Genomic DNA, 57,671 nt, shown 5'->3' on the forward strand with positions numbered 1-57,671 from the left:
GTTCATCTGGATAACGTGAGCGTTACACAGGAGACGATCGAGGACTGCATCAGAGAGCGTCGGATCCCCAAGTGCCTCATGCCAGGAGTCAACGGGAAGCTGTGAGGTGACGATGGTCGACTTGCGTTCAGATCGATCCTCCAATACTTCCAATAGGTCCGAGGGTTCGCTCCCTGTGAGTGGTGTGAGTCCGAAATCGTCTATGACTAGTATCTCAGCACGTGAAAGGCTCTGTAGTACCTTCAGATACCTTCCATCACCTCTGGCGATGGCTAGATCCGCAAAGAGAGCTGGTGCCCTCCGGTACAGTGCACTATGGCCAGATCGAATCCCAGCGTAGGCAAGTGCACACCCAAGGTAACTCTTACCTATTCCAGTTGGACCGGTGACCAGAATGTTCTGGTGTGCATCTACCCAGTGAGATGAGCTAAAGCCCATGATCATCGAACGCTCCAGTCCCCTCGGGGTGTGAAAGTCGAGGTCCTCAATGCTGGCTTGATGTCTGAGCTTGGCAGCTCTAAGCCGGGTAGCGAGCCTTCTGGCCTCTCGATCCATTGCCTCCCGGTCTACTAACATTGCGAAGCGTTCCTCAAAGCTGAGCTCGAGGTATTGGACACTCTCTAGCTGCTCACGAAACGCGTCTGCCATCCCCTTCAAACCAAGGTCTGTCAGGGTCCCAATCGTCTGGTTGTTCAACATGTCACGTTCTCCTGACCCCCGGCAAGCAGTTCCTTGTAGTACTCGGTTCCCCTGATGTTTTGATGCTCAATAGGTGGCGGGCCAGGCGGTGGGGCGAGTGCGACGGCATCGAGTCCGTTTTTCAAGATAGAGACCACGCTCTTGTACAGGGGGCTATGGATCGCTATTGCTCTCTCACATGCCGCCTCGACACGCTCTGGGGTATAGACCTTCGATGCCAAGTTGAAGATGCCTCTGCACTGGTTAAAGCCTTGTTCTGGGTAGTGCCTCCCAGACATGATCGTCTCACAGACCACCTGGGTACTTGGTCCTATCGTCCGAGCCCACTTGAGTATCCTTGCCGGGGTCCATGATGCCTGGGCCTGGTGACTCGAGGGCATGTGCGCAAAAGAAGTCTGGTACTGACCCTTCCTCTCGCATCGTTTGTGACTCGCTATGCGCACTCCAGCCGAGAAGATCTCCACTGTGGTTCTGGTAACCCGTACATCAAGAGTTTGGCCGACCAGATCGTAGGGGACCGAGTAATAGCCGTCTAGGACCCGTACGTGGTAGTTCATCTGGACTTTGAACCGCTTCCACTCCGCATATTCATACGCCGTAGTAGGCAGAGGACGCATCACTGGTTTGTCCACAGCCTCAAACACGCTCCTTCTGGTTCCCTCTCGTCTTTGGAACCCTTGAGCGTTTAGCTCCTCTAAGAGCTCGTAGATTGCCTGGTTGAGCTCGTACAGGGAGAAGAACTTGACGTGACGGAGCCTGGCGAGGATCTGGCGTTCGACGATCAGGACTCCTCCTTCAACGGCGGCCTTATCTCGAGGTTTTCGGGGTCTAGCTGGTAGAATCGTGACCTCATAGTGCCTGGCCCACTCCAGGTAGCTCTCGTTGAATACCGGGTCGTACTTGGATGGCTTGGGTGACCACCGCTTTGGGGTTGTCTGGAACGACACACATGGGCACTGCTCCCATGTACTCGAATGCCGCTGTTCCCCCTGCGGTCCATGACTCAGCCTTCTGGTTGGCAAACGCCTTGGCAAAGATATAGGAGCTTGCCCCCATCACCGTGACAAAGAGCTGAGCTGCGAAGTTTACCTCACCAGTGTGGTCGTCCCAGATCGGGACCGTATCACCGGCAAAGTCACAGAAGAGCTTCTCTCCGCCGCGATGCTCAAAGTGCATGACCACTTCATTGATCTTCTTCCATTCTCGGTAGCGAGCACAGAACCGTGAATAGCTGAGCCCATTTGGATTGCGCTCCTTGTACTTAGAACCAGAGCAGTTGTAGGGTCAGGTGATTATGAGCCTGTATCTCGGTGGCCACCTCCTGCCAGTTGGGAATCACGGGCGTACTCTTTGGTGTCTCAACCGCGGCGAACAACAACTGCTCCAAGCTCTTCGCATCCATGCCCGCTGGAAGTGGCCAGCCGATCTCGTGCTCTGCTGCCTTCTCTAGATACGTAGCCACGCTTGGCCGAGATACTCCCGTCTCCCGGCTGATTACCCTGACACTCTTGCCCTGCGCACTGAGGCGCAGTACCTCTTCGATCTTTCTCATTGGTATCCTCCTATTGGGCATGTGGCACCTTTGGGTGGTTGGTTTTGAGTCACCACATAAGGATGCCACAGCCTCTTTGCATCCATTGTTCCTGAGTCCGTCTCGCGCCCTCTAGGGGGTGGCACATTTCAGCGAGAATACACAACCCGATACCGCAAGACCCAAGTTGACGCTAGGGCAAGAGAGATCCAACGCCTCGAGAAGGTTCTACAGGACGCTGGCATCAAGCTCACCTCGGTCGCCTCTGCGGTCCGAAAGAGCAAAGGTCAGTCTCCCTTCGCTTCTTCTAGGGCTAGGAAAAGAACTTTCGCAAAACCTAGATGATGCCGTGTAATCGTCACCACAATATGTTAGGATAATGTTTACACCAGACGACAACTCTGGTAGTGATGATTACCATAAGGGGGTAATGATGGAGCTAAGGAACATGGTTCGAGGTGGGGCGATTGTAGTCGTCAGTCTTGGACTCGCTAGTGTCGAAACTGGCCTGCAATTGAGTGCTCATGACACTCCAGCCCCTCAGGCCTCTAATGCCGACCAAGGCATTGACCTGGGGCAGGTGTCCGGGGTTTTGACTCCGACGCTGATGACACCCACGGTTGCTCAGGACGCAGGAACATTGGCAAATATGTTGCCGACAGCCAACAAGAGCATGGCTCCTCCTAGCGTGGTCGTCCCGCCGCAAACGACCTGTTCCTTGTTTCCAAACTACTTCCACAATAGTGTCCACAATCCTGGCGATATAGGAATACGGTGCACGGTTAGTTGCGGCGCAGCCCAGAGTTCCATCACCCTCGATGAGAGACTTTATCTGCACTACTGTAACTATCTTTTCTGCTACAATGAACTATTGGGTTCTGGCACGTATCAATCGAAGCCAGGTTGGTCGCAGTTGAAGCGTGGTGTCTATGGGCCCTGCGTCTCCGGCCAAACCGATTCCTACTACAGTACGACCGTTGCAACGGTTGTTGGTGATGGGATAACGACGACCCTCACTGGCACTTCGGGCCCAACAAGCTTGAAGTGTGTTCCGAGGTGACAGTGACCTACGTTCGAGGCATGTCCGATCGCCAACGGCTGTTCTCCAGCCGTGCGTGGGATCTACATCTTGAACGCCCATCTGATGCAATGCCATTAGAGGAACAAGGGGCGACTGCACAAGATCTCTTGCATCCCCTGGATTTGGCAGGCACCTTAGCCCATCGGGATGGATTCGTGGTCATGTATGGATCTGAGGTTTGGGGGAGGGTCTCAGAGTGTTGTGAGGAGCCTTGGCTGAGTGACCTGACGGGAGGCGCCGTATTCCCTCTCGCATTGCGAGTCGATAACACCGGCGAACGACGTGCAGTCATCCATGCACCCAGGCTCTGGCCCATTGAGCACTACTTCAGCAAACCTCAGGTCAGTGTGTCGAAGGAAGCTGACCTTGACATGTTCGCACATGCGCTACTCGACCTGCTCCCGCCTGGCCTCAACAATGCGACACCAGGTACACCTGCGAATTTCATACAGATTTTCCTTAGCTCGTATGAACAGTGGGAATGGGAACACGTCACCGCCAACAAAGATTTTCCGCTCTGGGAAGATAAGCCCATTGATGGCATTAACTTTACTACCGTTCCGGGCTGGAGGGAGGTGGCCAAGGAGTTGCTGTTTACGCCACTGCTCGTTCTCGGCCCCATCCTACTCGACGCCTTCTACAAGGCAGTGTTTCATGAGCAGGAGGACCAGTCCCCGTCCCTGGAACCAACCTATAGAGATCTTCTCGATCGACCTGGGGGATACTCTTTGACCCGCGCTACCAGGTACAACACCGATGCTCCGGACTCCGTTCTCCTGTACGAAGTACTCGGCACCCTGGAGGACGTGCTGCATCTGAGTCGTGGACCACATAGCAGGTATGCGATCGCAGACTTCCTTGAGACGCTGGAGGAGAATGTCGATGGCCTCTTGTTAAAATATGTCCATTAGGTCGTTGCAACCTTCCTACAGAAGCTGCCTACGACAGATTGGCCGGACGGTTGCCAGCTGACGGCTTCCGCTAGCCAGACGAACCGGGGCTCATCTGTTCATCTCTGTCCTTTCTTGGCCGCGATTGAATTCACCTTGCGATCCCAAGACGATGCCAGAAGCTGGTCGACGGCGAAAGAACAGGTTGTGGCACAAGTAGTTTCATCCGTACTCTCGTAGCGTTCCTTTTTCATGCGCGGTCCTCCTTGTTAACCAAACGGGTTACCGATGTAGCTGATCGTTGACAAACCGACATGGGCTCCGACCTTAATCGGGGTGTTCATGGTGACAATGGTGACGTTGTTGGCGCCAACAACCTCGATTCTGGATGGACCCAGCGTCCTCGATCCCACAAGGGCTACTACGCCATAGCTTTGCGTGTTGCCCTTGAAAAGCACAATATCACCCTGCTGGGGTGTGGGTGCGCTCGCCAGCTCCTGCTTCATCACTGACGGTTGAGTTGACAGCGTGATGCCGTCATGCGAGAGTATTGTTGGCACCACATTAGCCCAACTTTCGGAGAATCTTCCCGAATTAGCGTCTAGCTAGATCTTTTTGCCCGATTTCGATGGGTTATCCACAGGTGGGATTTGTATTATGGCAGGTTATATACCAGGTGGGGTATGTTTGGAGTTGAATGTAGTGTCCTAATTATTAGAATACTTGTGATTAATGACAGCATTCCCTCCTACTCGCTGGTAGCATCGACTCTATGTACATCCGCTCAGTTGATACCAAGGCCAAGACCGGTGCAACATATACCAAGTATCAACTCGTCGAGTCATATAGAACTGAGAATGGTCCAAGACAGAAGATCATCTTGACCCTCACTGATCTAGATCTCGAGAAGCCTCTCTGGCCAGCTCTAGCTCGGGTGATTAGTGACCGCCTATCTGGGGTGGAGTCGATCTTTGACGAGGATCCAAAGATCGCTCACTATGCCGACATGGTGATGACCAAGCTCAGTGTGAAGAGCGAGATCACTACAAGTGATAGCAGACGAGACAGTGAGGCGGACTTTGAACGTGTTGATCTAAATACCGCCGCAACCACAAAGGTACGGAGCCTTGGTCCAGAGCTCATTGGGGAGAGGTTCTATGATCTCCTCGGTTGCGAAGAGATCCTGGCGAATGCAGGGCTACCTGCGAAGGTACTCCCGATCGCCAAGGCTGTCATTCTCGCTCGTCTCATCCATCCAGGCTCTGACCTTGCTACCTACAGGTGGATCCGGGATAACTCCTCATTTGTCGAGCTGGCTGGTATTGAGATCGCAAAGTTTACCAAAGACCAGGTGTATGAGGTCGCTGACGCACTCTATGGGGTAAAGGACGAGATCGAGAGAGCGCTCTTTCGCTCCTCGTCCACTCTGTTTCCAACTGATGAGACCCTCTTCCTCTTTGACCTGACCAATACCTACTTCGAGGGCAATGCCAAGGCCAATACCCTTGCTAAGTATGGCCACTCCAAGGAGAAGCGCTACGACTGTGCGCTTGTCTCACTTGCCCTCGTGGTTGATGCAAGAGGATTGCCCATCTACTCCGAGATCTATGAGGGTAGTGTCTCAGAACCAAGGACTTTAGCTGATGTTTTGGCCCACCTCGAGGAGTTGAGAGGAGAGACGCTCTTTGCTGGGGTTACCCCTACCATCATCATGGACCGCGGTATCGCAACTGCTGACAACGTTTCACTCTGTATCGAGAAAGAGCTCAACTACGTCGTTATCGAACGAGCCAACAAGGCGAGTCTCTACAAAGAACACTTCCGCTCTCTAGAGGGATTCGTAGAGGTCACCGATGCCAACGGTTCAGCTGTTGGACTAAAGAAGCTCCAAGAGGGCCAAACCAGTGTGGTTCTGTGCTCATCTGTAGGGAGAAAGAATAAAGAAACGGGGATCGCCAGTCAAGCTAGCACCAGGTTTCTAGCTGACATCGAACGATTGAAGCGCTCTATCGCCAGGGGTGCGGTGGTAAAGACCCAACTCGTCTCAGAGAGGATCGGACGCATCAAGGCTAAGTACCCAAGTGTTGCCGGTAACTACGACTTTTCGCTCAGCTACCACGAGGATCATGGCAAGGTCATAAAGCGGAGTCGAGTAGACCGGGTCATAGATCTCACCATTACTGAAAAGCCGACCAAGACGGGTAACGACTACCTACGTGGTGCCTACGTAATAGAGACGAGTCACAACGAACTCACAGAAGCCGAGATCTGGAATCTCTATATGACCTTAACCAGAGTCGAGAATACCTTTCGGTCCCTAAAGAACGATCTTGGCCTTCGTCCCGTCTATCACCAGCTAGCAACGAGAACCGCTGCTCACCTGTTCATCTCGGTACTTGGCTATCATCTCCTCAGCGCTATTGAGCTCACCTTGCGATCTAACGATGACACCAGGAGTTGGTCGACGATTAAAGAACAGGTCTCTACCCACGCTAGGACCACCATGGTGTTGACTAGTGACGAGGGGATCGTCAATCACATACGGGTCTCCTCTGTCCCAGAGCCAACACAGCGCAAGATCTATTCTCTTCTTGGGGTCAGGGACCCCCTGAAGCGCACAAAGACAATTGCCACGCGTTTGTAGTGTCCTACTGCTCTAACCCCAACCCCTCTACCAGGGAGAATGCGGATGAGTTTCGAAAGTTGGCGTATGAGTAACGACACAGACATAATCATCGCTGGTCAACTTGGCACGGACATCACCAACCCGCCCGGCTAACACGCACCCCGCCAACGCTACGAGGCAGCACATGAGATAAGCAGAGCCTCGGTCGGCTCTCAGCTCTCAGCCGAACGCAGGGCACCTTCAGAGACGGCGGCGATCCCAGCCAGACAGAGCAAGGTGAGCGCTCCAGCAGCAAGGAAGCTCCCTCGCAAACCAAGGAGCTTGGCGCTTACTCCACCAAGCACTGCGCCAAGCGGCACCGCTCCCAACGCAACCAGCCTATACGCGGCGGTAGCTCGACCGAGGATCGCAGCGGGTACCACCCGCTGGCGGAAGCTGACGGTGGTCACGTTGTAGCACCCAACGCCGAACCCAGCGATCGCCAAGGCTAACCCTGCGCTGTAGGGGTCGACGAGCATCCCCGGGCCGGCGAGGCCGACGGCGATGGCGAGTACTGACCCGGCGAGCAGCTTGCCTCGTCCGACCCTCCGGAGGCGCTTGGTGGCGGCGGCGCCCGTAATCCCTCCCACGGCGAAGCACGACAGCAGCAGGCCGTAGCCGACTCCGGATAGTTCTAGCGGTCCCGGTGCCACCGCGTAGAGCACCAGCACCACCAAGACACCCTCGGAGGCTACGTTCGCAATTGCGGTCGTCGCCATAAACGCACGTAGCTGGCGATGACCAACCACGAGCTTCAATCCCTCGACCACATCTGCGCGAAGGCTCGAGGCTCGCTTGGCGTCGCTCCCGTGGAAGGCGGTGCCAGAACTGGCGAGCACCACCGCAGCGAGCGCGTAGCAGCCCGCAGCAGTCCACATCGGCGCGACGAGCCCGACCGCCACCAGGACCCCGGCTAGCGGCGGGCCACCGAGACTTCCCACCGCGTGCTGCATGGAGAACAGCCAGGCGTTCGCACGCTCCAGGCCGTCCGAGCCCACCACCTGGGGAAGCAGTGCGGAGCCGGTCGCGGCGATGAGCACTTGAGCACTGCCGACCACGAACGTCACCAAGTCGAGCACGGCAAGGCCGACCGGAACCGAGTCGAGCAACACGGCCAGAGTCGCTAAGGCGACTGCAGCTAGCATCGCAGCACGAGCCATCGTCGTCCGGCGCTCGGCCCGATCGGTGGCCAGCCCTGCGGGCAGAGCGACAAGGAGCTGCGGCAGCGTCGCCGCTAGTCCGACTCCAGCTACCGCAGCTGGCGTGCGAGACACGTGCACAGCGATCAGCGGGAACGCCGCCAGCACCAGACCGTCACCCAGAAACGACCCGCCCTGAGCTAACAGGAGACGGTGAAGACCGAAGTTCGAGGAGCGTAGCCTCAGCCAGGGGCGACGGTCCCGCCGCCCCGGACCGAGCGCCTCCGTCACTTATCCGACCTCAAAACCTCGGCTGTTGCAGCCGCCGGTTGCACTCGCCAAGTCTCGACCGTTAATGCTTGCCCCTCCATAGCGCCCCCGCTTTAGCATGAGCGCGCTCAGCGTATAGCGCCCAGTGACTACCCGGGACCTCCTCGGAGGCGATACCGATCCGATCCAAGAGCCACAGCGCGATCCCCGGGTTACGAGCAAGTATCGGCCCATGTAGGTAGCTAGCGACAATAGGACCATAGACGATACCGTCATATCCGTCCTGGCCGTTGCCATTGCCCTCGTGCACCTTCGCCAATGGCTGGCATCCTTCATCTAGAATCGTCATCGCTCCGTGATTCTCAAAACCGGTAATCAACGACTGCCCCACCCCGATCAACGGTGTTCCAAGAACCTCGCCAACCATACGCCCGGGTGCTCTTAGGCTATCGACCGGCAACAGACCGAGGCCCGGCAAAGTTGACTCCCCGACGGCAAAGCTGCGCCCCAACACTTGATAACCGGCGCAGACGGCCAGTATCGGACGCTCCTGCTCAACCACACGATGCAGAGGGGAGCCCTCGGCCAGACGTCTGGCAGCCAGAGCCTGCGGGCCATCTTCCCCACCACCGAGTAGGTAGATATCACCATCAGTAGGGACCTCATCGTTGATGCCCACCGAGACTAATTCGGGCACACGACCGGCAAGCTCGACCAAGTGGGCAAGGATTCGCGCATTCCCTTGGTCGCCATAGGTTCCGAGCACATCCGGAAAAAGAGAGATAATCCTTACCGTCATGGGGCCGACTCCGCCGTCAAGGCGACAATTGCTCCTACCTCGGCGCGTATGGCCACCAACGATCGAAAAGCCGTGTAGTTACCGAGGTAGACGATACGACTCCTGCCGCTGGACACGAGTCGATTAGCCGCCAACCGAAGCGCTGCAAGCTGTGAATGCTCTACAATCACCTCAAATCCTGCCACCTCGAGGCGCAGTGCTAGATCCGTCGCACGCTCCCCAGTCACGATAACCGGGTTACGCGCAAGCCTCTCAAACTCGACGTCCCAAATCCATGAGGTATCCAGGCCGTCAGCTACACGAGCATTTAGACCGAGAACCAGTTCGCAGTCACTGTTATCGACAATGGACAGATTCGCATGCCATCCTGCTGGGTTCTTGGCAAGATAGGTGACCAGAGACGGCATCGCTGGCAAGCTCGTCAGCCACCAAGTTGCAAAGCGCCCCTCCACTCCCGACGAGAGACTCAAGCGAGCGGCAACCCCCTCGACCGCACCTTCGGTTACCACCGCTACAGCCACCGCAGCCAAGAGCGCGTTCAAAAGGTTGAAGCCCCCAGGTAAGCCAGGATGCATGGATCCAAGCTGAGTACCATTCTTCGAAAGTCGACCATCCTCATCGACCTCATAGTCAGCAGAGGGCTCGCAAAGCCCGCACGAGGCACAACTCCAGGTGCGTGCATGCGTCAACTCGCCAGTACAGCGAGGACACGACTGCGCATCGCCTTGCCACTCGGCTGGTCCCTTAACCCACAAACATCGCTTAAAGCCAGCGGCATTAGCCACGATCAACGGATCAGATGCGTTAGCGACCAGAGTATCGATCGTGGAAGCAGACTCACCGATACGAGCAGCCAGCCGTCGCACCTCTAGGTTGCGGTCGAGCTGATCTCTGGACATATTCAACCACACCAGGACCGACGGCTCCAGACTCTTGGCAACCGAAGGAACATATGCCTCATCGACCTCAAAAACCGCATATCGAGAGCTTATTTTGCTCGCCGCCAGCACGCTCGCTATCCCCCAAGGAAGGTTGGATCCACGGTTTGAAAGCGTATCAGCACCAAGCAGCGAACGCACGAAGGCGGTGGTCGTCGTCTTGCCGTTGGTGCCAGTCACGAGCACACTTTTAGTTTGACGCATAGAGTCATCGTGACTATGGCTGAGAAATTTGGGGTCAATCGTGAGCGCAATCCGTCCCGGAAGTGTCTGTCCTTGAAAGCGTGGAACGGCTTTCACACCGAAAGCCACGAGTTGGGCGGTACGCCTTGCGGCGCTGGCGCGTAAAGGGAGATCCATCAGCGAGTATCCTAACTGCCAGCGGCAGCTCAACGGACGTGAACCTCTAGACCGAATCCTACCGAGTGCAAAAAGTGAAAGGAGCCGACAGGGGGGCGCCGGCTCCTTTATAGGGAGCAACGGTTCTGGGGGGGGAACCATTTCCGTTGCTGTATTACATACTACTTACTTGCCCCCCTGGATCCAAAGCTTTTTTATGATAGCTTGTATCACTTTTTCCGATAGGCTGCACCCATGGAGCTCCGCCAACTACGTTCGCTCCTCGCGGTCGAAGAGGCAGGGAGCTTCTCAGCAGCTGCCGAGGCACTTGATACCGTTCAATCGAATATCTCCAGTCACATCTCTCGGCTCGAACGAGAGCTGAATACGCTGCTCATCGACCGTCGTACAGGGACTCTCACCGAGGAAGGAGAGATTGTAGCCCGCCGGTCACGCCGGCTTCTCGAGGAGCTAGAGGAGATCTACTCTGACTTGGATGGTCTTAAGGCCGATATCACCGGCCGCGTTCGACTAGGAGTCATTGCAACCACTGCAAGCTGGCTGCTGCCGCTGCTACTCGACCGACTAAACACCACCCACCCACGTCTCGAGATCGAGATTGCCGAAGGCACCGCCGCATCTCTGCAGCGGCGCCTCCACTCAGGCAACATCGACCTTGCACTACTAACCACTCCACTAACTATCGATGGACTGACCTTCGAATCGCTCTTCACCGAGACCTACGTGCTCATCGTAGGACAAGATCACCCACTCGCCCAACAACAATCGATCTCACTCTATGAGGCCGTGCAGTACCCTCTCATTGTTCCTCCGAACCATGTCGCCTTTCGCGAAGAACTCGAGGCGATGGCCGCGACTAGAGGGCTTCAGCTACGTCACACCGCCGAGATCGATGGGCTCCACATCGTCGCTATTCTCGCCCTGGCTGGATTCGGCTCTGCCATCCTACCTTCGAGCGCGATTCTCAGCCTGTCACAGCTCAAACCTCGGGTCTCCATCCCTATTGCGGATCTCAATCCACGCAGGGTTGGGATCGGGCGCTATCGAAATCGCATCCAGTCCGCAGCCTCTAAGGCTGTCGTCGAGACTCTCCTCGCAGTCCTCCGATCCCCGACAACGACACTACCCGAAGGTATCACCGTCGCTATCCGGAACCCAGACCGTACGCGTGTCTGAGATAGTCGATCTCAGCTAGAAATCGTCGATGTTGCCTTTGAATGCCTCAGGGTCGGTCGTAGAATGAGGGTAGTACTACTAGGAGGACAGATGACAAAGTTTTGTGACCAGCGAGTTGTGATCGTCACAGGAGCGGGGCGAGGTATAGGGCGTGCTCACGCGCTATTGTTCGCCGAGCATGGGGCCAAGGTGGTGGTCAATGACCTTGGAGCCGAGGTAGACGGCTCCGGATCTGGATCAGGCCCTGCGGGAGAGGTCGTCGATGCCATACGGGCAGCAGGCGGAGAAGCCGTCGCCAACGGAGATGACGTTTCGTCCTGGGAGGGCGCGCAGAGAATCATCAACACAGCCATCGATACCTACGGTACCCTCGATGTCGTAGTCAACAACGCTGGCATCCTCCGCGACCGGATGATCATCAATATGACCGAGGATGAGTGGGATCTGGTCATCGGTGTGCACCTCAAGGGAACCTTCAATATGATACATTGGGCAGCGAGCTACTGGCGGGAGCTCTCCAAGGCAGGGACCCCTCGCGATGCTCGTATCATCAACACCACCTCGGCCTCGGGCATCTACGGCAATGTTGGCCAATCTAATTATGGGGCTGCAAAGGCAGGAATCGCCTCGCTTACCAATATCGCAGCGATGGAACTCGGTCGCTACGGCGTAACCGTCAACGCAGTTGCCCCTGTGGCCCTTACTCGCATGACAGAAAATCTAGGCATAGTGGCCGATGACGACGCCAAGGCGAAGGAACAACTTGCGCCAGAGAACATCTCACCGCTCGTCGTCTGGCTGGGCTCAGATCGATCGCGTTCAATTACTGGACGAGTGTTCGATGTCGCAGGAAATCACGTCGATGTCGCCGAAGGATGGCACGCGGGCCCTGGAATTGACGCTGCTGGAGTCCGCTTCACCGTCGAGGAGCTAGACCCGCTAGTGGTCGATCTTGTCGGAAAGGCACGCAAGAACGCCGATATGTCAGGTCACGAACCCGCCTAGCCAACACCAACCTCTCTCGAAGGACTAAAGGCGGCCAACGCCAGCCGATCGCCTATGTGAGGAAAGCACATAGGCGATCGGCATTATGAGGGCGACCATCGACAAGTACGGTTGACGCGGCCAATCTTGTAACCGAGCTCAAAGCTTGGAGTTGGGCAAGTACGAACATGGCGTGCACATACCACTGAGCGCTCGAGCCCGAGAGTCAACCAGATCGGGAGTCCACCCAGCTTCGCCTTCTAGACTGATGGCCTAATGAGTATTGTGCATAGCTATCGTTCAGCCTCGATAGATCAGCGCGTCCTCGAGCTCTTTGCCCTCGTGGGGGATAGTTTTGTCGGCGCAAAAGAGGCGTTGCTCCACAGCGACACCTCAATCACTACCCGACTCGTCGATCGCGAACGCCGTATCGATGAACTCTACGGCACACTCCAACACGAGGTGAGCCAAAGACTTATGGAGGATGACCACCAACCTGGAGAGCTGCACTATCTGGTTGGGATAGTTCGCATCATTCCAGAGCTTGAGCGGAGTGGAGATCTCGCTGAGCACATCGCTCGCAAAGCTTCGCTCGACCTCACACGTGATCTCAAGCCGCGCTGTCGTGGCATCATGGAGCAGATGGCCGAACTCGGAGCCTCGATGTGGACACAGGCATCGTTAGCCTTCGACGCCCAGGACCCTAGCGTGGCCAACCATCTCGATCAGCTCGACGAGAGTCTTGACGATCTACATGTGTCGTTCATGACCGAGGTAGCCTCCTCGTCGCCTCCGATCGCGATCGCCATGGAGCTGGCACTCGTAGGCCGCTTTCTCGAACGCTTTGGCGACCATGCAGTCAACCTAGCGCGAACAACTGCGAGCCTAATTACCCAGCTTGATCCGTATCCAAAGGCGAGCTCTGAAGACTAGAAATCTGCGTTAGACAGTAGGCCATCGGCGAGAGCTAGACTTCTGTGCGCGTACTCGGTGATAGCTTGGTCGTGAGCCGCGACCACGACCAGATTACCGGCGTTGGCATGACCCACAAGAAGCTCCATCACTCGCTCTCGATTACCGGCATCGAGTTCAGAGGTGGGCTCGTCGGCTACCAAGACTTTGGGGGCGACCGCCAGGGCTCTAGCCACCGCTACTCGCTGCTGCTGCCCACCCGAAAGCTCTCGAACCAAGCGTTCGGAGAGGCCATCTAAGCCGACCATACCCAAGAGTTCGTCGACCGGACGCAGACTACCAGCGCCTCGCCAGAGCTTGCGTCCAAGTTCAACATTTTCAGACACCGTCAGCGCGGCCACGAGCCCAAAGGCTTGCGGAACTAGAGCGGTGTCCAAAAGATCAGCACTACGACGTCTGCCATCGGCCATCACCAGCTCTACCGAACCGCTATCGGGTCTCACGAGTCCACAGATGGCGTGTAACAGCGTCGTCTTGCCAGACCCAGATGGTCCGATCATGGCGACCATCTCACCCACTTCGTAGCGGAGTTCGGGAATCGAGAGGATCTGGACTGAACCGCGGCGAATCTCGAGATCCTCCACCTCCACCGCGACTACCTCACTCATGGTCGCCCTCCTCCACCAATCGCAGTTCGAGCCCTCGCTCGATCTGGGTTACCTTCACCAGTGAATCCGGGGGCAAAACGTGGCGCAGATGTGGAGGCAGCTGCAAGGTGCCATCCTGGCCAACGACGGCGAACTCCTCACCGAATCGCCCCTCAGCGCCAACCCTACCGTCGCGGATCGTGATAGTCCGAGGCATCGCACTGGCGATGTGCGGATCGTGAGTGACGATCACTACCGTCGTATGATACTCGGCGTTGATCCGCATCAAAAGCTCCACTACCAGGTCGCGGCTGACGTGGTCTAGCTGGCTGGTCGGCTCGTCGACCAACAGCACGCTCGGATCATGCACCATGCCCACCGCCAACGCACACATCTGCTGCTGACCACCGGAGAGGGTGCGCACCACGCGGTGGGCGATCGGTGCCAACCCAAGCGTCTCCAACAACTCCTGTGCTCTTGCTCGCGACGCCTTGGTATCCGCCGCAAAGACGAGGTTTTCTAGCACCGTCCCGTATCCGATCAGGTTATTGGTCGCCCCCTGGAGGACTAGCGAGACCTCACGGCCACGAAGTCGGGCCAGCTCTCGAGACTTATACTGGCTGATATCCTTCTCACCAAGAAATATCCTTCCAGCCGATGGATTGAAGAGGCCAGCTATAAGCCTGAGCAACGTTGACTTGCCCATGCCCGACGGCCCGAGCAGTGCCACCACCTCGCCAGCGGCTATCTCTAGGTCGACCCCACGAAGAGCAACGACGTCACCCTCTGGTATCGGATATAGGTGTACGAGTCCTGACACCCTGATCCCTAGCTGATGGGTAGTGCTGCTCATCGATCACCTGCCCGAAGTTCATCAAAACTCGCTCGCCCTACCACCCGTGCGGCGGCGAATACACCGACGACAACCGCGACTACTACCACCACCGCTACCACCACGATCTCGGAGACTATCGGTAAGGCGTAGCCAAAGTGGAGATGATCGAGGCCAGAGTCGATCTCAGGCAGGACCGGTAGCGCCAATCGTGCACCCACGACTCCCGCCACCACACCGGCGGCAGCGGCGGCGACCACCAAGATCACAGCCTCGAGTATGTAGGCGAGTAGCAAACGGGGTCTACCAAGACCTAGCACCCGCATCGCAGCGAACTCAGGGATCCTCCCCCGACCCTCGACGAGCAGCTCGAAGGCGAGTCCCAGCAACACAACGACAATGCCAGCGGCCGCTGCGATTGGGAACAGACGTTCAGCGAGTCCCAACGGCTGATCGGCGTATGAGCTGGCAAGCGCCTTAGAGGAGTTAATCGAGTCGATCACCACCCCTTCGTGTCGGAGTCGACCGATTACGCTCGCTGGTGCCCCCTTTGCAAGCCAGACCTGGTCGCTGGCTAACGAGGTTGAATTCTGCACCAACTCGGCCTGAGTGAGGTCGACGATGCTGGCGTCGCCTCCGACCGATGGCAACGATGCAAGCGTAAGAAATGGTCGAATGTTGATCTGGTTGCCATCGACTCCATTAACGACACCGGTTCCAACTGCAGAGACCACGTTAGCCGACAGCGTTGATCGCACCGATGAACTGACAATCGCTGGCAGATAGCTTGGGTAACTCTTTGGAACGATGGCGATATTGGAGCCACCGGTGGCTGGATAGGCACTAAAGGAGAGACGACTGGGACTCGTCTCGACGCTGGTCTGCACGCCGGTGGCCGCTCGCCAAGACGTACCAAGCACGCCTGGACTCTCCCCAACGGGCAGCTTGACGCCGCTTAGCTCCGAAAGTTGAATAGCGAAGTGAGCGCCCGGAGAGGTGTATCCACCGTTGGTGATCACCGAGTATCCGATACCGGAGAAGAGGCAACCGTCGCGCACACACCCGACGTGGAACGAGGACGTATGATAGCTCGCAGTCAGAGGAACATAGATGATGTCAGGCGAGTTCTGAGCCTCGTTGAGCAGGGTCAACTCAAGGTCTACCTCCGCACCCGCTGGCACCTTACCGGCCATGCGGGCGCGAACCGTCAACGTATTAGAGGTCACCCTGAAGGCCTTGTTGTTGAACGGAGCGAGTTGGCGAGCGATAGTCGTCACCGGCACGGTGCCTACCGCCTTCGGCCAAGAGGCCACCCGCCCAAACCTACTCGCCTGCACCGCCAGCGTCGTTCCGCTCGCAGCCTTATAGAGTTCGGCAGCCATCACCGCGTTTCCACTCGGATCCGCGTGATCTACCGCAGCGACGAGGCCGAGATGTTTGGGCAATGATACCGTAAGCACCTTCCCCGCCCCGACTTCATAGTCAGCCACATCGGTTCGATGACGGCCGATGACTGACTGTGCTCCAAACCCAAAAACCACAAGAGCGAGAGCGATTCCAAACGGAATGATCTGGCGCAACATACCAGAGCGTGCTCGCAGCTGGCGGACGCTCAAGTACCATGCAATGTGTCGCCCCTTGCGAGTGAAACGACGCGCGAGCCGAAGTAGCAACGAGGTGAGTGCGATCACCACTATCGCTACCCCCGCCCCCAAAAAGGCTGGAGCAGCACCTGCTAGCGGATCAACACCGCTGCCAGTCGTCGGTGCGATCACGAGCTGTGCCGTGAGCACCGCCGCTACCACCACGATAAGCACGTCTACAAGTGCACGGAAACGGCCTCGGTTTCGCAACGCCGAACGGCTAGCCTCTAGCACACCCCGCCTGAGCGCAGTCGCTGCTGCAACAACCGTAACCACGAGTGCCGCAACGACCACCGCCAACCCGGCTAAATACGTCGTCGGCAAGATGTATAGCTGGGTTCCTGGCGCGAAGTAGGCGTGACCCACCTCGGAAACCGTCAGGTAGGCGCCGAGAAACCCGAGCGGACTGGCGACGATCAACACCACCAGTGGCTCACCAATCGCTCGGAGAACGATGCTGCGCGGGCGCACACCCCGTAGCTGGGCGAGTCGAAACTCACTCATTCGGGATTGAACCATTCGCCAAATCAAAGTACCAAAGACGATGAGCCCAAGGAGAACAAGCTCCAAAATAATCACCGTAACCAGAGTCGCCATTGAGTTCTGCGAGCCGATAATCCCTAGGATTACCGAATACAGCCCCGAGCTAGCGGCCGCACTATCATGGGTCGCCACCAGACGGGTGTATCGAGCAATGATGCCGCCTGTAGTGCGGTAGTTGCGGATGTTGACTACAGGTGGCCGTAACGGCATCTGGAGTATGCGGTCCACCCCAAGATAGGTGTTGAAGTTGTTGGAGCTCGTGAGCCCGAATGTAGCCTTGCCTCCAAAGAACCCGGGAGCCACCACCAGAGGGTCGAGCTGGACGGTAGAGCCGGAACCAGAGCCGAACGCGAAGTAGTTGGATCCCCACCAGTAGTTGGTCTGAGTATCAGGGGTAGCGTAGGTGCCAACTACCCTAAAGTCACTGCTGGCCCCGGCTCCAGGCACCCCCGCCGCAATCAGCCCTGGGGTAACTTTGATGGTCGAGCCGACGGCTACATGAAGGTAGTTCGCGGTGCGAGCGCTCAGCAGAAGCTGTCTGTCAGTAGTCGGGCAATGTCCACTAGTGAGTTGAAGATGCGCACATATATCTGTGCGCTCAAAGAAACTTGACTCAAGGACGGCGCCAGCTAGATGAGGGCCAGGAGTGACCACACTCGGCACAAAGGCGGTCAACAGTGGATGAGAAAACAGAGGGCGCCCATTTAGGCGCGGAGCCTGATGCTCAGCGGCGACGAGCTTGGCTCGATCAAGTGCTCCGGTCGACCCCACCTGAAGGCCAGTTCTGCTAACCGGTGCACTTCGCAGCCCTCCGATGAGCACCGAGTTCTGTGCTGAACCTAGATAGATAGGTCCAATCGTCGCACCGAGTATGGCGACCACTGCGGCCACCAATAGAAAGACAAGGGCGCCCAGCCGGAAACGGATCCCACGGATGAATAGTCCAATTCTTGCTCCACCCATCGCTTTAGCTAGTTAACAATCTTCTGGCACACACTGACACTCGGTCGAGCCTAGCTGCTTGCCAAGCAGATGTCAAGAACAGAACGAGCTTTGATACCAACTATCTCTCATGATCGAAACGCTTACGCTCTGCGAGCCGAGCCCCCATCGCCGCTACCTGGCTCCGATGACGGACCCCGAGCTTTGCCAACAGGTTGGAGACGTAGTTCTTCACGGTCTTCTCGGCTAAGTACACCTCAGCCGCGATCTCCCGGTTAGTCCTGCCCTCGACGATCAGATCAAAGATCTTACGTTCCTGTTCGGTGAGGTTCGAGAGCGGATCATCGGCGCCATCGCGCAAGCGCTCAAGAAGCCTCGTGGTAAGGCCAGCATCGATCAGACTCTCGCCAGCAGCGATCCTCTTGATAGAATCAACAAGCTCATCGACCTTTATCTTCTTTAGCAGGTAGCCGGAGGCACCTGCCATAATCGCTGAAAACAGGGCTTCGTCATCCGAGAATGAGGTCAACATGATGCACTTCAGGTCGCGGTCTTGTGAACGCAGATCACGACAGAGACTGACTCCATCTCCATCGCCCAGTCGGACGTCTAGAATGGCGACATCGGCATCGATCAACGGAAAACGCTGTAGAGCCTCCTCGACGCCACCAGCCTCGCCAACCACCTCGAACTCGGGATCTATTGTTAGCAACGCGACGATTCCGCGTCGTACCACTTCATGATCTTCAACGATAAAGAGTCGTATCATGGCACACTCTTACACGCCAGTCTCGGTTGTCAAGCCTCAACTGCGGACGATGACGACAGGAACCGGGCAGTGATGCACCAACTGATCGCTCACGCTCCCTAGCATCAGCGCCTGAAAACCACCGTGCCCTCGCGCCCCTACGATCACCAGATCAGCGTCCTCGGTCTTCTCGATGATCCGGGAGGCCGCATTGCCACTCTCTAGCGCAGTCTTAACCCTCACCCTGGGGTGAGTTCTGGTCGCGACCTCGACCGCCTCAGCCAAGAGCGCGTTACCAGTCGCCTCAAACTCGGCAGTTACAGACTCAGAGAAGCCAAAACCGTAATCTGGCTCTGTCCAGGCATAGACCATGACCAGCTCGGCAGCGCGAAGCTCGGCCTCTGCGAGTGCAAAGTCCAACGCTAGCTTCGCCATTGGCGACCCATCGTATCCCAATACCACCCGATTGTAACGCTGGCTAGCCATTGAACACGCTCCTTTGAATCTGCGCGTACCACTGTCACTCGATGGAGAATCGCACTCTTACGTACTCGCTCCAACCGATTAACACCAGTACCGACTCTCACTCTAGCAACCAGGCACGTACAACCTGAGGGGACAAAGGTCCCGAATATGAGCGACAAAACTCCTCAACTCCCCACCTTTTCGGACCGAAGGTGGAGGAAGGCTCACTGGAGAGTCAGCGTGGACTCTTGGTGAGCCTATCTCCTACTCCACCCCACAGGCCCAGATGGCGTCCACCACACGCCATCTGGGTTCCTCTATTGTCTCTCATTCGTTATCCTCACCGCTTACCTGTCGGTCGTCAGGTCGTCATCATCACCTCGGACGATCCAAGAGCGATTAGAAGCTCAGAGATCGATCTCGTCCTGTGCGTCGACAAGGCCTGAGGAGACCGTCGCTTCAATGCTGGCCAACCCCATACCTGTGCGATATCACCCCGGATAAGCCTCCTGTTTGGCTTCGCATAGCGGTGTGCAACAAGCTGTGGCACCAGCATGAGCGTGGGCGAGTGCAAAAACCAGTCGCCCAGTTAGCAACACGCTCGCCACCACCCCGCCTATCCAAAACCCGACCGCACTCTATCGCCTAGCCTCGTCTCTCGCAAGCATGCAACACGTTGCTCGCCACCCTCGAGTCGATCATGAGCGAACCTCGCTGGCTAGCATGGTGAGGGTGCAGCCACAACCCCACAGACGAGTGACCGAAAGGTCCAAGGCTTGGCTCGCTGCCTACTTCGACGCCAGCTCTCCGCTAGGGGTCTTAAGACGAATACACGCACTGTCGATATCATCCGACACCCTGATGACCGTGGCGTTGGCGGGTTCGCTATTCTTTTCGATCTCGCCTGGGGAGGCGCGCTCAAAGGTAACCCTCTATCTCCTGTTCACGATGGCACCATTCGCCATCCTCGCTCCACTCATCTCTCCGATCATCGATAGAGGTCCCAGAGTACGTCGCATCGTCGTCATTCTCTCAGGTGTTGTCCGCCTCGTCGGCGTCTTTCTCATGATCTTTGAACTGCGTTCATTATTATTGTTTCCTCTGGCACTGATGAATCTGGTGGCCTCCAAGGCCTACCTGGTCTCAAAGTCATCGCTCATCCCTGAACTCCTCGACTCGGACTCACGCTCTGAACTCGGCAGCCTTGTAAAGACCAATGCGAACATCACCCTCCTGGCCGCCATCTCAGGAGCCATCGCCGGCGTTATCGGCGCAGGTATCTTGAAGACACCTTTCCTCGGAGCACATTACGACCTGATCCTAGAGCTCATACCGCTCTGCCTTTTCATCTACGAATCCCGTTCCCTGGTCAAGAACCTTCCACCGCGCACCGTCGACCGATCAAAACCACGCGCTGCCAAAAAACGCCGACCTAGCGGACCTGCGTATGCGCAAACGCTCACGCTCTCACTACTCATGAGTGTCCTCCGGGGACAGGTGGGGTTCTTCGTCTTCCTTGTCGCCTTTGCACTAAAGACCATCCACAGTCCAACCTGGCTATATGGGGCCGCTCTGGTTGCTAGCTCACTCGGGTCCGCCTTGGCAACTCAGTTGACACCACTTGTTCGCCGCAAACTCGGCGAGACTACCATAGTGATCCTCGGAACCATCGCTATCGTCGCCGTCGCCTTTGTCGCAGCCACCCTCAACATCGGCATCTCCGGTGCCATCCTTATCGCCTTTGTACTTGGCGTCGCCGCAGGTGGCGCCAAAATCGCCTTCGATGCCAGCGTCCAAACCTCGATGGCCAAACACGAGTACGGCCGGTTGTTTGCGCGTTATGAATCCTATTTTCAACTCTCTTGGGTCGTTGGTGCCTTCGTAGCCACTCTTGCCGACCTTACCCTTGCCGATGGCGAGGCCTTTCTCGGCGCCACTGCCCTCCTAGCCCTCGCATCCTACGTCATCGCGATCTCCGCGCTACGTCACTCTGGTCAGGAGCCTGATGCAGAGGATCCCGAGTGGATCTAAACAACTGTGGTAACCAGATCGCAACCGCAGTGGATATCACTTTTAATGGACACATGGCCGATATCACAGACCTCTGCGACGCGACCTCAGCGAACGATAGTTCTAGTGACTTAGACGGCGGGAATCGCCTGCATCATGAGGATCTAGAGCCGACGTCGCCCTTGGGTCGGCATCACACCAACAGATCTACACGCTCCAAACACGACAACCGAGAGATCTGCTGGCACCACTGTTGCATAGAGCGTCACAACGAGCAGCTTACGCCCACTCCTCGCCCTAGGTGGGCCAACTGGATGTTGTAAACCGAGGAGATCTGCGATACCCAGCCTCTCAAGTCCTCTGGAGCCAGTATGGGGTGTAGCAACCTGGTTGACAAAGCCGATCTCTCGGATCACTCGGAAAGCAAGGCCTCGATGTTCTTGCTCGCCTCCCACAACAACTCGAATGGAAGGTCTGCCAACGACATCCCATATTTATCCCCCAGAACGCCATCTTCGTCGTCCAAAGGAGCTCGATCCGGTAGTGGCTTCGATTTAGTCGAGCTTGCCGCATCGCGCATCGCCATCGAAAGGACGGCAAGTTCCTGTATCCGGTAAGGACTGACGTTGGCATGCAGCGCAGAGAGCGACTGGAGGGCTAGAAGGGCTAGCGATGAACGATCGAGTTGAATCAGGAGTTGACGCTCACGATTGGTGTCTTGGGGACGCTTCCGGAGTGGTGCCTCATGACCTGCCGCATTGAGGACCTCGATGGCAAGCACACGTTTACGACGTGCCGACTCTAGCAACGCATATCCGTGCTGATCATCCGTGGCCCAACGAGTGCCGAGAAACTCGATAAACAACGCTTGCGCCATCATCGTCGACTGCACCAGTGCTGGGAGCGGCTCGGATATCCACGTTGGAGCTATGAATGAAACTATCATCGCGATCGCTCCACCCAATAACGTATCAACGAGCCGATCAATCGCCACCGCCGTCGCGGTCGCACCGAGAAGGACAAAGAGCAATACAACGACAGCAGTAATGCTGATGCTGTAGAAGAAGTAGTTCGCTCGAAAGGTTGCAAAACCAGCCCAGGTGACTACCGCCACCATCACTACCAAGATCAGGCTTGTCGGAGCGAACAACAGGACTATAGCGGTAGCCATTGCGACTCCTAGGACTGTTCCAAAAATACGGAACAATCCTCGTTCAAACGTGCTTACATTTTGCGGTCGGAGTACCAAGGCAACCGTCATTGGCCCCCAGTAGCCGTGTCCGACACCAAGCAGATACACCAAGACGTCCGCTATTACAAGCGCAGAGGCGAGGCGTATGGCGTGGCGAGTGACGACAGACTGTGATGATGATGAGAATGGTCGCTCGAAGGGGTTGTAAACCGAACGCTTCACCCTGATCCCGGTTAGCTGCCGATGATCTTTGAGCCCGAGCAACACATCGACAATGCCCGCCAGATCCGCTAGTAGCTGAATTCGTATTTCAGCATGTGCGTCATCTACCTTGAAACCAAGGGGGTCCCTAGCCTGCTCCACCTCGAACTTCAAAGCCTGATACCGAGACGGGCGATAATGCCCGCGTGAGAACTCGACCACCTGTTCACATACCGTGGCGGTCAGCTCGATTACGCGATCACCGCTGGAGCTAAATTCGGTTGCGACACCATGGGTCTGCGAAACTCGTAGCATAGCTAGTCGCGACCGCAGATTTGCCGCTGAGACAGTCAAGCTGAGGAGGGCTGCACTTCGACGCCCCCTAAACGGTTGTGGATCGACTAACGAGTCTTGAAGAACTGAGATCAGATGAGGATTTGGCGCTCGATCGATATTGGTCGAACTCGCATACCGAGCCAGAGAGGCATAGACCTGGCCCAAAGCACGGCACTCAATTGGAGATCGACTGCTTAGAATCGCGATAGCAGTCAAAATGACTTGAAGCAGGGCTCCCATCGCGGTTGCGAGTGCAAGAGAGGCCGAGAGTGAAGTTGGAGCCCCTAGTCCACTACCAATAGCGAAGGCTACCAACGCCTGAATACCAATAGTGGAGGCAGCCTCACCAAGAGCCAAAGCTGCGCCGGCCGCCGAGCCAACTACGAGATAGAACACAGCTGAAGCAAAAAGCTGAGAGTGGATGCTGTTCCCCGCTACCAGGCAGACGCTAACTACCACCAATGCTATCGACATCGTCACCAGCCGGCTTCGATAGCCTCGCTGGAAACCCGCAAACCCAACGAGGAGTGCGCCAATGGCACCGACAGCCCCCAGCACGATATCGTGTAAGAGAAGCCCGACTATCAGTGGCACAACTACACCCAAGGTCGCAAAGACGCCACCACGTAGCGATAGACCACTGGCGTCAACCTGAAACGTCGACCGGACCAGACGCCACAACAGGGTTCGCACGGCGGTAGCGTTCGGCCTCACACTCTACATTCTAGAGCGAAACCATCCCGCCGATTCGTCTGGACCGCCCAATGACCACGGCACGCGTCACTGGCGAAAGGAAGACATCGGCTCTGTCTATCCAGCCTCCTCGCTACTTCAGATCGGAGTCGTTCTCACACCGTGTCCCCTCGTTGCTTGGTTAATCGAGTGAGCCGCTTCGTTGGCCTGATAGGTAAATGGTCAGGAACTCAATCAACCAAGCGGGCCATGAGCACAAGTCTGGTACTCGGTTTTGCGAACTAGTGAGCGAAGTCTTAATTGGCAATTAGTGGATACAATATAGAACGGCAATGGACCCGGCCCAGACGAGTGGTTCGCCTGAACGACGATTTACCGTCTTGTCGGCGTTACCAGCTACTTAACCAAGGGAACATAACGCCGTGAATCTTGACTTAAGCCGTTCTTCGACCGCGTACAAAGTGAAGGACTACCACGACAACAGCGATGATCAACAGGATATTGACAAGACCGCCTCCAATGTGGCCAAGAAGACCAAAAAACCATAGAACAATAAGCACAGCAGCAATAATCAATAACATTATCTATTTCTTTTCTGTTTAGACGTCTAACCAGTCTGGTTTATACGCTGGTAGATACGCTCAGCTGGTTGCTGATATCGACGATCCAGGGGGGTGTGCCAACAGTCGTCTCCGGCGGTTCGGTTTTCCACAGAGGATGACACCTCACCGATACGGATAACCACGCCCTTCTTAACACCGACTACTAAATCGTAATCCTTGATGTGTAGATTCTCCTGTGAGTGACCGACAACACTAGAATTGGCCTCGGCGCCTGTTTGCTGAGATTGTTGGTGGCCATAACACTCGTAGTAATACCAATCACCCGGATACTGTCACCGCGATCCGCTCATCATAATCATTTCGGCAGCTCCGGGTGGCAGACTAGCCGCTCACCATCGGTCCAACTTGATATCGGTATACCGGCTCTTGAGATTTGACAGGCAGTCTTGAATGAGAAATGGGTCAGGGCAGAAACCAGCTCTAGAGTTGCCAAGGATATAAGCCAGGACGGGATCAGCAACCACGGGTTTAGGCTTCAGGCCTCGAGTCTCAGACTCTTTAAAGCGAAGACGTATGAAGACCACGTGGCCCCATGCGTTCTAAGCGTTCTTGATTCCATGACAGCTGGTCTCGATGAGACCTGAGCTCCAAGCGATGTCGGCGACAGTTTTGCCATTATTTAACATCTGGTCGCCCTCTGCAGAGCTTTGCGATCACTGGATCTGATGTATGCAACGTGGTCTAACATGAGCTCTTCTCCCGTATCTATTTTGGTCGATTCTCTCGCATCAGAGGTGGATCATATAGGGTTTACCGCTACGCTCTCTGCGCTTAACCTGAACGACTACTAGAGTTCAGATACTGCCGAAACCTAACAGCCTTTTGCTGACGAATGTAATCTAAAGAGGTGCGACCAGAACCTCCGTACTTGTGATCGTGAAATCAAATCGTACTGACAGTCTCATATGATCGAATTCCATGTCATACTCGAGCAACCGCTATCTATCCGGAATTTTCTAGTGGCTACAAAAGATAAGTGGAACGATTACGCATTGCGAGCGCCCAGAGTAAAACTGGTGCCATGGAACCCGATCACCCGAAACCGACTGGACGCCGAGTTGGGAGGCGCGTCTTTCTGTCGGTCCTAGGAGCCGGGGTGGTCACCACCCTCTTTGGTCACGACATTGCCCAAACCCTGAGTGGTCTAGCCAACTCCGGGGGATTCAGCGTTGGCGGATTCGAGATCTATACCGTCACCGGCTCGATCCCTGACATCAAAACGAGTTCGTACCGCTTGCGCATCGACGGCAACGTCGAGCATCCACTGCTGCTCTCCTACGAAGAGTTGCGAGCACTCCCCCAACATGAGGTCAGCTTTACCTTCACGTGCGTAACCGGCTGGACAGTTCCCAACACCCACTGGCGAGGGGTCAGGCTTGCCGATCTCCTTGACCGAGTCAAACCACGCACCGGCGTAAACGCTCTTGAGTTTTCCAGCGCCGACGGTGTTTACACCGACTCCCTCGGCCTCAACGAGGCGCGAAGCTCCGATGTTTTACTCGCCATGGACCTAGACAACAAGCCGATCTCGGCCGATCATGGGGCACCAGTAAGACTGTTGGTTCCAAGTATGTACGGCTACAAATCGGTGAAGTGGTTGAACAGAATCAGCCTTGTTAGCCAACAGACACCGGGTTATTGGGAGCAGCGAGGCTATCCGGTCAATGCCACCATCTCCTAACCACTCCGCCACTGACGACAACACCACTCGCCGCTTTTTCTTCTTCGAGAAGCTGATCCACTGGCTGATAGCGATCGCTATGTTGGTCCTGCTCGCCACCGGAACCATTCTTTTCGTGCCTGCACTCACAGCCCACTTCCCGCGACCCCTCATCAACCGCCTACATATCGATAGTGGCATAACAGCCACCGTCATTATGCTGCTTGCACTCGTTGGTCCATGGGGGCGCGCACTCCGCCGCGATCTACACGAGTTGATGATCGCACCGCTCGATCAGCTCAACTCATGGACCGGGGTGATAGGCGACTGGCTCCATCGAGCGACACCATCGACAGAGGGAGAGGAGCCGGAGAAGTTCAACGTCGGTCAGCGCCTGTTTACAGCGGGAATGGCGGCGCTGGCAGTCCTCGCCGTCCTCACTGGCTTCGCACTTCGAACACCGGGGCGGATTCCAACCTCGATCCAGGGCGGTGCCGAGTTCACCCATGAGATCGTCTTCCTGGCCATCGCTGCCTTGGTAGTCGGGCACGTTATCAAGGCGATCCTCTCCTTCAGAGAGAAGAGAGGTCTCGGCAAGAGGAGCAGCAGCTAGCCCCTTGCCAATGGGGCTAGACCTTCGAGGCCAGCAAACCCCAACCGACAAAGACCGAGTACCCACGAGGACAACAATTACCACAACTGCTCTTCATTCATTCCGGCGTCGGTCGTTTCGCATCGACCCGGAGCAGCATCTGTTCTACATGAGCGCTCAATATCGAACGAGGTCAGTTTAAGGTAAGAGAAGAGCTAGCAGCATACTGCATAGAACCCTGTACATTCTCCGCTCCCCGACCGACCGCCAGCATCAGCCAACCTCGGGCTATCAGGAGACCCACCTCGAGGTGCACGGACTACTGGCTAGTTGAAATCAAACCCGAGTGCGCTAGACAGTGTGGTCCAGAGACAGCACTAAGCGCGACCAAGACCACGGCGCCAGCCGACACCCTATCAATCGACGGCGCGTCAATCGACGGCGCGTATCAGCCAACTGTTATAGGACGGTGACCATAGTCCCTATGTTTACCATGCCGTAGACGACCTTGGCCGTTGATATAGGTAGCTCCACACAACCGGCGCTCTGAGGGTATCCATAAGTTGCGCGCGGGTACCCGTGCACTGCAACCGATCCATGGAAGTAGTTGATCCAGTGGACGAGGACGTGATAGGTAGTGCCATTCAGATTGGTGCCGCTCATGTAGTTTTGAACGTAACGCAAGAAGATTGGCCATGTGCCAGCATGGGTGACATCTGCTCCGACTCCGGTATTGCAGACGCTGGTCAAGACAACCTTCCCGTTCACCCAGACCTTGAGTGTCTCTGGAAGTGGCGACTTGGACACATAGATATACGAGTAAGCGTTCGGGTCAAGCTGGTGTTGAGCAGCAGCAGCCAACAGAGCTGACCAGACGGTCGCAGATGGCTGGCCGTTTACGGGCAGATTGCTAACCTTCTCGAACGACATGATGGCCGCCTGCGTGGCTACTCCCCAGGACCCGGGATAGAAGGTCGCCTGCAGGGAGGAGGGTTCATTAGACCAGCGCACATTGAAGTTACCCTTTTGGACAAGAGCTAGGTCAGCATTGGAGACGAGCCGATGCGTCGGCTTGAAGCTATCGGGCAGGTAATTGAGCTGGGCGAGGAGTTGCTGCATCCTAAGGAGCGATCCTTGCGCTATCGTAAACGAGATCTGTTCGGGATTCTGTAGCCGCTGGCCCGAGGCCGCTAAGATGCCGCTAGGACCTCCGGGGATACTGACGCTCTCCGTGCCTCCCGGGGTGTAGCTTGCATCTGGCGCAAACTCAACAGTCGTCGAGTTCTCAAGGAACCAGGAACCGGCCACCGGCGGGCTCAAGGTAGGCATAGGCGTATGCGAATTGATCGGCGTTGAAAAGTGAATCGTGATCGGCTCGTTTGGTCGCACGTTGGTGGCTCCTGGGTTAGGGGTCACCGACGCCACTACCACATTTGCTCCCGTCGATGCATTCGACGCCGTCGAGTTATTGGAGGCAAGGCTCGCCGATGAGGATCCATTGAGGCTGGGCACTACAACTATACCGACAGCAACTAGTAGAACGACTAGGACGCCTACGCCAAGCAACATTATTTTTCTGGAGAAATCCAACTAAATCACCCTGTGATCATTATAGTCGCGGATATGAAAGCCATCTGAGGCAGGGGCGCCAACATCTGTCCTCGGATGCAAGTACCCGAAATTCGCCTGATCAGACGACTCGATTGCTACGATAGTTGGGTGCACACCGCGACTACTACAAGCTCCGAGAGGGCGCCGCGCATCGCTGCACTCATCGTCTTCGTCGGCTATCTGATCTATCTCGGCGAACGCTCCATCGTCGTCGCGAAGGGTAACATCTCCAGCCTTGCGCTCATTGGAACGACATTCTCCAATCGGAGGCAGTTGCCTTCGTATCTTTACCAGCACCACGGCAACGGCTACGATGGCCAGTTCTTCCTCCGTCTAGCCCTCGACCCCTTCGTTCTCAGGCTCCATGCCTTTGGGATCACACTGAATGGGGCCTTCAGAGACCAACGTATCGTCTACCCTTTCTTGGCCTGGCTGATCTCGCTTGGCCAGCACCATTGGGTGCCGGTGACCCTAGTAATCGTCAACCTGATCGCGGTGACCGTCATCGCCTATATGGGGGCAAAGCTAGCCCATAACACAGCTCATCCTGCGATGGTTGGTGTCCTGCTCGGTGGATACTTCGGTTACACGATGAGCACCGGTCGTGACCTCGCTGAGCCAACCGCCGCCGCATTTTTGCTGGTGGCAATGTACCTTTTTGAACACGATCACTTGGTATTCGCGGGAATTGCTTTTGCGTTCGCTGGACTTGCGCTCGAGACAGAACTGATAGTGCCAATCGCGCTTGGATTGATCTGGCTGTTAGTGCTGGTTCGCAAGCGACGCTCGACCATGAACCCCGCGGTCTTCCTCATCCCAGGACTGGCAGCACTGGGTTTCCAGGGCCTGCTTCACGTCGTCCTCGGAAAGGTCGCCATCAGTGGGGACCTTCGCGGCAACTTGGGTATTCCGGTCTACTCCGTCCTCGTCGGTATCGTTCATCACGCACACGCGCTTAGTGCAACCAACCTTATCTGGTTTGGCCAGCTTGTAATCATCGCGCTATTTGTGGTGTTGGCTGCAATGAATCTAAAGAGTACCGAGGTACCTCTCTATCTCAAGGTCGCATGGGGCCTGATGCTGATCCTCACACTCTCGCTCTCCGGCGAGGTCTGGAATCACTCCTCCTACTTCCGGGCGACCGACATTCTCTGGCTCACCTCGGTCTTGATCTGGAGTCGTTCGCGCCCCACCCATTGGTGGCCGGCCTACCTCGGCTACATCGCCACTATCGTCTCGGTGGTGCCGCTGCTCCTCTTTTTCTAGATCGACTCGCCAGAGCGCAGGCGCGAGCCTCTTCGCTTGAGAGCCAAGGTGATCAATCAAGAGCTAAGACGGGTCGGCGAGCTCTGCGACCACCAAGAAGGGACGATGCTGTTCGCCCCCTGCCTCCAAAATCGAGGCTAGCTCACCAACGGTATTAGCGCGATAGCCAGCAACCCCAAACGCCTGCGCCAGCGCGATGAAATCGACGCGAGGATGCTCGATCTGGGTCAGATCTCTGGAGATAGGCTCAATACCTCGCGCCTTCATCTCCATCCGCAGGATCCGATACCCCTGGTTCGCCACAACCACCACCCCGACGTCGAGTCCGAGATGCGCAATAGTCCATAGCGCCTGAGGGGCATATAGTGACCCTCCATCGGCAATCAAAGCGCGCACTCGCCTTCGGGTCGCAACAGCAGCGCCAAGCGCTAACCCAAGTCCGCCTCCGATCGCTCCACCCGGATGTCCAACGTACCAATGCGGCGGAGCACTCATCCCATGGAGGACCGCAGGACCTGAACTGGTACGTCCTTCGTCAACGACGACATCTCCACTTAGTTGGTAGTGAGCGAATAGTCGACCGACCGACTCGGCGGTTAGCGGATCATCGTTGCTAGTAGTGGTCATCGTCTCTTCGGGGTAAGTCTCTTCGCTGGCTGTATCTTCAGAGTGTGTGCCTCCGACAACTCCGCCGTCGTCTAGATCAGCATCGACCCCGAGACGTTTAGCCCATCGGCGCAGACCAATCTCTGCCGGGCCTCCTGAAGCGACCAATGTAACGATCTTGGTCTCAGCTGGAATGAGTTGAGGTGCCATCTCTTCCTGCGCAAAATAGGCCAACGGCTCGCTAGTGCCTATCAGGATAACCATACTCGGCGTTCCAATCATGGCACGAGCCTGATCTGGGAAGTATGGTATTCGAGAGATCGGCGGAAGGTGGCTCCCACGCTCCATGACGGCCGGAAACACCTCCGCATAGAGGCGTGCCCCGATGTGACTGGCAATTCGCGCAGCGAGGAGTTGGCTGGCTCCACTCAGTGCTGTCGACCCTAAGAGCAAGAGTGGGTCGTGACCGACCTCGTCCTTAGTTGGTCCGCTAGCTTCGGCCGTCGAGGAGGTCTCCAGCCGCACGGCTTGGTCCAGCAGCCTCGATGATTGCGCCACACTAGCCCCAACAACCTGACTCGAAGCCACAGCGACAGCCTGCACTGATTCTTCTCGGCCAGACTCATTTGAACCGGGCTCATCTCGGCCAAGCTCATCTCGGCAAACATGGGCCGCCATAACGTTCTGTGGTGCTATCAAACCGACTGGGCCTCGATGCAACCGAGCAAGCTCACCGGCCCGGCGAGTGGTCTGCGCTACGGTAGCAGGGTCATCAACGACCAGTACCTCCACACAAAACGGCGCCATGATGGCGGCCAAATCGGTGTTGAGCGCCGCATCTACCGCCAGATGTGTATCAGGGTGTTCACCGACGATCACCAGCATCGGCGTGCCGGCTCGCCTGGCATCATGGACAAACGCTGCTCCATTGGAAAACCCGGGTCCAAGGTGTAGAAGTGCCACGCCAAGCCCACGGAAACGTGCAAAACCGTCAGCTGCCGCCGTGGCCACCAGCTCTTGAGTAACCAACACTGGGGTGAGATCCTCATTGGCCTCCAGCGCTTGAACAAGCTCAAGCTCGGTCGTCCCTGGATTGGTAAAGACGTACTCAACCCCGAGATCAACAAGCGAAGCAACGAGATGCTGGGCGCCGGTAATAGCAGCCAAGTCACTCATCAGTGCTCCTCCTCGACCAGGCGGATATCATTTCGCACGATCGACAATGCAACCATCAACCGCGGCCTGATCCTGGCCAGGAAGATCCTCATCGAGACAGCTGCGACAAACGCCGTAAACATCAACCTGGTGGTAGAGCGCATCGCCCGGCATCGCCGCCTCATCAAGCTCTGCACCTGGGTGAACCTCGTACCCAATTACCTTCTGGCAGTTCAAACAGTGAAAGTGGTGGTGATGCGGGGCAAATGGTGGAAGCAACTCATAGCCAACGCCACCATTGAGTGATATCGCCTGTACGATCTGAGCTGCTACAAAGGCATCGATCGTCCGGTAGAGCGTGGGTGGATGGATGCCGTTGCCGGTGAGCTCGGCCAGCAGATACGAGCGAGTCACAGGGTGCTCTTGGCGCAATAGGGCCTCAAACACTTGCTGTCGTTCATTGGTGATCTTGAGTCTCTGGCGGTGACACTTCTCTTCAAAAGCCTGCTGGAGGCGATCACTGTTCATCGGAACCTCTACTCTCGCACCCAACCCGCCTCAACCTCGCCCACCCCATTGCCGATTCACTCGGCGAGAGGCGATACTATATGGCACCACGACTACCCAAGCAGTCTGTGCGATAGCGTTAACATGCGAGAGGACGGTCACTAGGTCAATAGTACCCGGGGCCAGCCTCAATCTCTTGATTGTTAAGCACCGAGAGGATCTCGACCCTAGAGTTCACCCCGCTCCACGGCAAAGAGGACCGCTACTCATAGCTGAAAATTGAGACCCCAAACCAGCAACACAACGGCGAAGATGTCGTGCACCTAGCCCGACGAACGCGGTCTACAAAGAAGGGCCAAGGGTCTCAAGCGATAATGCCAGCACAACACTCACAAATGAGATCCCGTAGTTTCGACGTCACTGCCTCCAGTAAACCTAACTCCAAAGACCCAGCCCGAGCCAACAACAACCACATCCTTAATCGCTCACTTACTGCAGTTCCTTGAACGCCTACCGCATTCATACATTGAGACTCACAGTTGCGAGTCCGGAGCCACGCTCTCTAATACCACACCCTTGACTACGAAGGGCCCGAAGTGGCCGAGGAGGAGCTTTGGTCGTCCAGCTGCTAGTAGAAACCTGCATACGTATCAATCCAATCTCGTTACGTCACGCCAGAGAACTGGACCGAGGCTCGTATGGTGTTCTCGACCCAAACCGGTGCCGAAATCGCCAAAATCAGCTCTGAACCCCTTCCCGGCTAGAATGTACTCGCAAACAAATGAAAGGGTTAACATGAACTATCGACGACTAGGCCGTGCTGGAATCAAAGTGTCAGAGCTCTCCTTTGGCTCTTGGGTCACTTTTGGCCCCCAGATCGGCGTCGGCGAAGCCACTGAGATACTCGGCTATGCATACGAACAAGGTGTCAACTTCTTCGACAACGCTGAGGCCTACTCGAGTGGAGAGTCGGAACGCATCATGGGAGCGGCGATCGCTCAACTTGGTTGGCCACGACACAGCTATCTCGTATCGTCCAAGTTCTACTGGGGCATACATGACACGGTCAACGCCCGATTTACCCTCAATCGTAAGTACCTGATCGAAGCGGTTAATGCATCACTAGAGCGCTTCGGCCTCGACCATCTTGACCTGATCTACTGCCACCGTCCAGATGCTGAGACCCCGATCGAAGAGACGGTCTACACCATGCACGAACTAGTTGCAGAACACAAGGCTCACTACTGGGGTACCTCCGAATGGTCAGCCGACGAGATCCGAGCAGCGATCGCAGTAGCTCGTGAACACCACCTGCACGCACCCGTCGTCGAGCAACCAGAGTACAACATGCTCACTCGCGCCAAGGTTGAGGTCGAGTACAAGCGACTCCTAGACGAAGAGGGTATCGGCCTCACGACCTGGAGCCCGTTGGCCTCGGGCTTGTTGACTGGGAAGTACGCCAACGGCATACCTGCAGGCTCGCGCGCGTCTCTGCCTGGTTATGAGTGGTTAAAGGAGATGTTGACCGATCCAAAGGCTGCCAGCATCGTCAAGCAACTTGAGCCGATCGCCAAGCAACTTGACCTCACCATGGGTCAACTTGCAATCGGATGGTGTCTCGCTAATCCGCAGGTATCAACGGTGATTCTCGGCGCTTCGAATCGGGCACAGCTTGAGGAGAACCTGGGAGCACAAGCAGCACACGAACGCCTCACTCCAGAGATCCAGGACAACATCCGCAAGATTCTCGAGGCAAAGTAGGCTACGCCCACTTAGATTGCCGCTGCGCCAACAGGAACGCAGTCTCTATCTGCCAGAGGCAAGGCACAGGTTTCGGTCGATTCGGGTTAACGCTGATCGAGTTCACCGAATCTGTGCCCTGTCGCGACAGTCGTCTCCACCATTGTGGGCAAGTGCAGCACGAGACGGTCTATCCGCAACTGAAGCACAGGTTTTGACCGCCCAGATCGACTCAATCTCCAGATCAACCCAGAGGATCTACCAAGCTCGCCAACGCAATAATGCGCAGACTCAGCGCCCCCGGAGGTAACAAACCGACTCGACGACCAATGGCGTTAACAACGAAACGCTAGGTGCCCTAGGGTCATGTACTCCACCTCTAACACCTGATCACCAAGACGATCACTCAAGCGACCGAGTACTCGCTCACGGTCATCGGATTCGAGTGCGAGCACCTCAGACATCGTTGACATCAGCGCCACAAACTTCCAGGGCTCGTATTGCACCGAAGAGAGGTAGCGCAGCGGCTCTACTCGAGAGAATCCAAGATCTCCATGGAGCAGGCGCGCAAGTTCATCAATAGTCTCATTCAGATCTGGGCGACGAAACAATACTGGCAGGCGATGGCTGGTCTCTTGGAAAACGGCTGCAAGCTCTCGACCAAGTCGGTCATCGGTCACAGTGCCGATGTTCCACCAGGCAGCAAAGATACCGTCGTGGCGCAACAGCCGCTTCACACTCCGAAGTGCATAGGCCCCTGCGAACCAGTGCCACGCCTGTGCAGATACCACGGCGTCAAATGATCGACGAGCACCTCGATAGCTCTCGAAGTCAGTGATCACCACCTCAAGATCACCAACAGTCTGCCGACTCAGCTGACGGGCCATCTCGTCGTCTGGCTCAACAGCGAGGACGCGTAGACCACGGCATAGCAACTCGCGGGTTGCAATCCCAGTTCCGGCTCCAATCTCGAGTACCGTCGCTCCGGTGGGGAGTATATCGGCGAGCATATCAAAGAGTTCATCGGGGTAGCCAGGGCGCACGTTATCGTATGTCGCTGCATTTAAGCCAAACTGTCGCCCAAAGCTGGTCACGCGACAACTCTACCGCAACCTCGGTTGCTAAGGTGAAGACTATGACCGAACTGCGCACCGTCCAAGATTTCAAGAACCTCTCTGCTACCCCCGACTGGGGGCCAACGTTAGTTGAGGAACTGACCACCCGCCAGCACAACGACGGACTAAACGCTCTCCTCTTTGTCGCCACCCCAGACCAATCATTTGGTTGCTCTGGGTTGCTAGCAGGGCTACCGATCCTGATAAAGGACAACATCGACACCCACGATCTACCCACTACCGCCGGGTCCTATGCGCTATCGCTAAACCCTCCGACCCGTGACGCAACCGTTGTCAGCAGACTGCGGGAGGCAGGCGCGACCATCATCGGCAAAACGAACCTATCGGAGTGGGCCAACTTCCGCGGCATCTCCTCAGTCTCTGGGTGGAGCGGTCGTGGAGGAATCACCCGAAACCCACATGACAGCGCTAGAACGGCTGGCGGGTCGAGCTCTGGCTCAGCGGCAGCGGTGGCGGCAGGCTATGTGCCGGTAGCCATTGGCACCGAGACCGATGGCTCCATTCTCTGTCCAGCAGCGGTAAATGGAGTGGTGGGTTTCAAGTCAACTCCAGGTGACATCGACCGAACTGGGGTGATCCCGCTCTCGAGCACTCAGGACTCGGTGGGCATCTTCGCCAATCGCGTTGGGGATGCCCGCCTGGTAGCAAAGGTGGTCGTCGACTCAACGCACGAAGCTCTCAGACCGAACTACGTCGTTGTAGAGTCGATGCTCGCCAACCTTAATCCGAAGACCATCACCTGCTTTGAGGAGACACTGACATCGCTGACCAAACACGGTTATAGCATCACACGCCTCCCCAAGGTCTCCGACGGCAGCCTTGAGCCTGACGAGGAGGCAGAGCAGATCGTCCTGGTCTACGAGATGTCGGTGGAGCTTGATCGCTATCTGAAGGACCGCAACGACGCAACCTCTCGGTCCCTTGCTGATGTCACCGACTACAACGTCGCTCACCCAGACCAGGAGTTCACCTTCTTTGGGCAAGAGCTGCTCACCATGGGACTCACTCACCCATGGGAGGAGGGCAGCTATCGCAAAGCGCTGGACTCCAACCGTGAGCGGTGTCGTAAGGGTATAGAGGCCGCACTAGCCGAAGCCGATGCAGACATCCTCCTAGCCCCCACCATGGACGCCGCCTGGCTGATCGACACGATCAACGGTGATCCGATGGCAATCGGGAACTGGTCGGTAGCTGCGGTAGCCGGATGCCCCTCCCTCACTCTCCCCATCGGCTCACTCGCACACATGCCTATTGGTATGACTATGATCAGTCGACCCCATACCGATCTCGCACTCCTCGGCCAAGCTGAGGCCATCCAGTTGGCACTCGATCGGCTTTGACCTCGACCTCGACTTACTCATACTCCTGTAGCAGCTGCTCGCTATCGATCGATACCCTCACTCCGTCGAAGCCGCAACACGTTTTGAGATCTGACTCGGAAGGATTGTTTGCATATGTGGTTGTACCGTAGGTGAGCACCATCAACGTCGAACGCCATCTTGGAGTCCCGCTATCTGTCGCATGGAACGAACTCGCCGACATCGAGCACCACGTCGAATGGATGGCTGACGCCACCAACATAGAGTTCCTCACCGCCCAACATCGTGGTACCGGAACGCGATTCAGTTGCTTGACCCAGGTCGGGCCGCTCAAAACTCGTGACCTGATGGAGATTACAAATTGGGAGGAGGGGTCGTCAATTAGCGTACGCCACCATGGGTTGATCACCGGCGAGGGATGTCTGCAGCTTCGTGGATACTCCGACGATAGCTGCCAACTGACGTGGAACGAGGTGCTGCGCTTCCCGATCGGCGTAGGCGGACCCCTCACCGCGGCACTGGCCCAGCCTATCCTCACAAGAATCTGGAGAGGGAATCTGCGAAGATTCGAGCAGTCGGCGATACGACGGCTAGAATCAAACAAGCCATGATCCAAGCCGAGCGACGACCACGAGACCGACGACCACGAGACTTTGCCCAGCGATCTTGAGGCTCGTTTTCGGGCTCTCTCGCATAAGGCGCCCGCAGACGTAGCTGACTCCGCCCCGGCTGATGACTCCTCGATCGTCGAGGTGATCGAGCGTGCTGGATTCTACCGCGATCAGATCGCCCAAAGCATCGTCATCCCGGCACGCGATGCACGCTTTCTCGAACCCGACAAGCCACTATCACCGTATACCCGACAAGCCGTTCTACCCGGTGGCGGACGACTCTATTCCCACCAGGCACTGGTCTATGACCACGTCCAACAGGGGAGCAACGTTGTTTTGGCGACACCCACAGCCTCTGGCAAAACACTCGCCTTTGTACTCCCTACTCTGGAGCGACTGCTCGCCGATCCACAAGCTACAGCCCTGTTTCTCTACCCCACCAAGGCGCTCGCCTACGACCAGTTGGAGCGGCTCCGTGAACTCGATCAAACTCTCGGCGGCCAGCTTCGCCCTGCAGTCTATGACGGAGACACCCCGGCCGCAGAGCGGGCAAAGATCCGCGCGAACGCACGTATTATCATCTCCAACCCTCACGGCCTGCATCTCTATCTCGGCTGGCACAGTAGCTGGGAGTCGTTTCTCAGTAACTTGAGTGTGGTGGTGATCGACGAGGCTCACCACTACGTCGGCAGCCTGGGGGCATCCTTCCAGGGGTTACTTTGGCGTCTTGAACGACTTACACATCACTACCACGCTCGACCGGTGATCATCGCCGCCTCCGGCACCATTGCTAACCCGAGAGAACACCTGCAGACGCTCACGAATCAGCCATTCGTCGTCGTAGACGATAGCGGTGCCAGTCAGTCCGAACGCACCGTTCTCTTCTGGGACTGCACACGAGATCCTAAGACCCCGCCATCCACCCAAGCCGCCTACCTAACCCGTCACCTGATCAGAATGCGACGATCGGTGGTCGTATTTTCGAATACTCGTGCCCAAGCTGAGTACGTTGCAATGGCAGGCTCGGATAGAAGTCACCGCATCCTCCCCTATCGCTCCGGGTACTCAGCCGAGATGCGTCGCCGTGTCGAACATGAGTTGCGCTCTGGCAGCATTCGCGGGGTCTCTGCTACCAGTGCGCTCGAACTCGGGGTAGATATTGGTTCGCTCGACACCGTCGTCCTCAACGGCTACCCAGGTTCAATCTCCTCGCTATGGCAACGGCTGGGGCGAGCGGGACGCACCAACCTCGACGCCCTCGGCATCGTGATGGTCGGAGGCGACCCGATCTCACGCTCACTACTCGCCAACGCCGCCGAGCTACTCGAACGCACCCCAGAACATGCGATCGCAGCCTCTGACGACACCGACATCCTCACTCGTCACCTACTCCTTGCCGCAGCTGAGCTTCCACTTGAGGAGACATCCATAGAGGATGGGCCGGGCGCGACCGCCGCCCTCTCTGACCTGGTGAATCGCGATCTGCTCATCAAAGATGGAACCACCTATCGATCGACCAAGCAACGTCCCCATCTAGGCACCCCCTTCATGGAGCGCGAAGCCAGCTACGAGATTCACTTTCAAGGAACTCGTGACCATCGCGCCGTCGAGAGAATCTCGATACGTCAGGCCCTCCGTGAGGCCCACAAAGGAGCGGTCTTCCTTCATTTCGGTACACCATTTCGAGTACAGCGCGTAGACTCCGAGCGTCGCGAGATCGTCTGCATCCCAGAGACCGAAGGGCATCACACTCAACCGGCTCTCTTTCGCTCGCTGTCACAGGGCAGGATTCTCGAACACCTCGAACCTCATCCCACGCTTGGAATCGAACGGATAGAGGCACTCGTCGTGGAGCAGGTTACCGGCTACAAAGAGTTCGATCAGCAGGGGCGACAGGTGGCCAAGCGCAAAGTCACAAGTCCGATTATCTCAAGTCCAGCAGAGGCGGTCGTCCTCACCTGCGTCGATCCTATATACCTTGGCATCGACCCCGAGGATCTATTTGCCGGCCTGCATGCGCTCGAACACGCCCTCGCCAAGGTGCTACCGCTCTTGACCAACGGAGGAACCTCGGATCTGGCTAGCCTCACCCTCCGCAACGGTGACGCGCCATCGATCGTTATCTACTATCTCACAAAATCGCATCCATCTACGATGATAACCAAGGTCATCCATAACCTTCACGAGGCACTCTCACTCGCCGAGCACCTGATTGCCGCCTGCTCCTGCGCCAGCGGCTGTCCATTCTGCGTGCTCGATGCACGCTGCGATGACGAAGTGATCGACAAGGGTGCCGCACTTGCGCTGTCCAGGCTCCTCGGCAAGATCAGCGTTGGCACCGCTCTCGACTCCAGTGGGGATGAGGAAGGCTAGCTAGCCGATCCGGTCTCTGCAAGAGGCATGCGTCATCAGAGAGCAGAGTTAAAGCCGTGTTGGCCGATAGCTCATCGGGGTCCTACGTCCAATGCTATCTGCACAGACTGAACTATGGCAGACTCGTTGGCTAGTGCAGTTGATTACACCTTTGAAGGTTCCCATTCAATTTCATGGGAAGTATACTGGGAAGGTGATGACGATGACCCCGTTCGGACCGTCGGTGCAGGAAGTGCGTCTGGCTAGGGCTCCCCTGGTGAACGTAATTGCCCAGGTGCGCTTCCCAGCAGTGATGAAGATCGAGGACAGCGCCTTCGTGGCGAACTTTCAAGAGGCTATACGGAACGACTACCCGATCCTCCGCTCGGAGCGACAGCTGGGCGTCCTGATCGGACCGGGAGGGGTTCGGCCACAGGATGCTGGAACCGTGTGGCGCTTCGAGACGAAGGATCCGGCTACTTGGCAGGTGACGCTGACGCCAACTTTCGTGTCGCTCTCGGCGAAGCATTATACGTGCCGGAGCGACCTTCTGGAGCGCCTGACCGTCGTGCTCCGCGCCCTAGAGGGCTGGCTACAGCCGAACGTCTGTGACCGGATCGGCATCCGATACGTAGACCGAGTGGCAGGCAGTCAGCTCGCTCGGATCAGCACGCTCGTCCGTCCGGAGATACTCGGCGTTGGCGGTGATGAAGCCACGCTTGGTGGTGCGGAGATCGTGCACTCTATGTCGGACGCGATGTTCCGCCTAGACGACTCTTCGCAGTTGCGTGGACGATGGGGCAGGCTTCCCGCAGGTGCGACCTATGACCCTGGGATCGAACCAGCCCGCGAATCATCATGGGTCCTCGATCTCGATCACTATACATCCCGGTCCGAGGAGTTCGACCTTACCACCATCGGCTGCAAGGCTGCTGAGTTTTGCGACCGTATCTATACGTTTTTCCGTTGGGCAGTCACTGATGCGTTCCTCGATGAGTTCGGAGCAGAACGATGAACCGGCAACTATACGTGCGACCTAGCACCCCCCTCGACGATCCTGAGGTTGAGGGACCCTGGGCTATTCTTCCGATCGCAGACATGCTCGTTGAGTGGGGGTCCTCAACCACGATGAGGCTCGGGCTGCCGCTCGCAGTCCATGATCCCGACGACGTCGTCCTCGCTGCCGAACGAATGACTGCCGGAGCTGTCAGCTGGAGCAACCAGTTCTGGCGAATTGATGTCAGTTCGACAGAGACCGGCATTATCTATGCGAGCACTCCTCGACCGGTACGTCAGGAGGTACAGAAACTCCGCGATGAGATCGCTCGGTGTACGCGCCTTACCCGCGAGCAAATCGCGCGGGCTCTCAGTGTCGATCGTCGGTCGTTGAGTGGCTGGGTCAAGGGGGAGTCCACCCCTAGCGCAGACAAGTTGGGACGATTGCAACTCCTAGCGGACGTGGTCAGGGATATTGACGCATCCAAGTTTGGGGGTGTCACCGAGATATTGCTGAGCCGAACTGGAGGACACGACCTCCTCGATCACATCGCAAGTGGTAGGCTCGCTCATGCGCGTGACTGGCGTACCTGGCTGGGGGCGACACTTTCGGTGACGATCGTGCACCGTCAGTCAGTCAAGCGTCCGTTACATCAGAACGCACTCGACGCCTATTTGCGAGGTGAGCTTCGTCCGCTCGGACGTGCGGCTACCATCCGGCCCGAGTCAGATTACGAGCAGGACCTCGCCCGAGCTGAGCGTCTCATGCCAGACGAGCCGGTTCGGAGGAGCCGCAGGGGCTACCGATGATGAGTCCAGACGACTTCTACGAGTGGCACGAGGAGGCCCGGCAGGGAGATATCGTGCTCTGTGGTGTCTCACGGATTGTTGCCGATGACCGCCATAGTCCTGCACAGTGGGAGTCGCTCGATACACACTTTTTGGAGATCGAGGACGGCTGGGGTGCGGGGCGCTCACTTGGAGTCGCGGCTGGTCTCGGCCTGGCAATGGTCACCACGCACGATTGCCAACTCGACAAAGAGTGGAACCAGCGGGTACGGAAGCTTGAGCGAACAGGAATACCCCGCGAACTTGCCGAACGGGAAGCCGCATCGGATGTGTCCCTTGACCGGACTTTGATCGTCAGCCCACTCGTTGATCCGAGCGAGTTGCGTGGAGGACAGGGCAACCTCCTTGCGGGCAAGGTCATCGGCTATCTGCCCGTCCCAACGCACCCCGACAATCTCGTAACCGAGTGCGTCGTTGACTTGACTTATCAGTGCACCATTGACCGCCTCGACGTTGCAAAGATCACCTCGATTACCGAGGCCGCTCGCAAACAGCTCCGCTATGCCCTGATTCAACTGGCTGCGCTCAGGACTGCCGACCTTGGGTTCGAGGTCGAAGCAGTTGTCGGCCGCACCATCCAGAAGGTCGAAGTTCCGGCCCGTGATCCCCTGACTGTTCACCTCCAGCTGGACGATGGTCAGGTCATCCAGCTCCTCCAGCAGCCGGGTACTCCGGATCAGCAAACCGGACGGACCGGGGACTTCTTCAGCTCGGGAGGGCATTCCTGATGGTGCGGCGGAGCTGGAACGGTGAGCCACTCGGCTTCGAGGACACCTTGTGAAAGGCAGCGGACAAGCTGTGTGAATCGATGAACGCTAGCAAGTACAAGCACGTTGTCCTTGGACCCGTCTTCCTCAAGTACCTCGACGATTCCTTCATGCAGCGCTGGGAGAAGCTCGCTGCCGACCTGGCGGCCGAGGGAATCACGGGCGACCATGCTGCCGACCTCATGGAAGGATTACACGGCCGAGGGGGTTTTCTGGGTCCCGTCGGAGGCCCGCTAGCTGGTGCTTCAATCGAAGGCGAAGCAGATGAAGACCGAGCACGAGCGAGGGCAGGCGCTCGGACTGCGAGACGACGAACTTGCCTTCTGTGACGTCGTCTGCCACAACGATTCCTCAGTGATGGAACTCGGCGATGACGTCCACAAGAGGATCCACTAGGAGTTGGTGGATGTCGTACGGACCAAGGCGACGGTGGACTGGGATAGGAAAGAGCAGGCGCGAGCATCCGTGCGGCGGCACATACGTCGGATTCTCGCGAAGTACCGCCACTCGCCCGACAGGCAGGAGACGGTAGTCCATCTCGTGATGCTGCAGTCCGAACTCATGGCAGCTGGAGTGGCACCATGAAAGAGCCCGGTCAAGGCCCACCCGGCGATGTCGTTGCGCTCATCGACTCTTCACCCACCGTCTGGGTGCATGTTGCTGCTGTACGTCAGGAAGACCAGTGGAATGCCACGCATGTGGAGATGACGAGCAGCGTTGTACCGGAAAGCTGGGTACTGCGTCGCTGGGCGTACGACGATATCATATTCCTGTCATGTACAATTACTGGATCGGAGGATCCAACACCCCAGCCAGGCGATCCACTGCACCCCTTAGAGCCTCGTGTCCAAGGTGTGCATAGACCTCATCGGTGATCCGGGTTGAGCTATGACCGAGCACACGCGATACCTCAGGTAGTGGGGTTCCAGCCGCCAGCATCAGGGAGGCAGCGGCATGGCGTAACTCATGGACATGGCGTTTACCAAGACCAGCTCGTGCTGCAAAGGCTTGAAAGGCATGTGAAGTGTTATCTGGGTCAAGGGGACGGCCAAAGTGTGAGGTGAACAGATACTCGCTCGCTGGGGTAAAGCCCAACTCTGTCAGCTTCTCGTGTTCTTGGCGTTGGGCCAGTCGATGCTCTTGGAGTGCGCCAACGAGAAAGGCAGGAAGGGGTACGGTGCGAGTCGAGCGAGCGGTCTTAGTTGGTCCCTCGATCACCTTGGCACCCGATTTCACTCGGGCACGCGAGATGGTGAGCGTCTTTGCTGTCAAGTCAAGATCGCTCCATCGAAGAGCGAGTGCCTCACCTCGGCGTAGACCCAAAGAGAGAAGTAGGAGCCAGAGAACACCGAGTCGGTCGTCCTTGGCGGCACTGAGGAGTCGTCTCGCCTCCTCAACACTCAGAGCCTCGGGTTCTCTTCGTTCTAACTTGATCGGCCTCGCATGATCACAGGGGTTTGCCGGGATCAATCGCCAGCCAACGGCTGCCTTGCAGGCTTGGGAGAGTACGACTCGGATGAGACGACGTGAACGAGGGGACAGACCGGACTCTGCGAGTTGATCCACGAAGCGATCGACCATCGCCGGGGTGAGCCGTTCGATCCGGAGAGGGCCCAACCTCTTGGTGATATGTCTGGTGGCCCACTCGTACTGTACCAAGGTGGAGCCAGCGATATCTCCTTCATGGGTCGTGAGCCATCGGGTGAGCAACATGTCAATAGTCGTTGCTGCATTCTCGGTGACACCGGCATCACGTATTCCGCGAAACTTTGCCAGTTCAGCTTCTGCCTCTGCCTTGGTGCGACATCGCTTCGATCGGGTGATGACTTTACCGTCGGGTCCCGTCCACTTCAAGAGGGCACGCCACTGGTCGCCATAGCGATAGATGCTGCCTTGGCCAAGCGTTCTTCGACCTCGCATTCTTTCACCCCAGCCGGTTGCCTATCCGGTTGCCTATGGCCCTTCCGAGTTGACCAGCGGTGATTCGTTATTAAGAGCGCATACCCCGGTCAGATAGGTTTAGCAGGACTCAGTGGGATAATAAAAAGCGTATTCTAAGCAACTGGGGGGGGGTCAGCGGTAGAAACCACACCCACGGAACACATCGATCGCTAGAAGCCACACTTGGCTATCGCACCACTATCGCACCGAGGCAGGGGCGGAGTCACAGCTTGGTGCGAGTTCACAACGAAAACACGACGGCGTGCGTGCGCGACAGATCCTTCTGCCATGCAGAATCAGCTGCAACGAAAACGACCCCCAACGAGACTCGGGGAGTAGTCCACAGAGCTCCTGTTCGATCACCTCCGCGTTCTGAGAACTCGAAAGACCCAGCCGATTGCTAAGACGAGCCACGTGTGTATCCACCGGGAGCCCAGGAAGACCAAAACAGACCGATCGGACTACGTTGGCGGTCTTGCGTCCAACTCCAGGAAGCGTCGTGAGTTCCTCGAGTTGCTCTGGGACCTCACCTTGATATCTATCTACAATCTGGCCGGCTAGCTCTACAATACGGTTGGCCTTGGTGCGGTAGAACCCGGTCGAATAGACAATTTCAGCAACATTAGCGATATCTGCTATCGCCAACTCTTGCGGCGTTGGGTAGCGAGCAAAGAGCACATGCGTCGCGGCGTTTACGGCCGCGTCCGTCGTCTGCGCCGATAGCACCGTCGCTACCAACAGCTGGAAAGGAGTCTCAAAATGGAGTGCACAAAGCGTCTTCGCATCACCCGGGTACAGGACCTCGAGCTGTTTCGCGATCTGTTCTACGTGCTGCCTTCCCATGACGACCCTCCCCTGCCCACGCCTACGTTAGCCTAATACCATGGCCCAGCTAGATGTACGTACGATCAACTCAGATACTTATCTTCCCTCGATTATTTCCCTCGCCCAAGAGATTGAGAACGTTGAACATCATCGTGCACTCGCCGATCATCGCTGGATCGACCTCACAAACCATAGCTCTCAGAGCCTTGACACCCTGATGGCTCTAGACGTAGACACCCAGGTTGTGGCGGGCATCATCACCAGGAACGCGACCAACAAAGGTATCGAAATCGAACTCGCAGTTCGTCCAAGTTACCCGTACGAACTCGTGGTCAAGGAACTTCTTGGGGCAGCTCTTGCAGACGGCTCTGCACCCTCGGCACAACGAGTGAGCCTTTGGATCCCTAACCCGAACGATGAACGTGACCGCCTCTACCGAAGCCTTGGATTCACCGCCGACCGTGAGGTCATCCAGATGCGAAGAACGCTGCCAGTCGAAGGGTTGATTCGCGCCACAGACGTAACGATTCGACCCTTCCAACCTGGGGTCGATGAGAGTGGGTGGTTAACCGTCAACAATCGAGCCTTCGACTGGCACCCAGATCAGGGCGATTGGGACCTAGCGACGCTGGAGGAGCGCGAACACGAGCCCTGGTTCGACCCCGAAGGCTTTTTCATCATCGACAACGGGACTCGCATCCAGGGCTTCTGCTGGACAAAGATACATTATGACTCACACCCGATGATCGGGGAGATCTATGTCATCGCCGTCGATCCAGAGGACACTGGCAAAGGGCTTGGCAAAGCACTCCTGGTTGAGGGGATGTACTACCTCGGGGAGGTGCGCAAACTCTCGTCGATCATGCTCTATGTCGAGCGCAACAACACCGGTGCCCAGGCGCTCTATCGACGCTTTGGCTTCACGGTCGATCACAGCGACCGTCGGTACGTTCTGCCTCCAGCGGCAAAATCAGCCGATCAGAGATGAGCATTCTCCAGGAAGATCACAACCGTTTCGGGAGTTGCAGTGATCGAGATCGAACAACTCAGCTGGTCTCAGAGCTCCGCTATTACGAGGTTCATGCCATCCAAGGAGTTCACTCGGCACCTGAATACTTGGCTTACAAGCCGTTGACACTCGTACCCGCTAGCCAGCTATCTCCTTGGCCAGAGTTGAGCGCCGTGGACCAGCCAGCGAGACAATCCGGTAGCATCGTCTCGCAGGTCGAACTCATAAAGCCTCCGGCGCAGAACGACCTCGTCGAGGCGGATGACGATCTTGAACCGATTCAACTAGCAGATGAACAAAGGAGTTCACCCAATGACCAACGAGCCATCGTTCTCCATCTACTTCGAAGACCAGCACGGTTTTCTCGATACCGCCAGCATCGGCCTACTCCCCAAGACCGCGGCGAACAGTCTCCATGAGGCCGTCGATCACTGGGCTTGCGGGACCGCACGCTGGTTCGATGACTGGCTTGGGTTAACCGATTCCGCCCGAGATCTCTTCGCCAAAATGGTACATGCAGATGCACACCTTGTAGCGACTGGGCCCTCCACCTCGGTCATGGTGGCGCTGATTGCAGATGCACTACCACCTGGATCGAGGGTACTGACCCCAGCGATCGAGTTCACCTCGAACTTATTTCCATACCTTGTTCAGGCTGAGCGTGGCATCGAGGTCATCAGCGTAGACGAGAATCAGCTTATCGAAGCCATCGATAGCTCCATCTCTCTGGTCTCCGTCTCGGCAGTTCAGAGTGCGAATGGACACGTCACCGATCTAGACGCCATCAAAGCTCGAGCCAGCGTCACCGGGACCATGATCGCCGTCGACGCGACACAGGCTGCTGGCTGGCTTCCACTCGACATGAACGGTCTTGACGCTATCGTCTGCTCTGGCTACAAGTGGCTACTATCCCCTCGAGGCACCGCCTATCTCGCGCTATCCGAACGCCTCAGCGCGATGATCAGACCACTCTATGCCAACTGGTACGGGGGCGAGGTGATCGCCGACTCCTTCTACGGAGCACCGCTGCGACTCTCGACAAGCAATCGGCGCCTAGATCCATCACCAGCATGGCTGTCGTGGGTTGGAGCGGCACAGTCGCTTAAACTACTCGATCAGATCGGGATAGAGGCAATCTATAGACACGACGTTGCCTTGGCTACTCACTTTCTCACCTTGATCGACCAACCGGTGCCATCTAGACCGTCAGCGATAGTCTCGCTGGAACTTTCAAAGCCAATAGATCCAACCGCGCTGCCCTTCGTAGTCTCGGTACGTGGCGGCCGACTCCGAGTCTCCTTCCACCTCTACAACACCATGGACGACGTTGAGCTCGCTGCAAAGGAGCTAAAAGAGATCATTCTGCCACCCAACTGAGAACCGACGACAGATGAGGTCTACTCCAGCTTGCCAATAGGTTGCGACCCACGTAGCTATGCGAGGTGGGCCATCGATTACGCATCGTCCAATCGCGGTTGAGATCCCAACCAGGCCATGTGATGGTATCCTCGAGCCCACTGGTCTGCGATCAGCGTAGCCAGGACGATTGGAGCCAGCCTCCCCAGCGAGAGCCAACCAATGCATGCATGCGGTTCTCGTACACAGGACATTGGAGACATCATTCATTCTCAGGCATGCGCAGTCGGATAGCGTATGGCTCCGGTGAGTCGGTAGATGCCAAGGTTCCCCAGTGGAGTTCCCGACCAAATGCGACACACAACTCTGCTTAGGGATGCCGCCTGTGGCGCAGCGGTTTGCTCGAACGCAAATCGTCGACACATAATTGATGTTCGACCATCGTCGCGTCCTGTTGTGACCGTGGATCCGAGCATAGATTGCGGTTTTTGCCTCAGCTCTTTGGATTGTGATAATGGGTACAGCTTGTTCGGTAGACGAATTGTTCTTCAAGGACATCCAAGACACCTCGATCGCAGCATTGCCAGATGGCACTCGTCAACCATTCCAGTCGAACGCCGCCGAATCGCATCAGAGATTTACGAAGACCATACTTCGGCGAGAGCAACTCTCGCTAGCTGTAACAAGAGAGGCCATCTGGACATAAAACAGACATAACCTATTGGCCACACAGGGAGTATTGATGCTGGAGGAGCGAAAGGGACGTTTTGACGCGTTGTACCGCTCGACACGAGCGAAGATACTCGCCTACGCACTGCGTAGGGTCCCCTCAACTGAGGATGCCGCTGATGTCTTAGCGGAAACATTCACCATCGCCTGGCGAAGATTGGATCAAGTCCCAGAGGGCGACGGCGCGCTCCTGTGGCTCTACGGAGTTGCCCGCAATGTCATACGCAACGACCTTCGAAGTCGGCAACGTCGTTCACAGCTGATGGGACGAATCGCGCGCCATGTCCCGGAGGCTAAATGGAGTGTCGTCGCTCGAGACGAGGAGCGTCTCGTCGCTCTCGCGTGTCTCCAAGGACTCCACGAAGACGATCAGGAGGTGCTGATGTTGACGGCGTGGGAAGGACTTGCGCCTGTGGCCGTCGCCAAGGTGCTGGCGTGCTCCCCCGGAGCAGCCAGGGCGCGGATTCATAGAGCTCGTAGGCGTCTTGATCAGGCGATCTTGGCTGCCAACACCGACGCTGGCAACAGGCATACCGCGGCCACACGTGGTCCTGAACCCTCTAGAGCCGATGTGTTCACGAATGATCCCAAAGGAGACAAAGCATAATGAAAGCCTTCTTGTACCAGCTTGACCCGGTCGATGAATGGGCCGTTGAGGCGGCTGTCACTAACCCTGTGTTTGACGAGCTGTTCGGAGCAATTATCGATGAGGAGCCTGAAGCTAGCGAGGCAGCGGCTGTGCTTCAGCCAAGCAAGCCTTCGCCCTTGAATCGGCGGCACCGCAAGAGTGTTGTCACAGTAGTGGCGGTCCTGATCCTCATCGGTGCACTCGTAGGAGTTCGGGCTATCGGTGATGGACCCGTCTTGACACATCCCATCACCACTGACTGGCATCAGGCGCAAACACTGGGCTCAGCAGGCTCCTCTCATGGTACCTGGCAGCTTGTCGATGCGGTCTTGAGCGGGACCTGGCAACAGAACGAGGATGGTCCACCATCGGGGTATCTCAGCTGTGCTACCGCCGGGAGTTGCTATCTGATGGCGGGCAAATACTCTTCTGCTGCTGCCGGAGCACCACTCCTATCTGAGTCGCTTTACACTACGATCGACCAGGGTGCGAACTGGGCAGTCCTCCCCATGCCTAATGGGTTTGCTCCCTCGACGGCGCTGTCGTGCTCGGGGGCGAAATGGTGCGCAGCCGGTGGGACCTATCATGGACAGTCTGTATTGCTCACTACGACAGATGGAGGGCATTCTTTTACTCTCACTCCACTGCCGAGCGGGCTGAGGAAAATCGACGTGCTCTCGTGCCCATCTGTTGGAGCCTGTGATGCTCTCGTTGCCTCGTCGACTGGGCGAAATGGGAGTCCCGTAGATGCTAGCTTCGTTAGCATCACTCGGGGCGGCCAAGCATTTGTGGACCATCCGATCCTGCACGGGGATTCGATGGTTGCGCTTGCCTGTACATCCTCTGTGCACTGCACCGTGGTCGGGCGGACGAACCGAACTCAGAATTCACTGCTTCCTAGCGGGGTCACAGCAGTGACTAGCAATGGCGGCTCGACATGGACGGCGGGGAGTATTCCGACTGGGTTTGGTATCCGAGGGATGTTTTCTCCCCTTGTCTGCTCCAATGCAACCCACTGTGTTCTTGGTGGGATGATTCCCATTCGCAACGCTGAAACCTGTCCAGGGTTAGCCCCAGCCGGACCATCGCTGGCTTCGTTCTCGATGTCACCGTCGGTGCGTGCCATATCTAACACTGAGTCACGGATCGCCGCCAACTGGGCCAAGAACACCCAGGGCTTTCATGGTGCAATGAGTTGTTCCACAGGTGCGGTGAGTGAGGTGAGCGCGTTCGCGACAACTACGGACGGCGGTCTGAACTGGACTCCTAAGTCGTTGCCATCCGATGTGCCCAACCCCCAGATCACCGGGCTTGCCTGCCCATCGGCGACTGAGTGTTGGGCATCGGGATCCGAATCGGTCCCCCAAAAGATTGGCAAGGGGATTGACTTTGGCTCCTCCGTCCTCCTTGGAACGACAGATGGTGGTGCGAACTGGTCGAAGGTAACTTTCCAGGTTCCTCCGAGTGCACCGAATCCGCAAGGGCAGTCCTACCAAGCGATAGGTTCCATCAGTTGCACGTCAAGTAGCCTCTGCCTAGCAGAAGGGGTTACGGCCCAAGGTGCTGGCGTCAGTCCAACCTACAGTTTGGCGATTCCCAAGAGCTGAACCCTGAGGGCGATGACGCGCAGCTATCGGACCTGCCCCTCGTTGGAGTGGGCAACTGACTTGTGAGTCTTTGATGGGCGAAGCTAAGCAGCTGTCCGGGGGGTGTAGCTTTAACGGCGAGATCTAAGACGCGACCAGTTGCTACAGAGCCATGCTTGTCTGGGGCCGTAGTCAACGCTCGCACAAACGACTGAAACAATAGACCTACTAAACCACTCCGGGGTCTACGGCGATCTCGGCAACGCATTCTTCCGCCACGACCCTTCTCTGATCTGAGTAAATCACCAATCGCGCTTTGGTTTACAGCCTGGATACGAACCCGGCAGAAATCCTCAAAACTGAGACATCACCCACTATGCCCTGGGCCAGCTGTGATATTTCGCTCGGTCTATCTAATCTGAGCTCCTTGTTGGCTTTGCAACACGTCCAAGCTTCTAGACCCAAGGGCGCGCAGCCATGGAATGCATCGCCGTTGGGACTCCAATGGGCGCTAGCGAACCAAGAAATGCCAACCTACCCATGCCCATCCGACCGCAAGTAGGAGCGCTCCGATTGGCCTTGAGCGCAAGGATGCAACCACATCACTCAACCGGTGCCCACGAATGTGAGCAACAATCGCCGTCACCATGATCGCAACAGCGAGGATTGCCCAGATGGTGAGCTCTACGATCCGCATAGCACCAACCAGACTCCAAGCCCAAGCCAGCCGAGGGCGATAAGCGCACGCCCGGGCAGGCTGTGGCCTAGCAGTTCATTCGTGATCGAGGAGATCGTTGGATAACGAGAACGTGGGCCCTGAGACAGATTGACTAGTTCGAATACCACCACTGCAGATGCCACCACCGACCAGGTAAAAATCGCTCCTCTGTCAAAGGAACGAGGCTGTTCGCTCCTTACAACACGAAAGAATCCGACGACCATGAGAATGATTGCGGCTGCGGTCAAGAGCTCAGCTTGCCAGGTGAATGTATGGCTGCGCGCCTCAAGGTAGCACCACACGATAACCAGCACTCCGCCAGCAGCCCACCTGACGAAGCGGTTCAACTTCACGCCGAGGGCTGTACCGCCCGGGTACGCATCAGGGTCAGTCCAATCACTGAACCCACAAGCGCTGCCAACGCGAACACGACCGGCACCACACCTTCGGCATGAGAGGGAACGAAAACTCCAAGCCCAAGAAGTAGCACCGGCAGGATGATCACTCCCCGCATTCTAAAACCAAGCTGCCCAAGCTTCGCTGCATCATATGCGGCGATCCTACCCTCGAGCTCTCGATCAAATCCTGAGAGGCAGCCGTCCGTTCCCGCAGCGGCGCAGTTCGCACACTGCGAACCACAGCCAGCAACATCCTCGGATTCCCTCTTCACCCTCGAGCCAAAGATAACGACACCGCCAACCGCCAACCCGGGCAACAACCCACCCAGCGTCGAGACCAGGATAGAGAGGCCGAGGAGGCCGAGACAGAGTGAGATCATACCAGCGAGGAATGCGGCAATAGTGACCGCCCAGATCAACCTGATTAACAACACTCGATGGTAGAACCTGTTGGCCTGCTGCTTGCTAAACGACTGGGTCACCTAATGAATTCTAGCTCTCCGATTCGGGTGTCGTGAACTCAACTTAGGATGGTGAATCATGAGTAGAGCTATCGTCGCTCCCTCGCTGAGCGATCTGCGAACCACTACGTTTGTCGTCGTCGACACCGAGACAACCGGTGGATCTGCGAGATACCACGAGTTAACCGAGATCGCCGCGCTGAAGGTCTGCGGTGGAGAGGTTGTGGGCCATCTCCGTTCACTCATCCACGGTCTGTCACCAATTCCACCCATGATCGTCACCCTCACCGGCATCACTGATCCGATGCGGAGCCTGGCCCCGGAGGAGATAGAGGTGCTAAATGCATTCACCTCGTTTGTCGGCGATGCAGTCATCGTCGGGCATAACCTAAGTTTCGATATCGGCTTTCTCGATGCCGCCCTCATTCGTTCGACCTTACCTCCCATCAGCTCAAGAAGAATAGACACGCTGCGTCTCGCTCGCCACCTACTACGTGATGAGGTGGAGAACTTCAAGCTCGCGACGCTTGCACGCTATCTGCGGCTCCGAACCCCAAGTCATCGCGCGCTGGCAGATGTTCTTGCCACCACCGATCTACTCCACGAGCTGATCGGTCGCCTCGGCGCTATCGGGATCACCACCTTCGAGGAGATAGATAACCTATGGATCGCTGGTCGCACCCGGAAGGCGAGCTTTACCCGCTCACCATCACCAGCGCTCAAGCGACCAAGATCGGTCACTACCCCAACCGACTGATCGCCATCGCTCCATATTGATCGCCGCAGGCAGCAGATCTCGAGTGCTTGCTGTCTGGCCCATCGATTATCGTCTGAGAACTACCGGCAACACTCCTTGATCTAGCAGTTCTTTAGCGACGCTGCCGGTCGGATCCGTTAGATCTATCTAGGGGAGATCCGGTCAATACTTGAGTCAAGGTCCCCAAAGGAGCGTATCTCACTCGTCCGTCCACCAGGTTCCGATCGGAACTCGATATCACCGCGAGGAACGAAGGTCCGAACTTGCGCCACTATCTGCGAGTCATGAGGCAGGACTGGTGACTTGAGCCTGCGATGACCATCTTTCTGGAATCACCACCTACTCTCTGGCCAAAGCACGGTTCGGTCTCGTAATTCCATGGACCGTCCTCTTTCGCCCTCCCGCTCATGCCGGCGGTGCGCGAGATATGCGATCGCCACCGGCAACTGATGTAACCCTGTGTCGTCACACAATGAATCTGTGGAACGGTGGATCTGTGGAACGGTGCACTCTAGCTCACGTCGGCACAAGCTGCCAGCGAGCGAGGCCACAGATCAATGTCTAGCTAATCTCGCCTCTTGACGGATACGAGATGCTAGAGTTGGCCAGCGATCAACTCATCGAGGAAGGCACCGGTTCGACCATCCGAGATCAGTGAGATAGCAAGTTCAACCCCATCGGAGATCGAGGCGACCATATCACCGGCATAGAGTGCCACACCAGCATTTAAGGCGACGAGATCACGACGAGCATCGGTCACGTCTCCGCAAAGAATATCGCGAAGAACTCGAGCGTTCTCGGCGGCATCCCCACCTTGGAGCATCGAGAGAGAACTTGTCTCAAAACCATAGCCTCCAGCCTGAATGCTGTAAGAGCGCACCGGCTGTCTAGAACGCACCTCCCACACTTGGGTGGGAGCTATCAGACTGACCTCGTCCATGCCATCATCGCCACAGACGACGAGTGCATGCTCGGATCCAAGAGCGACCAACACCTCTGCCATTGCAGGTGCGAGCCTGCGATCAAAAACACCCACGAGTTGATGGCGGGCATGACCGGGGTTTACCAACGGACCAAGGAAGTTGAAGGCGGTCGGGATGCCAAGGGCTCTTCTAATCGGCGCAACCGCAGCCATCGCTGGATGGAAGCGGGTTGCCAGCGCGAAACCAAAACCAGTAGTCTCGACCATACGTGCGACATCATCGGGCCCAAGGTTGACGTTGACGCCAAGTTGCTCTAGCACATCGGCGGAGCCAGTCTTCGAACTGGCAGCCCGGCCGCCGTGCTTTAACACTCTCGCTCCAGCCGCACTCGCAACCAAGCCAGCGGCAGTAGAGACATTGATAGTCCCTTGACGATCTCCACCGGTACCACAGGTATCTAGGATCTTCCCCTCGACGGGCACTACCACCATGCGTCCAGCCATAGCTCTGGCGAAACCAAGCAGCTCCTCGACCGTCTCCTCTCGCTGGCGGAGCAGCACCAAAACACCGGCCACGATCGGAGCCGGGACCGCACCGTCAAAGACTACCTCGAGAATGTGCGCGGCTTCAGCCTCGCTGAGCCGATTACCAGCCATGAGACGGGCGAGCAGATCAGACCAGATCACCTCAGTGCTGCCCTGTTCGGCGGGCACTGCCTCTGTCTCTCGGGCCTGATGTGCGAGCCTAGCTGGCTGCTGGGAGGGAGAGTCTGAGACCTCAGAAACAGTAGGTTTGGGCATGCCAACATGCTAGCCGAGGGTGCTCGCCTCGCCCTCTTTCCCTAGTAGCTTCAGGAGCGCAGCCTCGCGTAGTGGTCGCGCAAGGTGAAATCCCTGGACCTCTGGAACGCCTAACTCGACCAGGACATCAAGGCACCCCTGATCGCCAACACCCTCGGCCACCACAGAGATCCCGAGCTCCGAGGCCAGAGCGGTGAGGCCGGCAACCAGCCCTCGATCACCACCAGAACCAAGATCCTTGACGAACTGGCGATCGATTTTGACGATGTCAACCGGCATGATCTGCAGGTGTCGGAAGGATGAGGTCCCAACTCCGAAGTCGTCCAACGCGATCAGAAATCCCTCACTCTTTAGCCTTCGCATGATGCGGGCGATTCGGTCGATCAAGAGATCGGAGAGCTCAGTCTCCGTGAGTTCGACGACGATCATGTCACGTGGTATCTCAAGCCGATCAGCTAGCTGGCAAAAGTCGCGAACCGTACGGCTCTCAGCGGCGTTGACACCGCTCAGGTTGATCGACATCCGCATCTGTCCACCAAGTCCGGCGGCTCTCCAACGCGAGAATCGAGTCATCGCCTCAGCACGCACGAAGGCATCGAGCTGATCCATCAACCGGTATTGGAGGGCGAGCGACAGGAAGCGTCCAGGTAGCAGAAGGCCCTCTTTGGGGTGCTGCCATCGCACCAACGCCTCCACCGCCGTGATTGCACGACTACGGGTATCAAACAGCGGCTGAAAGCGTAGCAGTAGACCTCCGCCTCGTTCATCGCCACGAAGCACGCGAACAAGATCGGGGCCAAGCTCGATCTCGACCGCATCGTGTGCGCCCCGATGGAGATGGAGCAGGTCCGGTCGGAGGCGCGAGAACTTATCCTGGTACATCGCCGAATCCGCCACCGACATCAGCTGATCCAAATCAATGGTGGCGGTAGTACCAGTCGCAACACCGACAGCTGCAGTCACCCGCAGCTCGATGCTGCCTACCACCACCGGACTGAACGAGATCGCGGCAGCAAGCCGCTCCCCTACCTGGCGAATAACACGGGTCGAATCCATCCCGGTGACAAGGACAGCGAACTCATCGCCGCCGATCCTGCCGATAACGTCGAGAGGGCGCATGCTTGTACGAATACGATTAGCCACCTCGCTCAACACCCGATCACCGATGGCGTGTCCAAACTGATCGTTCACAATCTTCAAGCCGTCAACATCTATGAAGAGCAGACCAACAAGCTTGTCATCATCGGACTCGAAACACTCACCAGCGAGTTCAAAAAAACCGGCCCGGTTATTTAGTCCAGTCAGCGGATCTATATGCGCAAGCCGACGAACTCGTTGTCGCTCCACATTGCGTTCCTGGATATCCCTAACAGCTATGAGCGTGCCACTAGTGCCAGATGCTGGATCAACAAACTGTCGACGGTAAGACTCAGCAACAAACGTTGATCCATCAAGGCGCCGACGCTCCTCCTCAGCCACCGCTGCGCCTTGTTCAGATGTCGGCTGTGAATGCTCACTCTCGAACTGTGTAATCGGCTTGCCTCGCAACGAAGCGTTCCCCACACCGCCATGCAACAACGCGAATGCACGGTTGTGAAGAGCGATCCTCTGCTCGCCGTCGATCAAAGCCACGCCGTCAACCATCAGGTCGAGCACCTCTGCCGCCAGCTCTGATCGCTCCTGACCGGCAGCCACAAAACTGAGCGTCTGCCGTTGGGCGACGATGGCTCCAGCAAATCGGGCAAGCTCGCTAGCGGTTTGCAGGTCACGCGCTGAAAATCTGTAAGGCTGTGGGCTGAACAACGCTATCAGTGCAGTTAATGATCTGGTGGTGTCAAATACCGGGACAACCACTGCTGAGTCATTCTCGGTCTCCCCACGGACTGAGTTGATGGCACTGGTGTTGGTAGTCGAGCGATCAGCCAAGGATCCTATCAGTACTGACTCGCCGCTACTAGCGACCCAGGATAGTAGCCCAGAGCTCCTGTCAATCGTATCCCCAGGTTGTCGCATCGTTTCACCGACGGCTGCCGCCACCCAGATAGCATTCGGACGTACCTCCAAGACAAGCGCACTGTGAGCGCCGGTAAGGAGACGAGCCTCCCTTGCTATCTTCAGCCACGGCACTGTGGTATCGCTCACACTCAGCAAACCCTCCAACAGCCGCTGGTTGGTACGGACTCGCCGACTAAGCCATCGCCTCGATCGTTCCTGAAGAAAACTCTCACTCGCCACCCGAACCGCAGGAGCTACCTTCTCTAGTAGTAGATATTCATCGTGATGGAGGTGATCGATATCGATGATCCCGAGCAACAGAGTTGCATCGAGGCGCAGCAGCGTCAGCGATGTTCCACGGACGCGATGTTCCCAGTCTCCCAGCGCTCGCACACCGTGGCCCGAGGGTTCGAGCCCGACATAGTCGACAAAATCCTTACTCAGTTCAGGGAGAAGTAGCCTCAGCCGACCAAAAGCCGGCTCGACCTCGAACACTGCGAGCGGCGACTCGAACCGATCCCCCAGCAGTTGAAGTAGGGTCACAAGCACGGCTCTTGAGCCGAGATCATCTGCGAGAATGTGTGATACCTGCGCCAACAGCGCCGAATTCGGCGACTTGTTAGAGGATGAGAGACTCGAAGAGGTGGCGCCAACGGCGTTAGAGCGATTGGCGTCTGCGGTCACTGCAGCCGCATCCGTTCAGCCGAAGCCGGCGTCAGTGGCGCTAGACCCTGCTCACTAGTTACCGCCTCATTAGAAAAGAGACCAGGAAAAAGAAGACCAGGAAAAAGAAGACGGGCCGAAAAGAAACGCGAAGCCGTGCCCGCTAATATCGGCTCAATTACGAGCGTTGAGGATGAGTAATCGTTCCGTGCAGGGCCAACACGCAAGGATGTCGCAGCCGAAACATCCTCTGACCCAACCCTCAATAACATGCTCATTGCCTCACACTCATTAGATATATCTCATCAGATACGGGAATTAAGAAATCAAACGTTGATCCGATACTAGCAATGAATACCAGCGTATGTGTGCAATCAATCGGGATTCGTCCGAGAAATCCTCAACATATGTTGAACAAGAAATGGTCGCAGCTAGCCAAGACGGGCCGACGGTGTTATTGCTAGACTGTGGTCGCGGTCCACGACCCGAGGAGAGATCATCGATGCATGCGAAGGTGAAGCCAGGAGCGCTCGACCCTAGCGTCATCTTCCGGGAGATCTCGACCATCATCGCCTCCAACGATCCGTACGAACAGCGGATTCGCGGAGTGCGAGAGTTGACCGACCAATGCTTTGATGGTGCCGAGCTCATCGCTGGCGTTCATTGCCCAGACACCGCTGGTCTTGTTCAGCTGGCCTGCAACCATCGTCGCGGCTATCAGCTCGTCGCCGAGCAGCGCTATTGCCCCACCCTTGATGAAACTCATATCAAGCTAGCCAAAGCACTAGTTGATGCCTTTGCACTCCTGATGCATCGGTTTATGTCCAAGCAAAATCAAGAAGGGGCGATCCTAGAGGTTCGAGCGACGAACCAGATGATCATCGCGTTGCTTGGACTTGAACCAAGCTCGACTGACTGGCAAGAGATTACCGAAGGAATCATAGGAGGTCTCTTCGAGGCAACGGTGCACGTCTTTTCGCTGACAGCATCGTCCACAAACGCGCCGATCACCGCCTGGGCGATCAGAGTAGCACAATCGCTTTATTTCGCTGATCTGTTGGACCACGGTGTCACTATCCTCGATGGAGATGAGCCCATCCGTTCAGTGATTGCAGCCATCAATCCAACATCTGGTTACGGCATCACCGTTAGCTCCACAAGCGCCCGTGATTTCAATCCGGCATCTCTAGCGGTAGTCGAAGACTGCCTCCGTATCTATGTCATCGGCATCGAGCTCATCGAACACGCACGAAGTCGACCAAACGAGAGCTCGCTCCTCACCTCGATCCTGTCCAGTATCGACATAGGGATACTCGGTATCGCCGAAGGGGGGAAGATACTGTTCGCAAACCGTCAAGCAGGCGAACTCCTGGGGTATACCCCAGGCGAGTTGGTG

51 protein-coding genes and 2 pseudogenes (1 of these 53 running past the window's edge) are annotated in these 57,671 nt (G+C 56.8%); 26 read left to right on the forward strand and 27 right to left on the reverse strand.

Annotation, left to right across the window (positions count from 1 at the left end; genetic code table 11):
• The 4 genes from istB to FEAC_RS07035 form a co-directional block, all read right to left on the reverse strand.
• Positions 1–699 (reverse strand): IS21-like element helper ATPase IstB (istB, locus tag FEAC_RS07020; protein ID WP_052565951.1); only part of this gene is annotated, 699 nt, incomplete at its 3' end.
• Complete coding sequence (locus tag FEAC_RS07025) at positions 693–1,646, reverse strand: Mu transposase domain-containing protein (protein WP_160290348.1); 954 nt, start codon at positions 1,644–1,646, stop codon at positions 693–695. The genes istB and FEAC_RS07025, both read right to left, overlap by 7 nt.
• Entirely contained in the window at positions 1,549–1,875 is a 327-nt protein-coding gene (locus tag FEAC_RS07030) for a transposase (protein WP_052565955.1), read from the reverse strand. Before FEAC_RS07030 ends, FEAC_RS07025 begins: the two co-directional genes overlap by 98 nt.
• 85 nt (positions 1,876–1,960) lie before the next feature.
• Positions 1,961–2,251 (reverse strand): helix-turn-helix domain-containing protein, encoded by a 291-nt coding sequence (locus FEAC_RS07035; protein WP_052565957.1) that lies wholly within the window; start codon positions 2,249–2,251, stop codon positions 1,961–1,963.
• A 412-nt stretch (positions 2,252–2,663) separates the two neighbouring features.
• Between FEAC_RS07035 and FEAC_RS07040 the strand changes: the two genes are divergently transcribed.
• Entirely contained in the window at positions 2,664–3,290 is a 627-nt protein-coding gene (locus FEAC_RS07040; RefSeq protein WP_152623124.1) for a hypothetical protein, read from the forward strand.
• A complete protein-coding gene (locus FEAC_RS07045) occupies positions 3,287–4,222 on the forward strand; it encodes a hypothetical protein (protein ID WP_152623125.1) in 936 nt (311 codons plus the stop codon). Before FEAC_RS07040 ends, FEAC_RS07045 begins: the two co-directional genes overlap by 4 nt.
• A gap of 248 nt (positions 4,223–4,470) precedes the next feature.
• Here the strand turns inward: FEAC_RS07045 and FEAC_RS07050 are convergent, their stop codons facing one another.
• Complete coding sequence (locus FEAC_RS07050; protein WP_152623126.1) at positions 4,471–4,761, reverse strand: hypothetical protein; 291 nt, start codon at positions 4,759–4,761, stop codon at positions 4,471–4,473.
• Between the two features lie 212 nt (positions 4,762–4,973).
• Between FEAC_RS07050 and FEAC_RS07055 the strand changes: the two genes are divergently transcribed.
• Entirely contained in the window at positions 4,974–6,845 is a 1,872-nt protein-coding gene (locus FEAC_RS07055) for an IS1634 family transposase (RefSeq protein ID WP_052565958.1), read from the forward strand.
• Between the two features lie 194 nt (positions 6,846–7,039).
• Here the strand turns inward: FEAC_RS07055 and FEAC_RS07060 are convergent, their stop codons facing one another.
• The 3 genes from FEAC_RS07060 to FEAC_RS07070 all read right to left on the reverse strand — a co-directional run bounded on the left by FEAC_RS07060 (position 7,040) and on the right by FEAC_RS07070 (position 10,372).
• Positions 7,040–8,296, reverse strand: coding sequence for an MFS transporter (locus FEAC_RS07060; RefSeq protein ID WP_052565960.1), 1,257 nt, complete (start codon positions 8,294–8,296; stop codon positions 7,040–7,042).
• Positions 8,297–8,357: 61 nt separating this feature from the next.
• Positions 8,358–9,074: a type 1 glutamine amidotransferase gene (locus FEAC_RS07065; RefSeq protein WP_035389136.1), complete on the reverse strand. Its 717-nt coding sequence runs from the start codon at positions 9,072–9,074 to the stop codon at positions 8,358–8,360.
• Positions 9,071–10,372 carry a DUF1727 domain-containing protein gene (locus FEAC_RS07070; RefSeq protein ID WP_035389138.1) on the reverse strand — a complete coding sequence of 434 codons (1,302 nt, stop codon included), beginning with the start codon at positions 10,370–10,372 and terminating at the stop codon, positions 9,071–9,073. Before FEAC_RS07070 ends, FEAC_RS07065 begins: the two co-directional genes overlap by 4 nt.
• A 234-nt stretch (positions 10,373–10,606) precedes the next feature.
• Here FEAC_RS07070 and FEAC_RS07075 point away from each other — a divergent pair, with 234 nt between their 5' ends.
• From FEAC_RS07075 to FEAC_RS07085, 3 genes are all read left to right on the forward strand, one after another.
• Positions 10,607–11,548, forward strand: coding sequence for a LysR family transcriptional regulator (locus FEAC_RS07075; RefSeq protein ID WP_035389140.1), 942 nt, complete (start codon positions 10,607–10,609; stop codon positions 11,546–11,548).
• 90 nt (positions 11,549–11,638) lie between these two features.
• A complete protein-coding gene (locus tag FEAC_RS07080; protein ID WP_035389142.1) occupies positions 11,639–12,553 on the forward strand; it encodes an SDR family oxidoreductase in 915 nt (304 codons plus the stop codon).
• Positions 12,554–12,808: 255 nt separating this feature from the next.
• Positions 12,809–13,465: a phosphate signaling complex PhoU family protein gene (locus tag FEAC_RS07085; RefSeq protein WP_081901053.1), complete on the forward strand. Its 657-nt coding sequence runs from the start codon at positions 12,809–12,811 to the stop codon at positions 13,463–13,465.
• On the opposite strand, the gene FEAC_RS07090 is transcribed toward FEAC_RS07085, so the two are convergent.
• From FEAC_RS07090 to FEAC_RS07110, 5 genes are all read right to left on the reverse strand, one after another.
• Positions 13,462–14,112, reverse strand: coding sequence for an ATP-binding cassette domain-containing protein (locus FEAC_RS07090; RefSeq protein ID WP_052565962.1), 651 nt, complete (start codon positions 14,110–14,112; stop codon positions 13,462–13,464). The two genes, FEAC_RS07085 and FEAC_RS07090, sit on opposite strands and share 4 nt — an antisense overlap.
• Positions 14,105–14,944: an ABC transporter ATP-binding protein gene (locus tag FEAC_RS07095; RefSeq protein WP_035389146.1), complete on the reverse strand. Its 840-nt coding sequence runs from the start codon at positions 14,942–14,944 to the stop codon at positions 14,105–14,107. Before FEAC_RS07095 ends, FEAC_RS07090 begins: the two co-directional genes overlap by 8 nt.
• Positions 14,941–18,072: an FtsX-like permease family protein gene (locus FEAC_RS07100; protein ID WP_035389147.1), complete on the reverse strand. Its 3,132-nt coding sequence runs from the start codon at positions 18,070–18,072 to the stop codon at positions 14,941–14,943. The genes FEAC_RS07095 and FEAC_RS07100 overlap by 4 nt, the downstream gene beginning before the upstream one ends.
• 100 nt (positions 18,073–18,172) lie before the next feature.
• On the reverse strand, positions 18,173–18,820 hold the full coding sequence (locus FEAC_RS07105; protein WP_035389148.1) for a response regulator: 648 nt from the start codon (positions 18,818–18,820) through the stop codon (positions 18,173–18,175).
• A 36-nt stretch (positions 18,821–18,856) separates the two neighbouring features.
• Positions 18,857–19,285: a universal stress protein gene (locus FEAC_RS07110; RefSeq protein WP_035389149.1), complete on the reverse strand. Its 429-nt coding sequence runs from the start codon at positions 19,283–19,285 to the stop codon at positions 18,857–18,859.
• A gap of 711 nt (positions 19,286–19,996) precedes the next feature.
• On the opposite strand from FEAC_RS07110, the gene FEAC_RS07120 reads away from it, so the two are divergent.
• Positions 19,997–21,295 carry an MFS transporter gene (locus FEAC_RS07120; RefSeq protein ID WP_160290349.1) on the forward strand — a complete coding sequence of 433 codons (1,299 nt, stop codon included), beginning with the start codon at positions 19,997–19,999 and terminating at the stop codon, positions 21,293–21,295.
• A gap of 391 nt (positions 21,296–21,686) precedes the next feature.
• Here the strand turns inward: FEAC_RS07120 and FEAC_RS07130 are convergent, their stop codons facing one another.
• Both FEAC_RS07130 and FEAC_RS15165 read right to left on the reverse strand, forming a co-directional pair.
• A complete protein-coding gene (locus FEAC_RS07130) occupies positions 21,687–23,717 on the reverse strand; it encodes an FUSC family protein (RefSeq protein WP_035389153.1) in 2,031 nt (676 codons plus the stop codon).
• A 413-nt stretch (positions 23,718–24,130) separates the two neighbouring features.
• Positions 24,131–24,277 (reverse strand): lmo0937 family membrane protein, encoded by a 147-nt coding sequence (locus FEAC_RS15165; protein WP_152623127.1) that lies wholly within the window; start codon positions 24,275–24,277, stop codon positions 24,131–24,133.
• Between the two features lie 1,138 nt (positions 24,278–25,415).
• On the opposite strand from FEAC_RS15165, the gene FEAC_RS07135 reads away from it, so the two are divergent.
• Positions 25,416–26,000 (forward strand): molybdopterin-dependent oxidoreductase, encoded by a 585-nt coding sequence (locus FEAC_RS07135; protein ID WP_052565964.1) that lies wholly within the window; start codon positions 25,416–25,418, stop codon positions 25,998–26,000.
• A complete protein-coding gene (locus tag FEAC_RS07140; protein ID WP_035389154.1) occupies positions 25,984–26,592 on the forward strand; it encodes a cytochrome b/b6 domain-containing protein in 609 nt (202 codons plus the stop codon). Before FEAC_RS07135 ends, FEAC_RS07140 begins: the two co-directional genes overlap by 17 nt.
• 438 nt (positions 26,593–27,030) lie before the next feature.
• On the opposite strand, the gene FEAC_RS07145 is transcribed toward FEAC_RS07140, so the two are convergent.
• Positions 27,031–28,161, reverse strand: a complete 1,131-nt coding sequence (locus tag FEAC_RS07145) for a L,D-transpeptidase family protein (protein WP_152623128.1) — start codon at positions 28,159–28,161, stop codon at positions 27,031–27,033.
• Positions 28,162–28,290: 129 nt separating this feature from the next.
• On the opposite strand from FEAC_RS07145, the gene FEAC_RS07150 reads away from it, so the two are divergent.
• Complete coding sequence (locus FEAC_RS07150; protein ID WP_035389155.1) at positions 28,291–29,448, forward strand: hypothetical protein; 1,158 nt, start codon at positions 28,291–28,293, stop codon at positions 29,446–29,448.
• Positions 29,449–29,511: 63 nt separating this feature from the next.
• Here FEAC_RS07150 and FEAC_RS07155 read toward each other — a convergent pair whose 3' ends face one another.
• The gene (locus FEAC_RS07155) at positions 29,512–31,230 is read right to left on the reverse strand and encodes a thiamine pyrophosphate-binding protein (RefSeq protein ID WP_035389156.1); all 1,719 of its coding nucleotides are present in this window, start codon (positions 31,228–31,230) and stop codon (positions 29,512–29,514) included.
• 27 nt (positions 31,231–31,257) lie between these two features.
• The gene (locus tag FEAC_RS07160; protein ID WP_152623129.1) at positions 31,258–31,737 is read right to left on the reverse strand and encodes a Fur family transcriptional regulator; all 480 of its coding nucleotides are present in this window, start codon (positions 31,735–31,737) and stop codon (positions 31,258–31,260) included.
• A gap of 774 nt (positions 31,738–32,511) precedes the next feature.
• Between FEAC_RS07160 and FEAC_RS07165 the strand changes: the two genes are divergently transcribed.
• The gene (locus FEAC_RS07165; RefSeq protein WP_035389157.1) at positions 32,512–33,477 is read left to right on the forward strand and encodes an aldo/keto reductase; all 966 of its coding nucleotides are present in this window, start codon (positions 32,512–32,514) and stop codon (positions 33,475–33,477) included.
• 314 nt (positions 33,478–33,791) lie between these two features.
• Here the strand turns inward: FEAC_RS07165 and FEAC_RS07170 are convergent, their stop codons facing one another.
• A complete protein-coding gene (locus FEAC_RS07170) occupies positions 33,792–34,550 on the reverse strand; it encodes a class I SAM-dependent methyltransferase (protein WP_052565968.1) in 759 nt (252 codons plus the stop codon).
• A gap of 41 nt (positions 34,551–34,591) precedes the next feature.
• Between FEAC_RS07170 and FEAC_RS07175 the strand changes: the two genes are divergently transcribed.
• The 8 genes and pseudogenes from FEAC_RS07175 (at position 34,592) to FEAC_RS15950 (ending at position 42,071) form a co-directional block, all read left to right on the forward strand.
• Complete coding sequence (locus FEAC_RS07175; RefSeq protein ID WP_052565970.1) at positions 34,592–35,932, forward strand: amidase family protein; 1,341 nt, start codon at positions 34,592–34,594, stop codon at positions 35,930–35,932.
• A gap of 131 nt (positions 35,933–36,063) precedes the next feature.
• Positions 36,064–36,522, forward strand: coding sequence for an SRPBCC family protein (locus FEAC_RS07180; RefSeq protein WP_035389158.1), 459 nt, complete (start codon positions 36,064–36,066; stop codon positions 36,520–36,522).
• A gap of 42 nt (positions 36,523–36,564) precedes the next feature.
• Complete coding sequence (locus tag FEAC_RS07185) at positions 36,565–38,895, forward strand: DEAD/DEAH box helicase (protein ID WP_035389159.1); 2,331 nt, start codon at positions 36,565–36,567, stop codon at positions 38,893–38,895.
• A gap of 202 nt (positions 38,896–39,097) precedes the next feature.
• A complete protein-coding gene (locus tag FEAC_RS07190) occupies positions 39,098–39,889 on the forward strand; it encodes a TIGR04255 family protein (protein ID WP_052565972.1) in 792 nt (263 codons plus the stop codon).
• Positions 39,886–40,680 (forward strand): helix-turn-helix domain-containing protein, encoded by a 795-nt coding sequence (locus FEAC_RS07195; RefSeq protein ID WP_035389160.1) that lies wholly within the window; start codon positions 39,886–39,888, stop codon positions 40,678–40,680. The genes FEAC_RS07190 and FEAC_RS07195 overlap by 4 nt, the downstream gene beginning before the upstream one ends.
• Complete coding sequence (locus FEAC_RS07200; RefSeq protein WP_035389162.1) at positions 40,677–41,447, forward strand: hypothetical protein; 771 nt, start codon at positions 40,677–40,679, stop codon at positions 41,445–41,447. The genes FEAC_RS07195 and FEAC_RS07200 overlap by 4 nt, the downstream gene beginning before the upstream one ends.
• Positions 41,448–41,512: 65 nt before the next feature.
• Positions 41,513–41,815, forward strand: a pseudogene (locus tag FEAC_RS15760) (type I restriction-modification system subunit M N-terminal domain-containing protein); the annotation flags it as partial.
• Positions 41,751–42,071, forward strand: a pseudogene (locus FEAC_RS15950) (type I restriction enzyme endonuclease domain-containing protein). The pseudogenes FEAC_RS15760 and FEAC_RS15950, both read left to right, overlap by 65 nt.
• A gap of 198 nt (positions 42,072–42,269) precedes the next feature.
• Here FEAC_RS15950 and FEAC_RS07215 read toward each other — a convergent pair.
• Together FEAC_RS07215 and nth are read right to left on the reverse strand one after the other, a co-directional pair.
• Positions 42,270–43,406, reverse strand: a complete 1,137-nt coding sequence (locus FEAC_RS07215; RefSeq protein WP_035389167.1) for a tyrosine-type recombinase/integrase — start codon at positions 43,404–43,406, stop codon at positions 42,270–42,272.
• A gap of 219 nt (positions 43,407–43,625) precedes the next feature.
• Positions 43,626–44,270, reverse strand: a complete 645-nt coding sequence (gene nth, locus FEAC_RS07220) for an endonuclease III (RefSeq protein ID WP_035389168.1) — start codon at positions 44,268–44,270, stop codon at positions 43,626–43,628.
• Between the two features lie 40 nt (positions 44,271–44,310).
• On the opposite strand from nth, the gene mshD reads away from it, so the two are divergent.
• The 5 genes from mshD (at position 44,311) to FEAC_RS07250 (ending at position 49,581) form a co-directional block, all read left to right on the forward strand.
• The gene (gene mshD / locus FEAC_RS07225; protein WP_052565974.1) at positions 44,311–45,240 is read left to right on the forward strand and encodes a mycothiol synthase; all 930 of its coding nucleotides are present in this window, start codon (positions 44,311–44,313) and stop codon (positions 45,238–45,240) included.
• A gap of 333 nt (positions 45,241–45,573) precedes the next feature.
• Positions 45,574–46,638, forward strand: coding sequence for an aminotransferase class V-fold PLP-dependent enzyme (locus tag FEAC_RS07230; RefSeq protein ID WP_035389170.1), 1,065 nt, complete (start codon positions 45,574–45,576; stop codon positions 46,636–46,638).
• 493 nt (positions 46,639–47,131) lie between these two features.
• A complete protein-coding gene (locus FEAC_RS07240; protein ID WP_035389172.1) occupies positions 47,132–47,323 on the forward strand; it encodes a hypothetical protein in 192 nt (63 codons plus the stop codon).
• A gap of 36 nt (positions 47,324–47,359) precedes the next feature.
• Positions 47,360–47,953 carry an RNA polymerase sigma factor gene (locus tag FEAC_RS07245; RefSeq protein ID WP_052565976.1) on the forward strand — a complete coding sequence of 198 codons (594 nt, stop codon included), beginning with the start codon at positions 47,360–47,362 and terminating at the stop codon, positions 47,951–47,953.
• Positions 47,953–49,581, forward strand: coding sequence for a beta propeller repeat protein (locus tag FEAC_RS07250; protein WP_035389173.1), 1,629 nt, complete (start codon positions 47,953–47,955; stop codon positions 49,579–49,581). Before FEAC_RS07245 ends, FEAC_RS07250 begins: the two co-directional genes overlap by 1 nt.
• 490 nt (positions 49,582–50,071) lie before the next feature.
• On the opposite strand, the gene FEAC_RS07255 is transcribed toward FEAC_RS07250, so the two are convergent.
• From FEAC_RS07255 to FEAC_RS07265, 3 genes are read right to left on the reverse strand one after another with little or no spacing between them, the layout of a single operon-like run.
• Positions 50,072–50,257 (reverse strand): DUF6186 family protein, encoded by a 186-nt coding sequence (locus FEAC_RS07255; RefSeq protein WP_035389174.1) that lies wholly within the window; start codon positions 50,255–50,257, stop codon positions 50,072–50,074.
• Complete coding sequence (locus FEAC_RS07260; RefSeq protein ID WP_152623131.1) at positions 50,245–50,625, reverse strand: hypothetical protein; 381 nt, start codon at positions 50,623–50,625, stop codon at positions 50,245–50,247. Before FEAC_RS07260 ends, FEAC_RS07255 begins: the two co-directional genes overlap by 13 nt.
• 2 nt (positions 50,626–50,627) lie before the next feature.
• Entirely contained in the window at positions 50,628–51,158 is a 531-nt protein-coding gene (locus FEAC_RS07265) for a hypothetical protein (protein ID WP_035389177.1), read from the reverse strand.
• A gap of 58 nt (positions 51,159–51,216) precedes the next feature.
• On the opposite strand from FEAC_RS07265, the gene FEAC_RS07270 reads away from it, so the two are divergent.
• Entirely contained in the window at positions 51,217–51,894 is a 678-nt protein-coding gene (locus tag FEAC_RS07270) for an exonuclease domain-containing protein (RefSeq protein WP_052565977.1), read from the forward strand.
• Between the two features lie 595 nt (positions 51,895–52,489).
• Here FEAC_RS07270 and trpD read toward each other — a convergent pair.
• Genes trpD through FEAC_RS07285 form a run of 3 tightly spaced genes read right to left on the reverse strand, consistent with a single transcriptional unit; the run spans position 52,490 to position 56,553 of the window.
• Positions 52,490–53,617: an anthranilate phosphoribosyltransferase gene (gene trpD / locus FEAC_RS07275; protein ID WP_081901061.1), complete on the reverse strand. Its 1,128-nt coding sequence runs from the start codon at positions 53,615–53,617 to the stop codon at positions 52,490–52,492.
• Between the two features lie 9 nt (positions 53,618–53,626).
• Complete coding sequence (locus FEAC_RS07280) at positions 53,627–56,296, reverse strand: putative bifunctional diguanylate cyclase/phosphodiesterase (RefSeq protein ID WP_035389178.1); 2,670 nt, start codon at positions 56,294–56,296, stop codon at positions 53,627–53,629.
• The gene (locus tag FEAC_RS07285; protein WP_035389180.1) at positions 56,293–56,553 is read right to left on the reverse strand and encodes a hypothetical protein; all 261 of its coding nucleotides are present in this window, start codon (positions 56,551–56,553) and stop codon (positions 56,293–56,295) included. The genes FEAC_RS07280 and FEAC_RS07285 overlap by 4 nt, the downstream gene beginning before the upstream one ends.
• A 224-nt stretch (positions 56,554–56,777) precedes the next feature.
• Between FEAC_RS07285 and FEAC_RS07290 the strand changes: the two genes are divergently transcribed.
• Positions 56,778–57,671: the beginning of a GGDEF domain-containing protein gene (locus tag FEAC_RS07290; protein WP_052565978.1), read on the forward strand. The gene runs 1,416 nt beyond the window's last position; only the first 894 of its 2,310 coding nucleotides appear in the window; the start codon lies at positions 56,778–56,780; the stop codon falls past the right edge of the window.

Origin of the sequence: Ferrimicrobium acidiphilum DSM 19497, from assembly GCF_000949255.1 — a bacterium.
In the GTDB taxonomy this organism is placed as follows: Bacteria; Actinomycetota; Acidimicrobiia; order Acidimicrobiales; family Acidimicrobiaceae; genus Ferrimicrobium; species Ferrimicrobium acidiphilum.

What these genes read in the sequence shown, in the direction of transcription:
- FEAC_RS07030 (WP_052565955.1), bottom strand. Translation starts at nt 1,875, where the DNA reads ATGCACTTTGAGCATCGCGGCGGAGAGAAGCTCTTCTGTGACTTTGCC.
- FEAC_RS07035 (WP_052565957.1), bottom strand. Translation starts at nt 2,251, where the DNA reads ATGAGAAAGATCGAAGAGGTACTGCGCCTCAGTGCGCAGGGCAAGAGT.
- FEAC_RS07040 (WP_152623124.1), top strand. Translation starts at nt 2,664, where the DNA reads ATGGAGCTAAGGAACATGGTTCGAGGTGGGGCGATTGTAGTCGTCAGT.
- FEAC_RS07055 (WP_052565958.1), top strand. Translation starts at nt 4,974, where the DNA reads ATGTACATCCGCTCAGTTGATACCAAGGCCAAGACCGGTGCAACATAT.
- FEAC_RS07065 (WP_035389136.1), bottom strand. Translation starts at nt 9,074, where the DNA reads ATGACGGTAAGGATTATCTCTCTTTTTCCGGATGTGCTCGGAACCTAT.
- FEAC_RS07070 (WP_035389138.1), bottom strand. Translation starts at nt 10,372, where the DNA reads ATGGATCTCCCTTTACGCGCCAGCGCCGCAAGGCGTACCGCCCAACTC.
- FEAC_RS07075 (WP_035389140.1), top strand. Translation starts at nt 10,607, where the DNA reads ATGGAGCTCCGCCAACTACGTTCGCTCCTCGCGGTCGAAGAGGCAGGG.
- FEAC_RS07080 (WP_035389142.1), top strand. Translation starts at nt 11,639, where the DNA reads ATGACAAAGTTTTGTGACCAGCGAGTTGTGATCGTCACAGGAGCGGGG.
- FEAC_RS07085 (WP_081901053.1), top strand. Translation starts at nt 12,809, where the DNA reads ATGAGTATTGTGCATAGCTATCGTTCAGCCTCGATAGATCAGCGCGTC.
- FEAC_RS07090 (WP_052565962.1), bottom strand. Translation starts at nt 14,112, where the DNA reads ATGAGTGAGGTAGTCGCGGTGGAGGTGGAGGATCTCGAGATTCGCCGC.
- FEAC_RS07095 (WP_035389146.1), bottom strand. Translation starts at nt 14,944, where the DNA reads ATGAGCAGCACTACCCATCAGCTAGGGATCAGGGTGTCAGGACTCGTA.
- FEAC_RS07100 (WP_035389147.1), bottom strand. Translation starts at nt 18,072, where the DNA reads ATGGGTGGAGCAAGAATTGGACTATTCATCCGTGGGATCCGTTTCCGG.
- FEAC_RS07105 (WP_035389148.1), bottom strand. Translation starts at nt 18,820, where the DNA reads ATGATACGACTCTTTATCGTTGAAGATCATGAAGTGGTACGACGCGGA.
- FEAC_RS07110 (WP_035389149.1), bottom strand. Translation starts at nt 19,285, where the DNA reads ATGGCTAGCCAGCGTTACAATCGGGTGGTATTGGGATACGATGGGTCG.
- FEAC_RS15165 (WP_152623127.1), bottom strand. Translation starts at nt 24,277, where the DNA reads ATGTTATTGATTATTGCTGCTGTGCTTATTGTTCTATGGTTTTTTGGT.
- FEAC_RS07140 (WP_035389154.1), top strand. Translation starts at nt 25,984, where the DNA reads ATGCCACCATCTCCTAACCACTCCGCCACTGACGACAACACCACTCGC.
- FEAC_RS07155 (WP_035389156.1), bottom strand. Translation starts at nt 31,230, where the DNA reads ATGAGTGACTTGGCTGCTATTACCGGCGCCCAGCATCTCGTTGCTTCG.
- FEAC_RS07160 (WP_152623129.1), bottom strand. Translation starts at nt 31,737, where the DNA reads ATGAACAGTGATCGCCTCCAGCAGGCTTTTGAAGAGAAGTGTCACCGC.
- FEAC_RS07165 (WP_035389157.1), top strand. Translation starts at nt 32,512, where the DNA reads ATGAACTATCGACGACTAGGCCGTGCTGGAATCAAAGTGTCAGAGCTC.
- FEAC_RS07175 (WP_052565970.1), top strand. Translation starts at nt 34,592, where the DNA reads ATGACCGAACTGCGCACCGTCCAAGATTTCAAGAACCTCTCTGCTACC.
- FEAC_RS07190 (WP_052565972.1), top strand. Translation starts at nt 39,098, where the DNA reads ATGACCCCGTTCGGACCGTCGGTGCAGGAAGTGCGTCTGGCTAGGGCT.
- FEAC_RS07195 (WP_035389160.1), top strand. Translation starts at nt 39,886, where the DNA reads ATGAACCGGCAACTATACGTGCGACCTAGCACCCCCCTCGACGATCCT.
- FEAC_RS07200 (WP_035389162.1), top strand. Translation starts at nt 40,677, where the DNA reads ATGATGAGTCCAGACGACTTCTACGAGTGGCACGAGGAGGCCCGGCAG.
- FEAC_RS07215 (WP_035389167.1), bottom strand. Translation starts at nt 43,406, where the DNA reads ATGCGAGGTCGAAGAACGCTTGGCCAAGGCAGCATCTATCGCTATGGC.
- nth (WP_035389168.1), bottom strand. Translation starts at nt 44,270, where the DNA reads ATGGGAAGGCAGCACGTAGAACAGATCGCGAAACAGCTCGAGGTCCTG.
- mshD (WP_052565974.1), top strand. Translation starts at nt 44,311, where the DNA reads ATGGCCCAGCTAGATGTACGTACGATCAACTCAGATACTTATCTTCCC.
- FEAC_RS07230 (WP_035389170.1), top strand. Translation starts at nt 45,574, where the DNA reads ATGACCAACGAGCCATCGTTCTCCATCTACTTCGAAGACCAGCACGGT.
- FEAC_RS07240 (WP_035389172.1), top strand. Translation starts at nt 47,132, where the DNA reads ATGGGTACAGCTTGTTCGGTAGACGAATTGTTCTTCAAGGACATCCAA.
- FEAC_RS07245 (WP_052565976.1), top strand. Translation starts at nt 47,360, where the DNA reads ATGCTGGAGGAGCGAAAGGGACGTTTTGACGCGTTGTACCGCTCGACA.
- FEAC_RS07250 (WP_035389173.1), top strand. Translation starts at nt 47,953, where the DNA reads ATGAAAGCCTTCTTGTACCAGCTTGACCCGGTCGATGAATGGGCCGTT.
- FEAC_RS07255 (WP_035389174.1), bottom strand. Translation starts at nt 50,257, where the DNA reads ATGCGGATCGTAGAGCTCACCATCTGGGCAATCCTCGCTGTTGCGATC.
- FEAC_RS07270 (WP_052565977.1), top strand. Translation starts at nt 51,217, where the DNA reads ATGAGTAGAGCTATCGTCGCTCCCTCGCTGAGCGATCTGCGAACCACT.
- trpD (WP_081901061.1), bottom strand. Translation starts at nt 53,617, where the DNA reads ATGCCCAAACCTACTGTTTCTGAGGTCTCAGACTCTCCCTCCCAGCAG.
- FEAC_RS07285 (WP_035389180.1), bottom strand. Translation starts at nt 56,553, where the DNA reads ATGAGCATGTTATTGAGGGTTGGGTCAGAGGATGTTTCGGCTGCGACA.